This is a genomic window from Corynebacterium sp. HMSC05D03 (assembly GCF_001807205.1).
In the GTDB taxonomy this organism is placed as follows: Bacteria; Actinomycetota; Actinomycetes; order Mycobacteriales; family Mycobacteriaceae; genus Corynebacterium; species Corynebacterium aurimucosum.
Genome location: NZ_KV788158.1, coordinates 1 through 56,712 on the forward strand (window position 1 = coordinate 1; position 56,712 = coordinate 56,712).

Genomic DNA, 56,712 nt, shown 5'->3' on the forward strand with positions numbered 1-56,712 from the left:
GGGCTTTCTTTTGTTTACCGGTAAAGCGGGTGGGGCCGAAGTAGACCTGGTGCAGCTGTGAAAGCTCGGTGGCATCGGCGGCATCCGCGCCGAGCGCGCGGAGCTCATCGGGTGTGCCAGGTACATGTTCCACCAGTGCAATCCCCGAGTTGCGTAGGCGGAGGTAGGTTTCGATATCCCCCATGAGCACAGAGACTAAAACAGCACCCGCAACCCCGCAACCGGAGGAAGAAACACCCAGCTCAGGGGTGGGGTGAAGCGTCAATCACGGGCACGGGGCTATATGCGCTACAGGTGTTGGGGCGGACGGACTCACGTTATGGGAAGGGAGGAAGTTGACCGCCGGGAAGAAGATGCCACTGGCGTGCGGGGAAACGCTGGCCTCGGGCGCACGTGGTGGGTGCCGAAACGGAACAGGAAAAGCCCCGCGAGGAGGGGGCTTGGAACCTTAGGCGCTTGTAGGGCCCGGCGGCATGGTGCGCTTGTGGGCGCCGCCGCGCCAGAGGGTTTCGATGCGCTCGCGGGCGTCGTCAGGCACGTCCTTGCCTTCGAGGTAGTCATCGATGTGGGTGTAGGTGACGCCGAGAGCTTCTTCATCAGAGAGCAAGGGGCGGTCATCCTCCAAGTCAGCAGTTGGTACCTTCTTCCACGTGGAATCCGGTGCGCCGAGATGTTTCAGGAGTTGAGCGCCCTGGCGCTTGTTGAGCCCGGCGAGAGGCAGGATGTCGGCAGCGCCATCGCCCCACTTGGTAAAGAAAGCTGTGACGTTTTCGGCGGCGTGGTCGGTACCGATGACTAGCGCACCGACCTCGCCGGCTAGCGCGTACTGTGCAGCCATGCGCAGACGCGCCTTGAGGTTGCCTCGATTGAAATCCCCCAGAGAGTCTTGTTGCATGGCGTTGGCGACGGCGCCGTCGAGAGCTGTGGTGGCCTCGGCAATGTTGACGGTGAGGGAGTAGTCAGGCTCGATGAAGTCCAGAGCGATCTGTGCGTCATCCTCGTCGGCCTGCACTCCGTGGGGAAGGCGCGCGGCCCAGAAATGTGCGCCGTCGACGCGGGCTACCGCCAGCTGCGCCAACCGTCCGGCCAGGGTGGAGTCTTGGCCACCAGAGATGCCCAGGACAAAGCCCTTCGCACCGGTGGTGCGAAGATAGTCCACCAAGAAAGCGACGCGGCGCTCAACCTCTTCTGCTGGATCGATACGGGGTTTTACGCCGAGGGCCTTGATGATGTCGTGCTGAAGGTCTGAGGATTCATGTGACATGACGCCCATGGTAGCCGCCTGCGACAATAGGAACCCGTGAACAAAGATACTTACGTCATCATCGTCGCAGGCGTAGCCGCCCTGGGCGGCCTGCTCTTCGGATATGACACCGGAGTGATGTCTGGTGCCCTTCTCTTCGTGGGGCCGGAATTCGGCATGTCCGCCCACGAGGAGGGGCTGGTGACCTCGATGCTGTTGGTTGGCGCGGCAGTCGGTGCGCTGTCAGCTGGGCGTGTGGCGAGCGTAATCGGGCGGCGTCGAACCCTCATCGCCGGCGGACTCATCTTCGTGGCTGGTTCCGTGTGGTGTGCGCTAGCAAACTCAGCTGCGGAACTTGCTACCGCCCGCACATTCCTTGGCGTGGCGGTGGGCGCGGTGTCCATCGTCTCCCCGATGTACATCTCCGAAATCACCCCGGCGGCTGTGCGGGGCCGGATGGTCTCCCTCAACACGCTCATGATCGTCGTCGGGCAGCTACTCGCGTACGGGGTGAACTCGCTGTTGGCTGCAAGCGGCAGCTGGCATTGGATGCTCGGGCTGGCCGCGGTCCCGGGTGGGGCGCTGGCGCTCGGCATGGTGTTACTCCCCGATACCCCGGCGTGGCTCGCGGCACAAGGTCGAACGCGCGAGGCTGCCGCAGTCAGCGCTCGGGTTGGCGCGCGGGGAGCGGAGTTGGAACATAGCGCGCGGCCGAACACGGGTGAATGGCGAGCTTTGCGACGCCACCGCTGGATGCGCTGGGCCGTCGCGCTTGCCATGCTCATGGGCCTGACCCAGCAGATTACGGGTGTTAACGCCATCGTGTACTTCGCACCCACGATGATGAACCAGGTGGGTATCTCCACCACCAACTCGGTGTATACGTCGATGGTGATTGGTGTGGTGTCCGTCGCGGCGTGCCTAGTGGGCATGCGCGTGGTCGACCGACTGGGGCGCCGTCGGTTGTTGCTAGCAGGATTAAGCGGCAACGTTGTGTCGCTCGTGGTCCTCGCTGTGGCTTATCACTTCGCCTATGATTCCACGCCGCTGGCTATGCTGGCGCTGACGTGCATGGCGGCGTTCATTGCATTCCAGCAGGCGGCGGTCTCCCCGGCCACGTGGCTGCTCATGTCAGAAATTGTGCCGCCCGAAGTTCGCGGCTTGGGCATGGGAATCGCCGGGCTGGCGTTGTGGGTGAGTAACTGGGCGGTGGCGCAGTTCTTCTTGCCGGTGGTCGAGTGGCTCGGCGGCTCGCTGGCCTTCGGAATCTTTGCGGTCTTAGGCCTCGTCGCGGTGGGGTATACCCGCGCACTCGTTCCGGAAACGGCGGGGAAGAGCCTCGAGGATGTTGCCGAACAGCTTCGCTCCCGCTACTCCGAAAGCTGAGTGTTTTGGTTATGGCGCGCGCGTGGGGTAACATTTTTCCTCGTGTCATTGCTGGGTGTCTGCCCGGCTGTGCTTTGAACTAATCAATCGCATCAAGATTGCGCATAACGAAAGGAGCGCCCGATGAAGGTTCGCAAGTCGCTTCGGTCGCTGAAGAAGAAGCCGGGCGCCCAGGTTATTCGCCGCCACGGTAAGGTCTTCGTGATCAACAAGAAGGATCCGCGCTTCAAGGCTCGCCAGGGCTAAGTCGTACGGACTCGCACCGCCCCCTTCAGCATGCTCATAGCTTGTTGGAGGGGGCGGTTTCCTTTTGCCGCTTCGCTCCGGGCTGAAACTGCCTCTGTGAGCTTAAGGAGTCTTTCGTGCCAGTGTGCGGGAGGCGAAAACCGGGGACCGAGTGGTGTTTGTCACAAACTAGGTGAATCTTCGGTGAACGAGCAGGGAATATCACCCGTGTAGTTACCGCCGTGGCAATCGGTGAAGTGATGGGGTGTCAACATGTGGGGTCGGGGCGGGTTACATCCTGGGAATATCACCCTTGTAACTACTACATATAGTGCTAGTTGCGGGGTGCGAGCACAAAGTATAGTGTCGTTGATGTTGCTTGAGCGGCGGTTCTGCACCGCTGTTCAAAGCTTTAATATGGGGCTACTAAGCGCCCTGCTGGTATCGAATTCAACAGTCACTCCGCGTGTAGTGCCGAAGGAAGCTGAAGGAACGTCACATGAGCATCACCCTCTACACCAAGCCCGCTTGCGTCCAGTGCAACGCCACCAAGAAGGCTCTTGACCGTGCTGGTCTCGACTATGAAACGGTGGATATCAGCCTGGATGATGATGCCCGTGACTACGTCATGGCTCTGGGCTACGTCCAGGCGCCGGTCGTTGAGGCTCACGGTGAGCACTGGTCCGGTTTCCGCCCTGACCGCATCAAGGCTCTCTCCGTTATGGCGGCGAGCGCCTAGGGAACAGTCATGTTGGTCGTGTATTTCTCTTCCGCTACGGAAAACACCCACCGCTTCGTCGAGAAGCTCGGCCTTCCCAGCGCCCGCATCCCGCTGCGTCTCAGCGATGAGCCCCTCACCGTGAATGAACCCTACGTCTTGATTTGTCCGACGTATGGGGGAGGGGCATCGATGAGCGGGCACAACACCCGGCCTGTTCCCAAGCAGGTCATTCGTTTTCTGAATGACGAACACAACCGCAGCTTCATCCGCGCTGTCGTAGCCGGAGGCAACAGCAACTTCGGCAGTGACTTTGGCAAGGCCGGCGACGTCATCGCCGCCAAGTGTAAGGTTCCTTATGTGTACCGCTTCGAGCTTCTCGGAACCGAGGAAGATGTCACAATTTGCCGTGAAGGCCTCTTGGCCAACGCGGCTGCTTTAGGTTTAGCCGCCTAAAGCCTCATTCCTATTATTTTGTCTCTCCATTTCGCCATAGCAAAGAAAGGCCCGTGAACGTCGTGACCACGCAATTGGGTAAGACCGTCGCTGAACCTGTGAAGCCAGAGGAGCAGCTGGATTACCATGCGCTCAACGCACTTCTGAACCTGTATGACGAGAACGGCAAGATTCAGTTCGACAAGGACCGTGAGGCCGCGAACCAATTCTTCCTCCAGCATGTCAACCAGAACACCGTCTACTTCCATGATCTGGAAGAAAAGATGCGCTATCTGGTGGACAACAAATACTACGAGCCGGAACTGCTCGAGCAGTACGACTTTGATTTCATTAAGTCCCTGTTCAAGCGTGCCTACGCCTTCAAGTTCCGTTTTAAGACCTTCCTGGGTGCCTACAAGTACTACACCTCGTACACGCTGAAGACCTTCGACGGCCGCCGCTACCTCGAGCGCTTCGAAGACCGCGTGTCCATGACCGCACTCTTCTTGGCGGATGGTGACACCAAGGTGGCTGAGCACCTTGTAGATGAAATCATGACCGGCCGCTTCCAGCCGGCTACCCCGACCTTCCTCAACGCCGGCAAGGCTCAGCGTGGCGAGCTGGTGTCCTGCTTCCTGCTGCGTATCGAGGACAACATGGAGTCCATCGGCCGCTCCATTAACTCCGCTCTGCAGCTGTCCAAGCGCGGCGGCGGCGTGGCCCTGTTGCTGTCCAACATCCGTGAATCTGGCGCGCCCATCAAGCACATTGAGAACCAGTCTTCCGGCGTCATCCCCGTGATGAAGCTGTTGGAGGATTCCTTCTCCTACGCGAACCAGCTGGGTGCTCGCCAGGGCGCTGGTGCGGTTTACCTCAACGCGCACCACCCGGACATCATGAATTTTCTCGACACCAAGCGCGAGAATGCGGATGAGAAGATCCGCATTAAGACACTGTCGCTCGGCATCGTGATCCCGGATATCACCTTCGAGCTGGCGAAGAACAACGACGATATGTACCTGTTCAGCCCGTACGATGTCGAGCGCGTCTACGGCAAGGCCTTCGGCGATATTTCCGTTACTGAGCACTACGAAGAGATGGTCGAGGATCCGCGTATCCGCAAGAAGAAGATCAACGCTCGCCACTTCTTCCAGACCGTTGCGGAGCTGCAGTTCGAATCCGGTTACCCGTACATCATGTTCGAGGACACCGTGAACCGCGCGAACCCGGTCAAGACCGGTCGCATCAACATGTCGAACCTCTGCTCGGAGATTCTGCAGGTCAACTCCCCGTCGGAGCTCAACGAGGACCTCACCTACAAGACCTTGGGCAGCGATATTTCCTGCAACCTTGGCTCCCTGAACATTGCCGCCACCATGGATTCCCCGGACTTCGCGCTGACGGTGGAGACTGCTATCCGTGGTTTGACCGCGGTGTCGGATAAGACCGCCATCAACTCTGTTCCTTCCGTGCGCAAGGGCAACGATGATTCCCATGCCATTGGCCTGGGCCAGATGAACCTGCACGGTTACCTCGGCCGCGAGCACATTGAGTATGGCTCCGAGGAAGGCTTGGACTTCACCAACGCCTACTTCGCCGCCATCATGTACGCCGCGCTGCGCGCCTCCAACAAGCTGGCCCGCGAACGCGGCGAGTACTTCAGCGAGTTCCCCGAGTCTGACTACGCTAGTGGCGAGTTCTTCGACCGCTATGATCCGGCTGACTTTGCTCCCCGTACGGAGAAGGTCAAGGAGCTCTTCGCCAAGTCCTCGATCCACACCCCGTCGGCAGAGGAGTGGGCGCAGCTGAAGGTGGACGTCGCCAAGCACGGCATTTACAACCGCAACCTGCAGGCGGTGCCGCCGACCGGATCGATTTCCTACATCAATAACTCGACCTCTTCGATCCACCCGATTGCCTCTAAGATTGAGATTCGTAAGGAAGGCAAGATCGGCCGCGTCTACTACCCGGCGCCGCACATGGACAACGACAACCTGGAGTACTTCAAGGACTCCTACGAGATCGGCTACGAGAAGATCATCGACACCTACGCCGAGGCCACGAAGTACGTTGACCAAGGTCTGTCGCTGACGCTGTTCTTCAAGGACACCGCCACTACCCGCGATATCAACCGTGCTCAGATTTACGCTTGGCGCAAGGGTATTAAGACCCTCTACTACATCCGCCTGCGCCAGATGGCTCTGGAAGGAACCGAGGTTGAGGGCTGCGTTTCCTGCATGCTCTAGCCTTATGCGCTAGCTTTTATTTCGCACGCGCCTCAATGAGAATGGCGCGTGCGATTTTTTCTGCCTCGGGGGAGTCACCGCGGTGGATTGCCTCCGCTAGATCGAGGTGGAGCTGTGCGGTGCCGGCCGTGGGGTTGCGCTTGCGGGAACCATAGAGGGAGCGCCCGCGCACCATGGATAGGAGATAGGGGCTTAGCGCAGTGAACATTTCATTGCCTGAGGCATGGAGAACCATGGCGTGGAAGCGCAGATCTGTGGCGAGGTGCTCGCCCACGCGCCGCGTTGGCGTGACCTGAAGGCGGTGGGCCAGCTCCAAAATCTCTTCCTTATCTTCTGAGGAAGCGTGCTGCGCGGCTAAGCCCGCGGCGACAGGCTCGATGGCGAGACGCAGATCATTAAGAGAGGTGCGCTGGCTATCGCGCGATTTCTCGGATCCTAAACGCCAAGAAATGATTGCGGGATCGTAGACCGCCCATTCACTGATGGGGAGCACTGTAATACCTACTCGGCGCGACGAGGAGACCATCCCTAGGTGCTCGAGCGCGCGCATGGCCTCGCGGGCCACAGTTCGGGAAATGCCGAAACGCGCGCAGAGATCAGTGAGCGTAAATCGATCACCGGCTGCCAGCGTGCCGCTGACGATGTCCGTGCCCAATGCGTCGAGCACGGTGCTGAGGAGGGGAGCGGAGGAGTCAGTCATTCCATCGAAACTTGGGGTCATGAGAACAGGACTTAAGTATAAAACACGCTGGAATTTTGGCCCCTAATTTTAGCGGGTACGATGGCACCGAACCCCAAAATTACTAGCAAGACGAGGTGACGTGCGTGTCTCACGAGTACGACGATTACATCGCTAGCCACGAGGCTCCGGTGAAAGCAATTAACTGGAATACCATTCCGGATGAGAAGGACCTTGAGGTGTGGGATCGCCTGACCGGTAACTTCTGGCTCCCGGAGAAGGTTCCGGTGTCCAACGACATCCCGAGTTGGAAGACGCTGACGGAGAAGGAGCAGGAGACCACCATGCGCGTCTTCGCTGGCCTCACCCTGCTCGATACCATTCAGGGCACCGTGGGTGCGGTCTCGCTGCTTCCCGACGCCGTCACGCCCCACGAGGAGGCCGTGTACACCAACATCGCCTTTATGGAGTCCGTCCACGCGAAGTCCTACTCCAATATCTTTATGACGCTGGCGTCGACCCCCATGATCAACGACGCCTTCCGCTGGTCTGAGGAGAATGAAAACCTCCAGCGCAAGGCTAAGATTGTCATGTCCTACTACGAGGGAGATAACCCGCTGAAGAAGAAGGTAGCGTCCGTGCTGCTGGAATCCTTCCTCTTTTACTCTGGTTTCTTCCTGCCGATGCACTTCTCGTCGCGAGCAAAGCTGACGAACACGGCCGACATCATCCGCCTCATTATTCGTGATGAGGCCGTTCACGGCTACTACATCGGCTACAAGTTCCAGCAGGGCTACAAGGAGCTTTCGGAGCCGGAGCAGGAAGAGTTGAAGGGCTATGCCTTCGACTTGCTCTACGATCTCTATGAGAACGAGATTGACTACACTGAGGACCTTTACGATGAGCTGGGCTGGACCGAGGATGTGAAGCGCTTCCTGCGCTACAACGCCAACAAGGCGCTGAATAACCTAGGCTTCGAGGGCCTCTTCCCCGCGGATGAAACCCGCGTGTCCCCAGCGATCCTGTCTTCGCTGTCTCCGAACGCCGATGAGAACCATGACTTCTTCTCTGGCTCCGGCTCTTCCTACGTAATTGGCAAGGCCGAGGAAACCACCGACGACGACTGGGACTTCTAAGCCCTCCCTGTCGGTACCGCGCACCTCCCGAGAGGATCAACCGAAAGTTTGATTCTTTCAGGGGGTGCGTTTTTGGCTTTCCGGGGCCTACAGGACCGACCTTCTGTGTTCTATATCACCGAGCGTTAAGGTGCGCTGCGGCGGGTTGGCCGCGTACAAGGGGTTATCTGCTCCAAACGGGGCTAGCGAGGGCAGTGGAAAATAACAGAGCGCTGGAAATTTGGCCCTGAGGTGGCCTAATATAATGCGAGTAAACCTAGGTGTTTGATCGCTGAGCGTGTGGCGCGTGAAAACGCGTGATGCCGATGTGGTTAAACGCTTGTTCTTCAGGAGGATTTTATGACCGCTGTGGCGCCACGGCTCGACGATTACGTCGCGCCTACACGTCCGGAGCCGACTGGTAATGCAAAGACCGGTTCCAAGGCGTGGACGTTGCTAACCACCACCGACCACAAGCAGCTGGGCATCATGTACATGATCATGTCCTTCAGCTTCTTCTTCCTCGGTGGCTTTATGGCTCTGCTTCTTCGTGCTGAGCTTTTCACCCCAGGACTGCAGTTCCTGTCCAACGAGCAGTTCAACCAGCTGTTCACCATGCACGGCACCGTCATGCTGCTGCTGTTTGCGACACCAGTGGTGTGGGCATTCGGTAACTACGTTCTGCCCCTGCAGATTGGTGCACCGGATGTGGCCTTCCCGCGTCTGAACGCTTTCGGCTTCTGGATTACCCTGACCGGCGGCATCGTGATGCTCGCGGGCTTCTTGACCCCGGGTGGTGCAGCTGACTTCGGCTGGACCATGTACATGCCGCTGGCGGACTCGGTTCACACCCCGGGCATTGGTGCTGACATGTGGATTGTCGGTGTGGGTGCTACCGGTGTCGGTACCATTGCATCCGCCATCAACATGGTCACCACGGTTCTCACCCTGCGTGCGCCGGGCATGACCATGTTCCGTCTTCCGGTCTTCACTTGGGCTATCTTCACCGCTTCCGTCATCGTGCTGATGATCTTCCCGCTGCTGACCGCTGCTGCGCTGGGTGTTCTCTATGACCGCAAGCTGGGCGGCCACATCTTCGACTCCGCTAACGGTGGCGCCATCCTGTGGCAGCACCTCTTCTGGTTCTTCGGCCACCCGGAGGTCTACGTTCTGGCTCTGCCTTTCTTCGGCATCATCTCCGAGATTGTTCCGGTCTTCTCCCGTAAGCCGGTCTTCGGCTACATTGGCCTCGTCTTCGCTCTGCTGGCCATCGGTGCACTGTCCATGGCTGTGTGGGCTCACCACATGTTCGTGACCGGCGCCGTCCTGCTGCCGTTCTTCTCCTTCATGACCTTCCTCATTGCGGTTCCGACCGGCGTGAAGTTCTTCAACTGGGTCGGCACGATGTGGAAGGGTCATATCACCTGGGATACCCCAATGATCTTCGCCATGGGCTTCCTGACTACCTTCCTCTTCGGCGGTATGACCGGTATTATGCTGGCCTCTCCGGCGCTGGACTTCCACCTTGCTGAGTCCTACTTCCTGATTGCTCACTTCCACTACACCCTCTTCGGTACCGTGGTCTTCTCCGCCTTCGGTGGTCTGTACTTCTGGTTCCCGAAGATGACCGGCCGCATGCTGGATGAGCGTCTGGGCAAGATTCACTTCTGGCTGACCTTCATTGGCTTCCACGGCACCTTCCTGGTTCAGCACTGGGTGGGCAACATGGGTATGCCGCGTCGTTACGCTGACTACCTGGAGTCTGATGGCTTCACGGTCTTCAACCAGATTTCCACCATCTTCTCCTTCGTTCTCGGCGCATCGGTTATCCCGTTGGTGTGGAACGTCTTCAAGTCCTGGCGCTACGGTGAGATCGTCACCGTGGACGATCCGTGGGGTTACGGCAACTCCCTTGAGTGGGCTACCTCCTGCCCGCCGCCGCGCCACAACTTCGTATCCCTGCCGCGCATCCGTTCCGAGCGTCCGGCCTTCGAGCTGCACTACCCGCACATGGTCAAGCGCATGCGCGAGGAAGCACACGTCGGGCACTAAGCACTCACTAGCTGAGTACTCCTGAAAACGCCGCCTCCCCATCACCGCGATGGGGAGGCGGCGTTTGCCGTAGGTGGAGATTCCAGGATCGCGGTGTGCGATAATGAGGCCCGTGGATAATCAAAGTGAACAAGTCTTCGCCGTTGTCACCGCCTCTGGCCCCGACAAGCCCGGCGTATCGGCCGCCTTCTTCCGAGTCCTGAGCTCCCACAACGTCGAGCTCGTCGACGCCGAACAGGCTATCTTTTCCGGCCGTATCTCCCTTTCTGCGTATATCCGGGTGCAGGCTTCCCGCCTCGAAGCGCTCGAGCAGGGCCTACGCAACACGTTGAGCATTTATGCCCAATCCATCAACGTGGATCTTCGGGAAGAGGAGGCAACCTCACGGCCGCGCTCCACGCACGTCGTCGTGGTGCTGGGGCGCCAGCTCAACGCCAGCCACATGTCGGCGATTGCCAAGGAGCTGGCCAACCTGAACGTCAACATCGACCGCATCCGCGGTCTTTCTACCTACCCGCTCAACGGTCTCGAGCTCTACATCACCATTGAGGGAGCTTCCGACCCAGTCCGCGCAATGCTGGCCCGCTTGGCCACGGAGCAGGGCGTCGACATCGCCATTGAGCGCTCCGGCCTGCAACGCCGCTCAAAGCGGCTTATTTGCTTTGACTGCGATTCCACCCTCATCACCGGCGAGGTTATCGAGATGTTGGCCGCCCACGCTGGCAAGGAGGCAGAGGTTGCTGCGGTGACGGAGCGCGCAATGCGCGGTGAGCTGGACTTCGAGGAGTCTCTCCGCGAGCGCGTCGCCGCCCTGGCCGGGTTGCCGGAATCGGTGATTAAGGAAACCGCCAACGATATTCGTCTGACTCCAGGCGTGCGCACCACCATCCGCACGCTCAAGCGCATGGGCTACCGCGTTGCAGTGGTGTCTGGCGGCTTCATTCAGGTGCTCGAGGACCTCGCTAATGAGCTCGACCTTGACTACGTGCGCGCCAATACCCTCGAGATCGAGGACGGCAAGCTCACCGGCCGGGTCATCGGGGACGTCGTGGACCGCAAGGCCAAGGAGATGTTCCTGCGCGAATTTGCTGCGGATTCGGGCCTGAGCATGCGGCAGACCGTGGCGGTTGGTGACGGTGCCAACGATATCGACATGATCTCCGCTGCCGGTTTGGGCATCGCCTTCAACGCCAAACCCGCACTGCGAGAGGTTGCGGATACCTCGGTCAACCATCCGTACATGGATGAAATCCTGCAAATCCTGGGCATCCCCATGGAGGAAGTCGCCAGTGAATAACCTCCGCGAGGCCCACCGTCGCCTCGTGGCCGCGTGCAGCGAGCGGAGCTGGCGGGATGATCCCGAGGACCCCAACAAGCCCGAGACCATCCAGGCGATGCAGATAGCGCTCAACCTGCCCAAGCAAGACACGCCCACGCGCACGGAGGTGTTGGAGGCAGCGGCGCGGGGCGTGGTCAAGCTCTGCCTCGACGATCGGGCCGGGCAGGATGGGGCCTTCTCCGAGGCCTTGGGGCAGTGGTACGGCCACCGCATCCGCAAGGTGGCCCGCCGCGCGCGCAACAAGGCGTGGCGCGATGTACAGGCTCTGCCTGGGGTCACTGTCAATGACCGCGCGCGTGTCTTCGTCCCCTCGGCGGTACAGGATGTGCACCCGCTCGTCGCCAAGCTGCAGATCGGCCATACTGATCTCCCGCAGGATGAGCCGGGCCCCGCGCTTGCCGACGACCCCGTGATCTACATCGACTCATCCCTTGCCATGAGCGCCGGAAAGGCTGCGGCGCAAGTGGGGCATGGTTCAATGCTGCTGGCTGCGGCAATGAGCTTCAAGGAAGTAGAGGACTGGGCAGCGCGGGACTTTTCGCTTTCCGTGCGCGAACTCGGCACTGCGGACTTTGCAGCGGCATGCGCTCGCCCCGGTGCTGTTGTGGTGCACGACGCCGGCTTCACCGAAGTTGCCCCAGACTCAGCTACGGTCTGCGCGCTGCGCCGCCCCTAACGGGCTTCGACTAGGCGCTGGAGAGCCCCGCGCACGACGTGCGGGTCGCTCGTGGGCCACATCTGTGGCATCGAGGCCCTCAAGTAGGAGCCATAGCGCTTGGTTACTAAGCGGTTATCCAGTACTGCGACGACGCCGCGGTCGTTAGCAGAGCGCAGCAAACGGCCCGCGCCTTGGGCCATAAGCAATGCAGCATGCGTGGCGGAGACTTCCATGAAGCCGTTGCGCCCGGCGGCCTTCGCGGCCTCGGTGCGAGCCTGCATGAGGGGGTTATCCGGGCGCGGGAAGGGAATGCGGTCGATGAGGACCAGGGAACAAGCAGGACCCGGTACGTCGACGCCCTGCCAAAGGGTTAGCGTGCCGAAAAGACAGGAGTTTTCGTTCTTCGTGAACTTGTCCACGAGAGCGCCGATGGAGTCCTCGCCCTGGAGGTAGATATCGAAGGGGAGCGTGGGCTTGAGTTCCTCGGCTGCCTGCTGCGCGGCTCGCCGCGAGGAGAAGAGCCCGAGCGTGCGCCCGCCCGCAGCCATGATGAGCTCGCGGATCTCCTTGAGCGTCTCGGGGCTGAGGCCGTCACGGCCCGGCTGCGGTAGGTGCGACGCGGTATATAAGATGCCACTGCGCGCGGGGTCGAAAGGATAACCCACATCAAGGCTGTCCCACGTGCCCTTCGGCAGGCCCCACTGCGCGGCCATGGCGTCGAAGCGCCCTCCCAAGGCCAGCGTGGCGGAGGTCAGCACCACGGTTTGTTCGCCGAAGAGCTTTTCGTGCAGCATCCCGGCGATGGAGAGCGGGGCCACGGCGAGGGTGTCGTTCAGCGTGCGCTCATCGCGCTCCAGCCAGACTACGTCGGCATGCGCGGCGGGGTCACCGGTAGCGAAAACGTCAAGGATGCGAGCGATGGCTTCGACGAGGCTAGCGAGGTGATTGGCCAGGTTCTGGCGCTCCGCAGATTTTTCCGGGTCTTGGGACTGCTCACCCTCGGGGGCGCGGGCGATGGTCTCGCGGCAGTCGGCCAACGTGTCCGCCAAACCCATGAGCTGCTGCTTGGCTTCCTCTGGCAAGTCGGTCCAGCGTCCTGGCGCGAATTCTCCGAGGAGTTGACTCAGCTCGTTGGCCTGCTCAGCGAGGCGTTGGTCCTTACCGTTGGCGCCGAGAGACTTGGCGCGGCTGGCCGCCATCTTCAGCGCGCGCCCGGTGATTTCGGCGGTAGAAACCGAGGTGATGCGGCCATCTAGCTCGTGGGCCTCATCGATGATGACGACATCGTGTTCCGGCAGGATATTGATGTCTGCTACTGCGTCAATGGCGAGCAGCGCGTGGTTGGTGACCACGATATCGACGTCCGCCGCGCGGCGTCGCGCGAGTTCCGCGAAGCAGTCCTCGCCGTGCGGGCAGCGTGTGGCGCCGAGGCATTCGTTCGAGGTGACGGAGACTTGCCGCCACGCGAGGTCGGGCACGCCCGGTTCCAAATCCTCACGGTCACCCGTCTCTGTGTCTTCCGCCCATTCATAGACACGTTGGACGTGGCGGCCGAGGTGGGAGACCGAGTCTTCGTCGAGTAGCGCGTCCTCATCCTCCAGTTCGGCGGCGCGGGACACCTTGTTGAGGCAGACGTAGTTGGAGCGGCCCTTCATGATGGCGAAGGTGGGCTTCTTCTCCAGGTGCGGCTCGAGGGCCTCGGCCAGACGCGGAAGGTCCCGCTCCACGAGCTGCCGCTGCAGCGCCAGCGTGGCGGTGGAGACGATCACCGTGTGTCCGGTTCCTTGCGCGTGGCGGAAGGCGGGCACGAGGTAAGCCAGGGACTTACCCGTACCAGTTCCTGCCTGCACAGCGAGGTGGCGTTCCTTTTCTAACGCGGTGGTTACGGCCTCCGCCATGCGCACCTGGCCGGCACGCCGCGCGCCGCCGAGGGAAGAGACTGCGGCGTCGAGAAGGTCAACCGTTGTGTCGTGCATGTCAGGCAGTGTAGTCGGTCGCCTTCGCCGTGCTTCTTAAGAGCCGAAGCCAACGAAGCGGGTGGGAACCGCAGGCTCGTCGCGGGTGAGCGCTAGGCCTTCCCATGGCAGGGTGGTGATGGCCTGAGCCAGATACTCGCGGGATTCTTCGAGGGTAGGCAGGTTGTCGAGGATTTCGCCGTCGCGCATGAGCGGTACCGTCATCTCGCGGGTGCGCAGCGTGCCCGTGTCTGGGTCCTCGGCGGAGAAGGGGAGCACGAGCTCCTCGACGGCCACCCCCGAGGAACGGTAGGTGCGCAGAGAGCGCTTAGCCCCACCCTGCGATTTCTTCGAGGAGGAGCGCTTGGCTACTGGGTGGCCATCAACCTCGACGACCTTATACACCATGCTGGCGGTTGGCGCGCCCGAGCCAGTAACCACTGAGGTACCCACGCCATAGACATCGACGGGGTCGCCGCGCAGGCCGGCGATGGCAAACTCATCGAGGTCGGAGGAGACCACGATTTTGGTGTTGTGGTTGCCCAAGTCATCGAGCTGCTTGCGCACGCGACGGGTGACCGCGGCCAAATCACCAGAGTCGATGCGCACGCCGCCCAACTCGGGGCCGGCGACGCGCACGGCGGTTTCTACGCCCTTGGTGATGTCATAGGTATCCACCAGCAGGGTGGTATCGACGCCGAGCGTTTCGATCTGCCCGCGGAAGGCCGCCTCCTCATTGGGAGTGCCGTCCTCGTTGACGTGCGCCAGCGTCCACGCATGCGCCGCAGTGCCGGAGACCGGAATGTCGTAGCGGTAGCCGGCTTCCAGGTTGGAGGTGGCCTGGAAACCTGCCAGGTAGGCGGCGCGGGCAGCGGTCACGGCAGCGTATTCGTGAGTGCGGCGCGAACCCATCTCGATGATGGGGCGGCCATCTGCAGCCACCACCATACGTGAGGCCGCAGAAGCCACTGCGGAATCGGAATTCATGATGGACAGAATCACCGTTTCCAGAATCAGGCATTCACCAAAGGTTCCGCGCACGGTCAACAGGGGCGAATTGGGGAAGTAGAGCTCACCTTCGCGGTAGCCATCGATGTGTCCAGAGAAGCGGTAATTGGCCAGGTATTCCTTGGTTTCTGCATCAAGGAAGTCCATCTCTGCCAGTTGTTGGGCGGTAAAGCGGAAGTCCCGGACTGCGCGAAGTACGCGTTCGGTGCCGGCCACGACACCATAGCGCCGCTCGTTGGGGAGGCGGCGGGCAAATACCTCGCAGGCCACTTGGCGGTGCGCGGAGCCATCGCGCAACGCTGCCTCCAACATGGTCAGCTCGTATTTATCCGTAAGGAGAGCCGTAGAACGATCGCTAGGTCCGAACCCAGAATCCTGGGTGTTGTCTGAGATAGTAGTCACATCGAAGATGCTACTCAGGGAGCTCTGAAAAATCAGCTCTTCTATTCCTCAAGCTGAATGACAACGTAGACCTCGCCGTCGTTATAAGCCACTCCAACGGCCGCGGTGGTCATCCGGCGATCTCGCAGGGCAGCCATATTGTCGGGTGACTTACGGATGTCTTCCACAAAATGGTAGCCGCTAGCCGTCTCTAAGGGCAGGTGGTGCTGGACCATCTGCACATTTTCTTCCGTCAGATCCTGCTCGTGGGTCATCGCGTTGCACTCCGCCTTTTCGCGGGCTGCGGTTTGGCGGTTGATACCGGGCACCAGCGGGGCCTGGCCGTCTTCCTTGCGCCACCTGTTGAGCGCCACCATCAGATCCTCTTGGATGGTGGCGAGCTGGCGTTGGACGGGAACGTCGGGAAGCTCGTAATCACAGGCTGCTGGCGCGGGAGTTTCTGGCTCCTGCGAGCTGCCGTCCTCGGACGGAGTGGTCAGACTGATGACGGCAGTTGTGAGCGTGCCGCCGAGGACGAGCACGGTGAGGATGCGCTGCAGGAGGAGCACGACATCCTCCTTCGCCGGTTGGCGTCCCGCGAGAATGTCAGTAACGGCTGGGGGAAGGGTAAAAGAATTCATCGGTGCCACCTGGAAACGACAATCAGGTCAAAAGCTGATGACAGTATAACCGCTCGCTACCGGAAAAAATTTGGCTAGGGTAGAGGACATGAAAGCGCACAAAGAAACGTCCGCGGGCGTGGTTATGAGTTCGCCCATGGCCACCCCGGAGCTGGATGAAGCGATTGAGGTCGACGTCGCCACGAGCGAAAACCTGCCGTGGATGTGCATTGTTTGGGATGACCCAGTCAACCTAATGAGCTATGTTTCCTACGTGTTCCAGACTGTGCTGGGCTATGACAAAAAGCGCGCCAACGAGCTGATGATGCAGGTCCATACCGAAGGAAAGGCAGCGGTCTCCTCAGGTGAGCGTGACAAAGTCGAAGCCGATGTGAAGAAACTGCAAGTCGCCGGCCTGTGGGCCACGATGCAGCAGGCAGGATAAGAGTATGCAGGCTTGGAAAAAGAAAAAGTCCTTCATGCGTGGCGCGAAATACACGACTGTTTTCGAGCCCATGGAGCGCGAAGTTTTAGGTGATCTCACCGCAACCGTCTCCGAGGCCATCATTGCCCGCGCACAATCGGCCCCCAAGGATGAGCTGGCGGACATGCTCGACATGCCCACCGGCCACACCGAAGCACCGGAGGATCCATCGCTGGCCCGCCTTTTCCCCGACTTCAAGAAGGCAGGGGATGAAGAGTTCGACGGCGATAATTCACTGCTGCGTTCGCTGCACGAGAATGACATCGCGCGCGCCAAGCTGGAAAACCTCCAAGTGATTAACACCGCGCTGGGGCCCACCGGCGGGGTAGAGGTGGCTATCAGCGAGGAAGAAGCACATGCCTTCCTCGCAGGGCTCAATGACCTTCGCCTCTTCATCGCCGCCGGGGACGTGCCGCAGGATACCCCTGGAGCGGACCGCGATACGCTCGTGGAATGGCTGGCGTTCTGTCAGGATTCGCTGCTCAACGTCATCATGGATTAGCACCGTGCAGACTCTCCCCGACATGGGCTTTTCTGTCGGTCACGTCACGCGTGAGGACACCGGCGTCACCGTCGTTTACTGCGGTGAACAAGGAGCCGTGGCTGGCGTCGATGTGCGCGGCGGAGGCCCCGGCACCCGCGAGACGGATCTGCTGGAGCCGCATAACACGGTTGAGCGCGTTCATGCTCTTGTCCTTGCAGGCGGTTCGGCCTTTGGGCTGGCAGCAGCGGATGGTGTCATGCGCGGGCTTGAGGAAGCGGGAATTGGTTTCCCCGTCTTTGGGGAGGAGATCCCCGGCCCCCGCGTGCCCATCGTGCCAGGCGCGGTCATTTTTGATCTGCTCGCCGGCCCACAGCGCCCCACGGCGGCAGATGGTCAGGCGGCTCTACGCGCCGCGTTGGCAGGGCACGACGCTACGAGCGGCAGCGTGGGCGCAGGCACCGGCGCCTGCGCAGGCAAGATCAGAGGTGGGGTGGGGTCCGTGCTTATCGATGTCTCCCCGTTCACCGTCGCCGCGGTTGTTGTAGCCAACCCGGTGGGGCAGGTGATTGATGCTGAGACTGGGCGTTTGTTTGGCGCACCGGACGCGCCGGCCGTCGACGCTAAGCGGTTTGCCGCGGCCCGCAGCCTGGCTGAATCTTTCGCAGAGGCTTCTCAACTAAACACCACCATTGGCGCGGTGTTGACCGACGCCCCGTTAACCAAGGCCCAAGTAAAACGTCTTGCTTTAGCGGGCCACGACGGCATTGCCCGGGCGGTTCGCCCGGCGCATTCCCCACTGGATGGGGATACGCTTTTTGCCGCCGCCTCCGGAACACAACCTGCGGAGCAGGGGATCGGCGCTGCGGAGTTGGCGTCGTTAAGCGCCGCCGCTGCCGACGCAGTGGAGGCAGCCATCGTCGAGGCTGTGGTGAGCGCCACCCCGGGGCTGGGTTTGGAGGCGTATTCCTCGCTGCGCGCTTGCTAAAGTTGGAGTCATTATGACGACGAGTGGACCTTTTGGCCAGCAGCATTCGCATGGGCCCAACCCCTTCCGGCCCCGCCCGGCAGCCCCCGGGGCGGGGCAGCAGCCTGTTCTCAACACGGGGGATTCGAAGAATTACACTCGGGCTGGACGCCTGAAGACGGCAGCGTCTTTAACGGTGGGCTTCCTAGTCGTTGAGTGGGTTATCCACATCATCAACTTCCTGTTTTTTGGCAGCGAGCTGGGTCAATACGGCATACGCCCACTGGATTTTAATGGCATCTGGGGGATTTTCACCGCTCCGCTACTCCACGCGAACTTTGAGCACCTCATCGGAAATTCACTGCCCGGTGCCGTCTTTTGTTTCCTGATCGGCCTCTCAGGCCGCAAGGCATGGTGGGAAGTTACCATCATCGTGGTACTCATCGCTGGCATCGGCACCTGGCTGTTGGGCGGGCCGGGGACCTCGCATATTGGTGCCTCGGGCATGGTGTATGGCTGGCTGGCCTACCTCATCGTTCGGGGAATCTTCAACCGTTCCCTGGGTCAATTTCTCGTCGGCGTGGGGTTGGGCTTTGCCTATTCCGGTCTCATCTGGGGCGTGTTGCCTATCTATGAAGGAGTCAGCTGGCAGGGGCACCTTTTCGGTGCCATCGGTGGCATCGTCGCGGGAATGGTGATCACCTCCGATGACCCGATTAAAAAGGTTAAGCCCGCGCCCGAAGGAGTAACGCGCTAATGCCTGATGCAACATCTCCCATCGGGATTTTTGACTCGGGCGTGGGTGGCTTGACCGTTGCGCGCACCATCATCGAGCAGCTTCCCGACGAATCCATTATCTACATCGGCGATACCGCCCATGCGCCCTATGGCCCGCGCTCCATCGCCCAAGTGCGTGAGCTGTCCACCGCGATTGCCGATGAGCTCGTGGAGCGCGGCTGCAAGATGCTGGTGATTGCCTGCAACACCGCGACGGCCGCCTTTTTGCACGACGCCCGGGAGCGCTATGACATTCCGGTCGTGGAGGTTATCCGTCCGGCTGTACGCCGTGCCATCGCCACCACCCGCAACGGAAAAATTGGCGTGATCGGCACGGAGGGCACCATCAATTCAGGTGCTTATCAAGATCTTTTTGCCGTCAATCCGAATGTCGAATGCGAGGCGGTGGCCTGTCCTGATTTCGTGAATTTTGTCGAGCGCGGCATTACGGCTGGGCGCCAGATCCTTGGCGTGGCGGAGGGCTACCTGGCGCCGTTGCAATCGGCGGGCGTCGATACGCTCGTTCTTGGCTGCACACACTATCCGCTGCTGACGGGCGTCATCCAGCTCGCCATCGGAGATAACGTCACGTTGGTGTCTTCGGCTGAGGAGACTACGAAGGATGTCCTACGTACCCTCACAACCACGGACATGCTCGCCCCAGCGGGACAGGTGCCCACCCGCAGTTTCGAGTGCACCGGTGATCACGCGGCCTTCGAGCTCTTAGCCACGCGTTTCTTGGGACCCAAGATTTAGTCCTGGTGAAGATGTACAATCGACCCAAATCCCGCATCCCCCGTTGTTTCGTGGAACTATTGAACGCATGAAGCTGACCATCCTAGGCTGTTCCGGCTCGGTGCCCACCGTGGGTAATCCGGCCTCTGGCTATCTCTTGTCTTTCCCCTCTGCTCCGTCCATCATCATGGACTTGGGCCCGGGTACGCTTGCACGCCTGCAGGAACTTCAGGATCCTTGCGATGCACACGTGGCATTAACTCATCTTCATGCCGATCACTGCCTGGACTTTCCGTCTTTGATGGTGTGGCGGCGCTTCCACCCCACAGCACCCGCGGCGTCCCGCAATTTCTGCCTCGGGCCCAGTACTACCGAAACCCACCTGGGCCGCTTGTCCTCTGATGCTCCGGACGGGGTGGATGACATGAGCGATACGTTTGCGTTCAGCCCCTGGGTGGACCGCGAGCGCCAGCTTGTTGACGATGTCTATATCACCCCCTTCCGCACAGTTCACCCGGTCGAGACATACGCCTTGCGGGTCGAACACACTAAAACCGGTGCAACCTTGTGCTATTCAGCTGATTCGGCTTATACGCCCGCGCTCGTCGAGGCTGCCCAGGGCGTGGATGTTTTCCTCTGTGAGGCCGCATGGGGCGAGACCTCGGAGGACAAGGCCCCGGATATGCATATGTCGGGGGCAGAAGCCGGGCGCTTGGCGCGTGAGGCAGGCGTGAAGAAGTTGGTGCTCGTTCACCTGCAGCCGTGGGGTGATGCTGCGGCAACCTATGAAGCAGCGGCCCGTGAGTTCGACGGTGAGATCGTCGTCGGTGCCGCCGGTATGGAGCTCGACTTTTAGCACGCGCGGTAGGGTAGGAGGCATGACTGATTTCACTCGTGCCGATGGTCGCGCGCTCGACCAACTCCGTAGCGTCCGCATTACCCGCAACTTCACCACCAATCCGGCTGGGTCGGTCTTGGTGGAGTTCGGCAACACCCGAGTTATGTGCACGGCTTCCGTGGAATTTGGGGTGCCGCGCTTTAAGAAGGATTCCGGCGAGGGCTGGTTGACGGCCGAGTACGCGATGTTGCCTGCGGCCACCCACGATCGCATGCCGCGCGAGTCGATGAAGGGCAAGGTCAAGGGCCGCACCCACGAGATTTCCCGGCTGGTGGGGCGTAGCCTGCGCGCAGCGGTTGATCTCTCCGAACTGGGGGAGAACACCATCCAGCTGGATTGCGATGTGCTGCAAGCAGACGGCGGCACACGCACGGCGTCGATTACCGGCGCGTATGTGGCGCTGGCTGATGCGATTGCTTACCTCAAGGAGGAGGGCGTCGTCCCGGGCGAGCCGCTGCTGGATCCTATTGCCGCTGTTTCCGTCGGCATCGTCGACGGTCACGTGTGCCTCGACCTGCCCTATGAAGAGGACTCCCGCGCGGAGGTTGATCTCAACGTGGTGATGCAGGAGGGCGGAGACTTCGTCGAGATTCAGGGAACCGGTGAGCACGGCCTGTTCGGCCGCGCGGAGCTTAACGACATGTTGGACGTGGCCCAGGCAGGTTGCGCCCAGCTTATCGACGCTCAAAAGGCGGCCCTCGGATGGTAAAGCTTCTCGTCGCTTCGAATAATGCCAAGAAGCTTAAGGAGCTGGAGAAGATTCTCGCTGATGCCGGCATCGCGGGCATCGAACTGCTCCCACTGTCCGCAGTGGAAACCTACCCGGAGCCTGTGGAAGACGGCCGCACCTTTGCCGAAAACGCGCTGATCAAGGCGCGCGCCGGGGTGCAGCACACCGGATTGGCAACGATTGCGGATGATTCCGGCCTCGCTGTGGAAGAACTCAACGGCATGCCGGGTGTGCTCTCCGCTCGGTGGTCGGGCGGTCACGGAGACGATGAAGCGAATAACCAGCTGCTGCTAGGACAGATGTCCCATGTACCCGCTGAACGTCGCGCGGCTGCCTTCGTGTCGGTCTGCGCGTTGGTGACTCCGGATGGGCAGGAACACGTGGTGGAGGGCCGCTGGACTGGCTCCTTGCTCACCGCCCCACAGGGCGAAAATGGCTTTGGTTACGATCCCCTCTTCCAGCCCGAAGGCGAATCCCGCTCTGCCGCGGAGATGTCCCCGGAGGAGAAGAACGCTGTCTCGCACCGCGGCCGCGCGCTGGCGCAGCTGCGTGAACCCCTAGCGGCGCTTGCCGGCCAAGCCTAAGCATCCGCCGGGCCATGACCGCAAGCCCCGGCAACAGCCAAGCCGTGACCGCAATCCCGGTATCCGCGAGCTGGGCTGGCTTGCCGAGCGCTGTGACGACGAGACCCCCGCACGGAAACCGCGCGGGGGTCTGACTATGTGCGCCCGGTGAGACTTGAACTCACACGTCATAAGACACTAGAACCTAAATCTAGCGCGTCTGCCAATTCCGCCACGGGCGCGGATTTAGTTGCTGCGGAGCGCTCTTTGCTCCACGCAACGTTCACTAGCCTACAGGGCAGCAGCCCATAGACGGAAATCCACTTTTCCGGGCGTGGTGGGTAGGCTGTTGAGAGTGAGCACCAACCCAGCACCGAAAAAGCGGATGAAGGTTCGATGGTGGCACATCGTCCTCATCGTGATCTTTGTCGTGCTCTTTTTATTCCTTGCTTATTGGCAATGGACGCGGTTCCGCTCCGGTTCGGGAACCTTCCAGAACTTGGGATACGCCTTCCAATGGCCGCTGTTCGCGGTATTTGTTGTTTACGCTTACCGCACAGCCATGCGCTACGAGAATGAGCGAATTGATGCCGAGAACGAAGCACTCGAGCGGGGAGAAGAGCCAGCCCAGTATGCGGCAGAGAGCGTGCGCGCGGCCAAGGAGCACACCGCGACTAAAATCGACGAAGATTTCCTACCGCCTCGCCCACAGATTGATGTGGACACCTTTAACGCTATGAACAAGCAGCGCCGCCGTCGCGGCACTGAAGAGGAGTATTAATGAGCAACTCAGTCAACAACGCTGTCCATCCTGACCGCCAGGCGCGTATCCGTGGCCCGCTGAAGTTCTTTTCCATTGCCGCCACTATCACCGGTATTTTTCTTCTCATTCTTGTTGCGCGCATGATTCTGCAATACGGCGTGGGGATGGAGATGCCATCCTGGGCCACGCTCATCGCCCAAGCACACGGCGTGGCCTACATGGTCTACCTCGTGTCCATCCTGGTCCTCGGTCCGCGTGCCATGTGGCCGGTAAGCAAGCTTTTCACCACGGCGCTCGCCGGCGTTGTGCCGTTCTTGTCCTTCTGGATGGAGCACAAGCGCCGCACTGAAGTTGTTGAGCAGTTCCAGCTGTAGGTAGGTATGACGAGCCGCAAACTGAGCACCACACTTATCGCGATTGTGGTGCTTCTTTCACTCGCTTGCGCTGGCTTGGGTGTGTATGCCGTACGCCAGCCGAACGAGATTTATAGCGCCCCAGTTCAGTCCACTAATACTCAGGTGGTCAACGCAGTCGAACGTCAAGAGCAAGTGGTCTTGCTCAGCCTGGGCATCCAGGGGCTGGCGGAGAAATCCTCTGTCGGCGAAGTATTTGGTGTACGCGTCCCGTGGACCGACCGCACCCAATTTGTGCAGTATTCCTACAAAGCCAAGCTCGGTATCGAAGGCAAGGACGTGCGCGTCACTGAGACCGGCGAGCATGCCTACACGGTCCATATCCCGGACTTCATTTTTATCGGGCATACCGATGAAGAGTTTAAGACCGCAGTGGAAGATAACGGCGTGCTCAGCTGGACCACCCAGCCACTCGACGCCGCCTCGACAGTGTCAGATGTCCTCAGCGCCGATAAGAAGCGCAAGGACATCAACGACAACCGCGAGCTCCTGCAGGACCAAGCCCGCAGCTTTTATGAAGGCATCATCCGTGGCGTTGACCCCGAGGCCCAGGTCACCATGGAGTTCAGCTAATCCTCACTCTAAGTGCCCTCTTTCGTGGAATGAACTACATCTACGTGGAATGAACTACGTTCATTCCACCTCCGTGAACTTGCGGTCCCAATAAGCCCGCACCGGGTTAGCGTCCGCAAGGAGGATATCGAAGCGGTCATTGGCAATCTCGATGATTTCGCTCAAGACCACGCGCTGTTCCAGCTCATCCGAGTTGGACAAGCGGCGCACGCCCGCATCGATGACGCGATCGGCCGAGTCATTGGTGTCTAGGTACGCCACAAATGGCATGTCGAAGCGTTCGCGGTAGGCCTGTGAGACGTCGATAAGCTGCTGTGTCTGAACGTCGTCGAGGTCATCCAGAGCCAAGGAACCGCGGTCAGCAGAGATAGTGGCGGCGGTGTCGGAATCAGCGAGCAGTAGCTCATCCATCGCCGGGTAGTCGTGGATCAGGGCACGACGCTGCTCGCCCGGGGCAGTGAGGACCGTGACCTGGATTGCTTCGCGCAGCTGGCTGACATCCTGGAAGGGGCGCAGCTCCCAGGCAGCTTCGAGCGGCCAAGTTTCGTTATTGAAGAGCGGGCGCAGCGCACTGACGAAGCTGTCGCGGTCCATCTCGTTGAGCTCCTTGAGCGAGACGCCGGCGCCGTCGAGACGGCTGACATCATCGCCAGACTGCGAGCCGACGTGGAAGAACAGCAAGTTGAGCAGGATCGCGGTGATAGCGCCGATCGACATTCCGGAGGAGACGAAAATCTGCGCCCACTCCGGGAAGGCGGTGGCCACGTCCGGCTTGAAGGTAACGAGCATGGCCAGCCCCAGCGCGGTGGTGACGATGGCCGCGTTGCGGCCATCACTAATGTCTTCCTTCGCAATGGTCTGCAGGCCCGCCCACGCAACGTTGGCAAACAATGCGAGGGAGGCGCCGCCGAGCACCGGGGAGGGAATAGCCGCCACAACAGCTGCGGCCTTAGGTAGCAGGCCCAGAATGATCATGAATCCCGCTGCGGACACGGCTACCCAGCGGGATTTCACACCAGTCAGGCGAACCAAGCCGACGTTCTGCGCGAAGCAGGTGTAGGGGAAGGAGTTCATCACGCCACCAAGGGTGGTGGAGAGACCATCGGCGCGAATGGCGCGCACCACGTCATCGCGCTTGATGCGCTTCTTCACAATCTCACCGGTGGCGAAGACATCGCCGGTGGTTTCCACCATGGTGATGATCATGACGATGATGAGGGAAAGAATCGCCATGATGTCGAACTTCGGCATACCGAAGTAGAAAGGTGTTGTCATACCGATGGCATCGGCTTCACGCACGCCGTCAAAGGACGTATCGCCCAGTGCGAAGGCCACGCCAGTACCGATGACCAAACCAAGCAGCACAGACAGAGTACCCAGGAAGCCGCGGAAGAAACGCTGCACGATGATAATGATGGTGAGCGTGCCGAAACCATAGACCAGATCGCGTGCGGCCGGAACCCCGTCCGCGTAATTGACAAAGTCATTTGCTGAGACCGCCAGCAGCGACGTGCCCATCACCAGAAGCACGGTGCCGGTGACAATTGGGGGGAAGTACTTGAGCACGCGTCCAAAGACCGGCGCAGCAAAGAAAGTAAAGATACCGGCAGCAATAATCGCGCCATAAATCGTCGGCAGCGGCTGGTCGCCAGCGCTCATGCCGATGGCAATGATCGGGCTTACCGCCGTGGTGGTCACACCCTGGATGATGGGAAGGCGGACACCGATGTGCTTGCCGACGCCCACCGCCTGGATCAACGTCGCCAGACCACAGGTCAACAGGTCTGCATTGATGAGGTGAATCGTGGTGGCCTCATCGAGGCCCAAGGAACCAGCGATAAGCAGTGGCACGATGACCGCGCCGGCATAGAAAGCGAGAACGTGCTGGAGTCCGAGTGCCGCCAGCTTGGGCGCCGGCGGGACCACATCAACGGGGTGGGTTGGGGCAGTGGCAGGGCTAGCGGTAGCGGCGGTGTGAGACACGCAAAGAGCTCCTTGCTGAAGGGCGAGATGAGGATACTGCGCATAACAATAGAGTGCGGCGCGGACAGGCACCAAGAACTCGCCCGAAAGGTGTGGGAAAGGCCACGTCAGGGGGTGATTTACCCCCGCATCCAACCGTACGGCCGTTACCTATGAGAGAGCTGACCTGTGTGGTGCTAAAACCAGCCCGTTCGGTGGCGCGGGGCACGCATGTGCCGATGTGAGGTTATGCGTTTGCCCCCCTACTATGGGCTACAGAGAGGGGTTCGGTGACGATACGTGTTGACCGAATTGCCCGTGAGCCGAAGTCACCTACAACCCTTCTGCGACTAAGTGTTTACGCGTCGTGTGAACTATGAAGGGAGTCAATATAGTGACCACCGCAACGGAACAGTCTGTGCAGTTCGAGGCATGGAAGGGCTTTGAGCCCGGCCCGTGGACTGAGAACATTGACGTTCGTGATTTTATCCAGCGCAACTACACCCCTTATGACGGGGACTCTTCCTTCCTCGCTGGGCCCACCGAGAAGACGCAGCGCGTGTGGGAGCATTTGGAGAAGAACTATCTTTCCGTCGAGCGCCAGAAGCGCATCTTCGATGTGGATACCCACACCCCGAGCGATATCGATGCTTTCCCGGCTGGGTATATCTCCGAGGATGATGACGTCATCGTCGGTCTGCAGACGGATACTCCGCTCAAGCGCGCCATGATGCCCAATGGTGGATGGCGCATGGTCAAGCAGGCCATTAAGGAAGCCGGCAAGGAAACCGATCCGGAGATCGAGAAGATCTTCACGCGTTACCGCAAGACCCACAACGATGCGGTCTTCGATATCTATACCCCGCGCATCCGCGCAGCGCGTTCCTCCCATATCATCACCGGCCTGCCGGATGCTTATGGCCGCGGCCGCATCATCGGTGACTACCGCCGCGTGGCTCTCTATGGCGTGGACTACCTCATCGCCGAGAAGGAAGCATCCAAGAGCGCGGTGGGAGACCTCGGTTTCTCCGAGCACTGGGCCCGCTACCGTGAGGAGCACGCCGAGCAGATCAAGGCCCTGAAGAAGCTCAAGATCATGGCTGAGTCTTATGGCTTCGATATCTCGAAGCCGGCGAAGACTGCCCACGAAGCAGTGCAGTGGACTTACTTTGGCTACTTGGCCTCCATCAAGTCCCAAGACGGTGCAGCGATGTCCATCGGCCGCCTTTCCGCCTTCTTCGACTGCTACTTTGAGCGTGATTTCGCCGCAGGCATCCTCACTGAGGAAGATGCCCAAGAGATCATCGACCAGCTGGTTCTCAAACTGCGCATCGTGCGCTTCCTGCGTACCGAGGACTATGACCAGATCTTCTCCGGCGACCCGTACTGGGCAACCTGGACCGATGCTGGTTTCGGTACGGATGGCCGCCACCAGGTCACCAAGACCTCCTTCCGCCTGCTGCAGACCCTGATTAATCTGGGCCCATCACCGGAGCCGAACATCACCATCTTCTGGGATCCGCAGCTGCCGGCGGGCTACAAGGAATTCTGTGCCCATATCTCGATTGAGACCTCTTCCATCCAGTACGAGTCCGATAAGCAGATTCGTGAGCAGTGGGGCGATGACGCTGCGATTGCGTGCTGCGTGTCCCCGATGGCCGTCGGCAAGCAAATGCAGTTCTTCGGTGCCCGCGTGAACGCCGCCAAGGCCCTGCTTTACGCCATCAACGGCGGTCGCGACGAGGTCAGCGGCAAGCAGGTTGTGGATGGTTATGAGCCTATCCAGGGCGATGGCCCGCTCGACTTTGACGAGGTCTGGCAGAAGTACGAGGAGATGCTGGATTGGGTCGTCGGCACCTACGTTGAGGCTCTGAACATCATCCACTACTGCCACGACAAGTACGCTTACGAGTCCATTGAGATGGCGCTGCACGATTCCGATATCGTGCGCTCCATGGGCTGCGGTATCGCCGGCCTGTCCATCGTGGCTGACTCGCTTTCCGCCATTAAGTACGCCAAGGTCTACCCGGTGCGCGATGAGACCGGCCTCATCGTGGACTACAAGACGGAAGGTGACTTCCCCTTCTACGGCAACGATGATGACCGCGCCGATGATATCGCCGCCACCATCGTCCACACCGTCATGGCGAAGATTAAGGCCATCCCGATGTACCGCAACGCCATTCCGACCCAGTCGGTGCTGACCATTACTTCCAACGTGGTCTACGGCAAGGCAACTGGTTCCTTCCCGTCCGGCCACGAGGCAGGTACCCCGTTCGCCCCAGGCGCTAACCCGGAGAACGGCGCGGATAACCACGGCATGGTTGCCTCCATGCTGTCGGTGGGCAAGTTGGACTACAAGGATGCCCTCGATGGCATCTCACTGACCAACACCATCACCCCATCCGGATTGGGCCGCACCCCGGAGGAGCGCATCACCAACCTGGTGGGCGTCCTCGATGCTGGCTTCATCATGGATTCCGAATAGACCACTTCCACACCACTTCCCAAGGAGAACACATCATGGCAACCCCAACTTTTGACGAGCGCCTCGCCACCATGAAGGCCAACCGCACCGCCAACAACATGGACTCGGGCCTCTACCACGCCAACATCAACGTCCTGGACAAGTCCACCTTGGAGGACGCCGTTGAGCACCCGGAGAAGTACCCGAACCTCACGGTCCGTGTTTCCGGCTACGCGGTGAACTTTGTGAAGCTCACACGCGAGCAGCAGCTGGACGTTATCTCCCGCACCTTCCACCAGGGTTCCTAAATGGCAGATGGCATTACCGGCGTCGTGCGTCTTTCTCCTGAAGAAGGGGAGAAGGTGCGCGGCGCCGCCGCCGGTTTAGGAACGGACAATGACCTCGACGGTTTTACCCGCTCGGAGCTGATGCAGGCTCGCCGCTCCGGTGATGTCGCGCTCGTGCATTCTTGGGAGCTGGTGACGGCTGTTGATGGCCCCGGAACCCGCATGACCATGTTCATGTCGGGCTGCCCGTTGCGCTGCCAGTATTGCCACAACCCTGACACCATGGAGATGAAGGTTGGCACCTTGGAGCGCATCGAGGATGTGGTCAAGCGCGTCAAGCGCTATAAGCCCGTCTTCAAGGCTTCAGGAGGTGGTCTGACTTTGTCGGGTGGCGAGGCGCTGTTCCAAATCGCCTTCACCCGGCGCCTGCTCAAAGAGGTCCATGACGCCGGTATTCATACGACGATTGACACGTCGGGATACCTCGGCGCGCGCCTGCGCGATGAGGACATGGACAACATCGACCTGGTTCTCTTGGACGTCAAGTCTGGTGACGAAGAGACCTACAAGGAAGTCACTCGCCGCGAGTTGCAACCCACGATCGACTTCGGTGACCGTCTCAATGAGATGGGCAAGCCGGTGTGGATTCGCTTCGTGGTCGTCCCTGGCCTGACAGACTCCCCAGAAAACGTCGCCAACGTTGTCAAGATTGTCTCCCGCTGGAAGAGCAACGTCGAGCGCGTCGAGGTCCTGCCTTTCCACAACATGGGCGCGGACAAGTGGCGCGAGTTGGGCTATCCCTACACTCTCGAGGACACCAAGCCGCCGAAACCGGAAGATGTTGAATCTATCCGCGATGCGTTCCGCGAGGAGGGTTTCGTGGTCTACTAGAAGCATGAAACGCTTCGGCCACACCATCAAGGAACACACCATCACCGTCCCCTGGGACTATGACAATCCCGCCGCGGGGGAGTTCGAGCTCTACGCCCGGGAAATCATCCCGCCCGGCGGTGAGAATTACCCAGCGCTGCTCTATAACCAGGGCGGGCCGGGTTTTCCCGCGCCAAGGCCGACGGGTGCTTCCGGACTCATCGGGAAGGGTTTGGAGCGCTACCGCTGGATCCTCATGGACCAGCGCGGCACGGGTCGCAGCCACCGCATTGATGAGCTGAGTCCTGCCGAGGACCGCACCGCACAGCGCTTGGCCCAACTGCGCCAGGAAAACATCGTGCGCGATGCCGAACACCTGCGTGAGCACCTGGGGGAGGAGTCCTGGGATCTCTTTGGTCAGTCCTTCGGCGGCTTCATCATCACGGCCTATGCTTCGATGTTCCCGGAGTCTATCGGCCGAGCCTTCCTCACAGGTGGCCTTCCTACCCTGGCCAAGGGTGCAGATGATCTCTACCGCACGACTTTTGCCAAGCTCAAGGTGCGTCACGAGCGTTTCTATGCCCAGTTCCCGTGGGCTAAAGCGCGCGTCGAGGAAATCCTCCACCACCTAGACAACTCGGAGGAGCTACTTCCGACAGGGGAGCGCCTGTCTGCGCGCCGCTTCCGCACTATCGGAATTGAGTTGGGGCGCGGCACTGGCTTCGATTCTTTGGGCTACCTGCTGGAGGAACCTTTCCGCACCGTGGGTGGGGAGAAGCGCTTACGTTCGGACTTCCTCAACGACGTCGGAAGCCGCGTGAGCTTCCAGGCTGGCCCGCTGTACGCGGCCATCCATGAATCTATCTACGGTGGCGTCGGCGGCCAGGCCGTCACCGGCTGGGCTGCGCACCGCATGCGTGAGGAGTTCCCCGAGTTCGCCGAGGATGGTACCTATCTCACTGGTGAGCACATCTTCCCCTGGCAGTTCGATGAGGATCCGGCGCTGCGCCCCTTCAAGCAGGCCGCCGAGGAGCTCGCCGCCCACGAGTGGGCAAGCTCTCCGTATGATGCGGCCGTACTTGCCGCCGCACCCGTTACCGCCTCCGCCGCCATCTACTTGGACGATATCTTCGTGCCCTTCGAAGACTCCCTGGCTACAGGAGAGACCTACCGCGACTTGCGCCCAGTGGTGACCAACCGCTTCCAGCACAACGGTATTGGTGAGGACGGCGCGGGGATTTTGGGCGAGCTCTTCCGCGCGGCTGATGAGCGATAAGAGTGCTCCGAGAGCTCTCGGGGAATGTTCTTTCTCGAGATGTGGTGGTGGTCACCGTATGGCACACTGGTTAGGAAAACCTTAACCGAGCAGAAAGGATAAGCCTATGGCCGGTCTCATCGTCATTGGCGTGATTCTCCTCATTATTATTGCCACTGCCTTCGACGGTTTCTTCATCGTCCGGACGAAGGAGGCCGCCATCATTGAGCGGATGGGTAAGTTCGTGAGCGTTGCTCACGCGGGCTTGCACTTCAAGGTGCCCTACGTTGACCGCGTGCGCGCCAAGATCAGCCTGCAGATCCGTCAGCTCGATGTCATGGTGGAAACCAAGACCAAGGACAACGTCTTCGTTCAGATTCCGGTCGCCGTGCAGTATGAGGTCGTCCAGGGCAGCGAGCGTCAGGCTTTCTACACCTTGTCCAACCACGAGCAGCAGATCGTGGCCTATGTCCAGGACAACGTCCGTTCCTCCGTGGCGAACATGAACTTGGATGATTCTTTCTCTTCCAAGGACACCATCGCCCGCAACGTAGCGATGTCCCTGCGCGATAACATGGCCGCCTACGGCTGGAACTTCGTCAACACCCTCGTTACCGATATTCGCCCGGATGCCCGCGTGCGCGAGTCCATGAACTCCATTAACGCCGCACAGCGTGAGCGCGAGGCTGCCGTGGCGCAGGCAGAAGCTGAGAAGATCCGTGTGGTCAAGGAAGCCGAAGGTGCGGCCGAGGCCAAGAAGCTGCAGGGCCGCGGTGTGGCTGACCAGCGTAAGGAAATCGTCGAAGGTATTGCCCAGCAGTACGAGTTGCTGCGTGCTGCCGGTGTGCAGGAGAACCCCGAGACCCTCATGCTGGTCTCCCAGTACCTTGACGCCATGGTGGACGTGGCCGACCGCGCCCACACCAATGTGCTGTACATGCCGTCTAACCCGGGCGGCATGCAGGATCTCTTCGGCGGTATGCGCGATACGCTGCTGTCCACTAACGCTATTAACGAAGCCCCGAAGCCGAAGGTGCCGGCCGGCGAAGCAAAGCACAGCCGCGAGGATGCCGCCACGGAGCGTCGCCGCCGTGAGGAACAGGAGCGCCGCGAGCGGGATGAGCGTGCCCGCCGCGATGCTGAGATGATGGAGCAGGCGCAGCGCGCACAGCAACAAGCACAGGAGCACGTACAGAACGCACAGCAGGGCCAGGGCTTTGGTCAGTTCTCGGGTTTCCCGGCCCCGCCGCCGGGCAATAACCAGCCGCAGAGCGCGCGCGACTACTTTGATCAGTTGCGCAATCAGCTCAACAAGGGAAATAACTAAGCACATTCAAAACCACATGAAGAGGGCCTTCCCGCTTTTTGGGAAGGCCCTCTTTTCGTTGCCCTTCCACGCGAAGATGGTCAACATCATGATGGCGCCGGTGAAGATGTCGGGAACGGAGAAAGCAACGGAGGTCGCAACCGGAATGATGGAAGTGCGCAGGGCGTGCTTGCGAATGGCTTGGGAACGGGTCAGGCCCTTTGCCCGTGCAGTGCGCCCCGGAATTCCGATCGTGGAAAACTAAGCTCCAGCGTTAGGTGCGGATGAATATTATGCGCATAATTTCGGGGGTAGCCGGAACGCACCCGCAACGCTTAAAACACATTACGGGTGTAGGAGTACTCAGCAGGCGTGCAGCAGCCGACTGAGTGCATCCTTTTCTGCCTCCGTAACCCAGATTCCATAGGTCGCTTTTACCTCGACGATGCGGCGCGCATATTCACAGCGAAAACCTTTGTTAGGCGGCAGCCACGTGGCGGCATCACCAGCGCCTTTCTGCTGGTTGAGAGGACCGTCGACGGCAAGGAGGTTGCGTGGATCATTGGCAAAGTTGCGGCGCTTCTCCGGTGACCATTGCTGGGCGCCTTTCTGCCAGGCGTCGGCCAGCGCCACAACGTGATCGATCTGCACCGCGCGTGAGGTCTGCGCCCCGCGCTGAAACTCAATGTCCTGGCCCGAATAAGGGTCGTGCAAAACCCCGGACAGCGCCACACAGTCGTGGGTGCCTTCCTTGAGCACGAGGCTTTCCGGATCCAGATCCCTGCGGAGGATGTCGTTGCGGGTATCGCAGCCGTTGTGTCCGAAGTCCACCGTCACATCATCGGACCACGCTTGGCCGAATTCCTCACGCTCATAACCGGTCATGGGAGCGCGGCCTTTGACCTCCAAGGAATTCAAGGCGGCGAGTGTTTCGGCGATCTCCGGCGCGGGAGCGGCCTCTTCGGACTGTTCTTCTGTAGGTCCCTCCTGGACCGGCGCCGCTGCCGTTGTGGCGCTGGGCTGCTCGAATGGGGGATCGGCTGGGGCGGGAAGGAAAAGGCCCACAGCCACCAGTGCGGCTATCGCGGCGTTAAGCAGTGCGGCGATGAAGAACGGGGTACGAGTGGCCATGACGTAGTGATCCTAGTGGGTAGAATCGGCACACGGTATGAGTATCGATATGTTCTTTGACGAGTACCTTGCTGAACGCGGCTTGCAGCGCTCGGCCGAGGTTGTCCCAGACCACGCCTGCCAGGTCTTTTCTGATATTCCTGAGTCGAAGGCCCGGTCTTCCCTCGATGAGGCCGCGCAGCTTGTCGCTCGCGCTTTGGGGGAGTAGTGACGGTGTCCGATTCCCACGTCTCTGTGCCTTTGGTTGCGCACTTGGGTTCCGAGCCTTTCGCGCTGTCTTTCTCCGGACAAGGCTATGCCTGGCTGCCGACGTTGCGCGACGCCCTTGCCACTGGTGTCGGGCCGCAACTGACTGAGTACCTCGCTGAGGCGGAAGAACTGCTTGCCCCACTGGACGAGGAACTCCTGCCCGCTGCGCCACACGGGTTTGCACCCCTGGCCTGGGCGGATGCGGAGCCGGCGTGGGCGCACGCGCTTGCCGACGTCCCACTTTCCACTCCCGGCATCCTCACCGCACAGCTGGCGGTGCTAGAAAACCTGCGCGCACACGGAGTAGAACTCGAGGACGCCGTGAGCAGCATCGGCCACTCCCAAGGCGTGCTCGCCGCAGCGGTGGTGAAGAAGCGCATGAGCCCAGCGGGGGCTCTGGCACTGGCGCGTCTCATCGGCGCAGCCATGGTGACTACCGCGCGCAGCGCTGGGCTCGTCCGCACCGCGCAGGGCGCACCCATGGCGGCGGTGACCGGTGCGACGAAGCAGCAACTGCATGAAGCCGGTGCCCGCATTGGCCTCGACAACGGACGGGGGCGCTTCGTCATCGTCGGAACACCGGTTGAGCTTGCCCGAGTGAAGGCCGCGCTGCAGGAGAACTCGACCCTTACGGAAGGGGAGGAAGTCAAGCCCGCCGCAGTCACCGTTTCCGACCTTGACGTTTCGGCCGCGTTCCACCATCCCACCATGCAGTATGCGGTGGAACAGGTAGAAAGCTGGGCCGGGCGAATCGGCTTGGACCCAGAAATCACCGCGCATCTCGCGCGCGCCGTGCTCACGGACTACGTGGACTGGCCCGAGCGCGTTGATTCGGCGCTTGACGCTGGGGCTCGCTGGATCCTTGAAGTCGGGCCCACCCGCGGGGTGGAGCCGCTGACACGCGATCTCGTTGCCGGGCACGGCGTGGGCACGCTGGCCGTGGGGATAGCGCAAGGACTGGCTCAGCTCGTGGAACCGGGACGCGCACCTTCTCTGCCACGCGCGTGGTCCGAGTGGGCCCCGCGCGTGGTAAACGGGCGTCTGTCGACTGCTTTCACTCGGGCCACCGGCTACTCACCAGTCATGCTCCCCGGGATGACCCCCACCACGGTGGACCCGGACATCGTCGCCGCGGCAGCCAATGCCGGGCACTGGGCCGAATTGGCCGGCGGGGGACAGCACACCGATGCCATCCTTAAAGAGAACTTGCACACCCTGGGCCGGCTACTGCAGCCTGGGGTTAACGCCCAGTTCAATGCGCTGTACCTCGCGGCTTCCCAGTGGCGCCGCCAGATCGAGGGGCCGAATTCGATTCTGCAGGCACGCGCAGTGGGAGCGCCTATCAACGGCGTGGTGATTTCCGCTGGTATTCCGCCTGTGGAGGAGGCAATAGAGCTGGTGGGGAAGCTCCACGCAGCGAATATCCCGTGGGTCGCCTTCAAGCCGGGAACTTCGGCTCAGGTGGAGGAGGTTCTCCGCGTTGCGGACGCTCTCCCTGAGACCACCGTCATCATGCAGCTGGAAGGTAGCGCGGCCGGTGGCCACCACTCTTTAGAAAGTCTCGATGAGGTCCTTGTTGCTACCTACGCGCGGATCCGTGAGCACGACAATGTCCTTCTCGCCGTTGGTGGGGGAATCGGTACCCCAGCGCGTGGAGCAGAGTACCTGCTGGGCACGTGGGCGCAGCGCTACGGTCTGCCCGCAGCGCCAGTCGATGCCATCATGGTGGGCACCGCTGCCATGGCGGCGAAGGAATCCACCGCATCCAAGTCGGTAAAGCAGGCGCTCGTCGCTGCGAAGCGCGACGACGTTGTATCGGGACGCTCGGACCTGGGGGCAGACATTCACGAGCTGGACAATTCCTTTGCCCGCGCTGGGCGCCTCTTGGATGAGGTGGCCGGTGACGCTGCGGCCGTGGAGACTCACCGCGCGGAGATCATTGAGGCCATCGGGTGCACGTGCAAGCCCTATTTCGGGGACCTTAATGAGATGTCCTATTCCGAGTGGCTGCAGCGCTACCTTGAGCTGTCCTACCTGGACGGCTGGGTCGATGAATCCTGGTTGAGTCGATTCTTGCGCATGGTGGCTCGCGCCGAAGCCCGCCTTCATCCGACCGACCACGGCGAGATTGAGTTGCGCGTTGAGGTTGACCGCGAAAACCCGGCTGCGGCAAGTGCCCAACTGACCGAACTCTACGGTGACGCCGCGCTGCACCCGACCGACGCCGCATGGTTCATCCAGCTCGTGGATGGTCCGGGCAAACCCGCAAACTTTGTGCCGGTCATCGATTCTGACGTACGCCGCCGCTGGCGCCGCGACACCTTGTGGCAGGCGCACGATGAGCACTACGAGGCCGATGAGGTCTGCATCATCCCTGGCACGGCAGCCGTTGAGGGAATCGAGCAGGCCAACGGGCCGGTGGCGCAGATACTTGGCCGCTTCGAACAGGCGGCACTTGCGCTTCTTGACGAGACCGAGGATGGCTCTGGCGAGCCCGCTTTCAGCACTGAAGAGCTCATTCGCCGCGCCCCGGGGCTGAATTGGGCCGGGCGCGAGCAGCCCAACCCTCTGCGCTTGGGCCTTCATGGCGTGGAACTGGAGGCTGCCGGCGACGATGCCATGTGGTTGACCGTTCCGTTCCATTCCGGAGCTGAGCTGCGTGTGCGCATCACTTCGCCGCGCATTCCGGGCGCCTCACCACTGGTCATTGTCGACGATGCCGAATCCGCCATGCGGGAGCTGCTGCGCCAAGCTGCCGGCGGCGACCTACCTGAGGTTGATTCCGGGGCCGCAACAATCAGCGCTGACCTCAGTGCCACCGACATTGCCCAGTATGGTGCGGTGACGAGCGGGGAGATGAGCACTGCTGCCTCGCCCGATGTCCTCGTTGGCCGCGCCTGGCCGGCACTCTTCGCAGTCCTGGCCGGCGCCCACACCGAGTGCGGGGAGCCGATAGTGGAGGGCTTCCTCAACCTTGTCCACCTCGAGCACTCGCTGAGCCTCACACCGCACGCCTGGGATCGGCTTCGCAGCAGCGCCGCCCCCGACGCTGAGCCTTTGGACCTGCGCTACACCGCCGAGCTGGAGGAGGTACGCGATACACCGTCGGGGCGCGTTGTCGACATTACAGTCGGCGTGACTACAGCCGTGCGCGACGAAGAACATGAATTCGCGCAGATGCACGAGCGCTTCCTGATTACCGGACGGCATGGTGATGCATCCGAAACCAACGCGCAAGCAAACAGCCAAGAAAACAGTGCAGGGTCCTCTCTCCGTGAGACTCCGTGTTCCTTCCGCCACCGCACCACCGCGGTGGCACCGGAATCACTGCGGCCCTTCGCCGTTGTAACGGGGGATAGGAACCCCATCCACCTGTCATCGAACGCTGCGGCACTGGCGGGGCATCGTCAAGGCCCGATCGTCCACGGCATGTGGACCTCGGCGCTGGCGCAGGCGGCTGCGGCATTTGACAGCACCCGCGTTCTCGAGTGGTCCGTTACCTGGCTTGCACCCGTGCTTCCCGGCAGTGAGGTGGAGTTTGATGTGGAACGGGTGGGCGTCGACAAGCGGCGCGGCTACGGCGAGGTCCGCAGCGTGACCGCCACCAGCCAGGGCGTACCGGTGCTGCAGGCGCGAGCGACGATGAGCAGCCCCACCACCTTCTATGCTTTCCCGGGCCAAGGCATCCAGTCCCCAGGAATGGGAATGAAGGACTACGCAGAATCCGCGGCGGCGCGCGCGGTATGGGAGCGCGCGGATAAACACACGCGGCGGAGCTTGAGCTTTTCCATCTTGGAGATCGTCCGCCATAACCCCGACACCGTGGTGGTGGATGGTGAGGCATTCACCCACCCGGATGGCGTGCTATATCTGACGCAGTTCACGCAGGTGGCTATGGCGACGCTGGGTTGCGCACAGATTGCAGCGCTTAAAGAATCTGGGGTCCTCGAAAGCGGCGCCTTCTTCGCTGGCCACTCGGTGGGCGAGTACAACGCCCTGGCCGCCTATGCCGAGGTCCTGTCCTTGGAGGCGGTCCTGGACATTGTTTATGTCCGCGGTCTAACCATGCACCGTCTGGTTGAGCGCGATTCCGCTGGCCAGTCGCTCTACGGTTTGGCGGCGCTGCGTCCGCACAAGATGGGGATGAGCGCGAGCGAGGCCTTTGCCCACGTTGCGCGCGTGGCCGCGGATACGGGCGAGTTCCTCGAGGTGGTCAACCACAATATCGCCGGGCGCCAATATGCAGTGGCCGGCACGAAGGCGGGCCTGGATGCACTGGCGAGCGACGCCGAGCGCCGCGCCCCTGGGCAGCGTGCCGTCATCCCCATTCCGGGAATTGACGTGCCTTTCCACTCCTCCCACCTGGTGGGCGGCGTAGCGGATTTCCGCGCGCACCTCGATGTACTCGTTCCTGAAGAAATCAATCTCGACCCGCTGGTGGGGCGCTATATTCCAAACCTTGTGGCGCGGCCCTTCGCGCTGAGCCGCGAGTTCGTGGAATCCATCGCCGCGGTGGTGGATTCGGAACCCATCGCGGAGATTCTGGCGGACTTCGATGGTGCCGTGGCGAGCCCGGCGCGCCTGGGCCGTACCCTGCTCATCGAGCTTCTGGCCTGGCAGTTTACTTCCCCCGTGCGCTGGATAGAGACCCAGGATTTGCTCCTCGCGCAGCTTGGCGTGGAGCGTTTCATCGAGGTCGGTGTGGGCACCGCGCCGACGCTGACCAACATGCTGGGCCAAACCCTGCGCCTTCCCCAGCACGCGGGCAGCGCAGACCTCGAGGTGCTCAACTATGAGCGCGACCATGGGCGAGTCTTTGCCGAAGACGCCGAGCCGGCACCCGGGCCAGCAGCGAAGGCGGTCGCAGAGCAAGCCGCACAACCGGTTAGCGCCGAAGCGGAATCGGTCGAATCTGAGTCGAGGCAGTCACCGCAGACCACACACCAGGAAGAAACCGTGCAGGCACCACGTGAGGAGGCGCCGGCCGCCGTCGGGGACCTCCCGCTGAGCGTGCACCAGGCACTCGAGATGCTTATTGCGTTGTGGACGAAGGTCCGCCCCGACCAGATGGAGGCGACTGATTCCATCGAAAGCCTCGTGGAAGGCGTATCCTCTCGCCGCAACCAGTTGCTCGTTGACCTTGGCGTGGAATTCGGCATCAGCGCCATCGAGAATGCTGCGGATACACCCATCCCGCAGCTGGCGGAGAGTGTGGCGCAGCGCGCGCCGGGCTATGCACCATTCGGGGAGGTCCTCACAGAGCAGGTTGCGCAGGTGCTCAACCGGCTCACGGGACCGGCGGGCAAGAAGCCCAGCTACGTGGCCGAGCGCGTGAGCGGTACCTGGGGATTGGGGCCAGGCTGGGTCGACCGCGTGACTGTGCAGCTGGTCCTGGGCACGCGCGAGGGCTCCTCGTTGCGCGGCGGGGACTTGGCCAGCTTGCCCACGACCGGTGTGGCGTCGGTAGCTGAGCTTGATGCGCTGATTGATGCCGCCGTGCGCGCCGCCGGGGAATGTGAAGGAGTCTCACTGCAGAAGGCCGCAGCGGCAACGCCACACGAGGCCGTGGACCCGGAGGCGGTGCGCGCCTATACCGAGCGCCTTGAATCGGCGCTGGAGGACTCCGCCCGCGCCGCACTCGCCGCTCTCGGCTGTGAGGAGACCCTGATTGAGCAGGGGGACAGCGCAGCACGCACGGAGCTGGAGCAGCTCGTTGCCACGGAGCTGGGGCCGGACTGGCAGCAGCGCGTCGCCCCCGCTTTTGATGCGCGCAAGGCAGTGCTTCTCGACGACCGCTGGGCCAGCGCCCGCGAGGACATCGCCCGCGCAGCCGCCGCCGGAGAAACAGAGCCTGAACTCGACGTGCTGGGCGCCGGTGAGGAGGTAGCGCTCTTAGCCGAGCACTTCGGCTATGAGGATCTGGCCCGCGATGCCCGCACCCCGGCCGATGGGTTGCTCTTGGCTGACCAGGTGGCGGTGGTGACCGGTGGCTCGCCGGGTTCGATTGCCGCCGAGCTCATTGGCGAGTTGCTCGCGGAGGGCGCAACCGTGATTGCCACAACCTCCCAGCTAAGCCACGAGCGCCTGGAGTTTTATAAGGAGCTCTACCACAGGCGGGCTGTCGGCGCGGCCGCGCTGTGGGTAGTTCCAGCAAACCTCAGTTCCTTCGCGGACGTGGATGCGCTCGTGGAATGGATTGCGGCAGAGCACACCGCCACCGTGGGCGGTAAAACCGTGCAGATAAAACCGGCCTATGTGCCGGACCTGCTCTTTCCCTTCGCCGCGCCGCGCGTTACCGGTACCCTCCAGGATGCCGGTGCGGGGGCGGAGTCCCAGATGCGCCTGCTGCTGTGGTCGGTGGAAAAACTTATTGCGGCGCTTTCCGCTGTGGGTACGGATACACGCGTGGGCCACCGCCTGCACGTGGTGCTGCCGGGCTCACCCAACCGCGGGCGCTTCGGCAGCGATGGCGCCTACGGCGAGGCCAAGGCGGCCCTCGATGCCTTGGTTAACCGCTGGTCTTCCGAGCAATCCAGCTGGGGAGCGCGCACCTCGCTGGTGCACGCCCACATCGGGTGGGTGCGCGGCACCGGCCTGATGGGCGGCAACGATCCGCTGGTTGAGCAGGTGGAGGCCCGCGGCGTGCGGACCTTCTCAGCGAAGGAGATGGCGGTGCAGCTTCTCGACGTCACCGCGTCCCCGCAGATCCGCGCTCAGGCAGCGTCCTCACCGCTGAGCGTCGACCTCACCGGCGGGCTGGCCGATGCTGAGTTGGACCTAGCCGCACTTGCCCGGGCGTCACAGCCAGAGGAAGCAGATGCACCACTGGTAGCTGGTAGCTCGCGCGTAGAGAAGGCTTCGCGAACGGCGAAGGCCCTGCCGAACGTGCTGAAACCTGCGGAGTCGACCAGCCCCGACTTCAGTGGGGTAACGCAGACTCTCGAGGACATGGTGGTCATCGTCGGCGCGGGAGAGCTCGGTCCGCTGGGCTCCTCGCGTACCCGCTATGAGGTGGAGGTCGGCGGAGAGCTCTCCGCAGCTGGCGTGCTGGAGTTAGCCTGGAGCCGCGGACTCGTCAGTTGGGATGAGCGCACGGCCGGATGGCTGACAGCCGAAGGTGAAAAGTTAGCAGAGGAAGACGTCTACGAGCGTTTCCACGACGAAGTTCTCGCTGGGATTGGTGTACGCCGCTTCCACGATGATTTCGGCCCGCACCTGCCCATGGAGGCTAACCTCGCGCCTGAGCTGACCACCATTTATCTAGAGAAGCCGCTGAGTTTTAGCGTGCCGGACGAAGAGACGGCGCGCAGCTTCGTCGACAGCTGCGAGGGTGCCACGTTGCGGCGCGTTACTGATCAGACTGGCGAGGTTGAATGGCAAATCACCCGGCCCGCCGGCTCCGCAGTGCGGGTTCCGCGGCGCGTGGCCATGACCCGCTTCGTGGGCGGCCAGATACCGGAGGGCTTTGACCCACAGGTCTACGGCATCCCCGCGGACATGGTGGATAACCTCGACCGGCTCGCCCTGTGGAACCTGGTGTGCACAGTGGATGCCTTCCTTTCTGCAGGCTTTAGCCCGGCCGAACTCTTGTCCCATGTCCACCCGGCGCGGGTGAGCTCCACCCAGGGAACCGGCATGGCAGGCCAGGAGGCGCTGCGCTCGCTGTACGTCGACAAGCTCTTGGCCCAGCCACGCCCCAATGACATCCTCCAGGAAGCGCTGCCCAACGTTATTGCTGCGCACGTGATGCAGTCCTATATCGGCGGCTATGGCCAGATGGTGCACCCGGTGGCCGCCTGTGCCACGGCGGCGGTGTCGGTGGAGGAGGGCTTCGACAAGCTGCGCCTGCACAAGGCGGACTTCGTCGTGGCCGGCGGCATCGATGCCCTGTCGATTGAGGGGATCACCGGGTTCGGTGACATGGCAGCCACTGCCGATAGCGCGGAGTTGGAAGCGAAGGGGATTGAGCATCGCTTCTTTTCCCGCGCTAATGACCGCCGTCGTGCCGGCTTCGTGGAATCCGAAGGCGGCGGGACTATCTTGCTCGCCCGGGGAAGCTTTGCCGCACAGATGGGGCTGCCCGTCCTTGGCGTGGTGGGCTTTGCCGAGTCCTTCGCCGATGGTGCGCACACCTCCATCCCCGCGCCGGGCTTGGGCGCACTCTCCGCGGCGCGGGGCGGTAGGGAGTCTCGCCTGGCTAGCTCGCTGAAGGCGCTGGGGGTCGGCCCCGACGATATCGCTGTGGTGTCGAAGCACGATACCTCCACCAACGCCAACGACCCCAACGAATCTGACCTGCACGAGCGCATCGCCGCCGCCCTCGGCCGCAGCCCCGGCAACCCGCTCTATGTGATGTCGCAGAAGAGCCTGACCGGGCATGCCAAGGGCGGTGCCGCCGCCTTCCAACTCATCGGTCTGACCCAGGTACTGCGCAGCGGAATTCTCCCGCCGAACCGTTCCCTGGACTGCGTCGACCCCGTGCTGCGCCGCCACGAGCACCTGGTGTGGCTGCGCCAACCGTTGGACCTGCGCCCCACTCCGCCGAAGGCGGGCCTGGTGACCTCTCTGGGCTTCGGGCACGTCTCCGCCCTCATCGCGCTGGTTCACCCGAGTGCTTTCTTTGCCGCATTGGCTCGGGAGCAGGGTGAGGGCGTGGCCGAAGCCTGGCGGGCGGCCGCCTCCGATCGCGAGCAGCGTGGACTGCGGCGCTTAGAAGAAGGTATGCGCGGTGGGCCAGCGTTGTACGAGCGGCCGGTGAAGCGCAACTTGGGAGCAGGCACAGCTGACGAGGTAGCAGAACGTGAGGCAGCAACGCTGCTGAGCGAATCCGCGCGGCTTCGCAACGGCATGCTCGAACCGGAGGGAGGAGACACAACGAAACGGGGGTAGCAGGCGCTAGAGTATCCCCAGCGTGTCCCCTCTGGAACGATAAAGAAGCAGGTCAGGCGGGTTGGAGAAGTCCCCCAATCTGGGGCACCATGCAAGGGTGAATAAAGCTAAGAAGCCACTACTAGGCCTTATTTCGGTAGCCGCTGCCACCCTTCTTGCCGCCTGCTCCGCCACCGGTGGTGCGCCCCGTCCCGAAGCTGACGGTGAGCTAGCCGGTGGCGTCGACACCGAGCGTCTTGTCGTTGCCATGATTTCCCATGGCGCACCAGGTGATACGTACTGGGATCTCGTGCGTAAGGGCGCGGAGGACGCCGCGCGCAAGGACAATATCGAGTTGCGTTACTCTTCCGACCCGGAAGCGCCCAACCAGGCAAACTTGGTCCAGTCCGCCATCGATTCCGGGGTGGATGGCATCGCCGTGACCATGCCCAACGCTGGAGCGATTGGACCGGTGGCCAAGAAGGCCTCCGATGCGGGCATCCCCACCGTGGGCCTTAACGCAGGCATGGATGATTACCAGAAATACGGCATGAGCGCCTTCTTCGGCCAAGAGGAAAAGGTCGCCGGCACCAAGGCTGGTGAGCGCCTCAAAGACGATGGCGCCAAGCACGTTCTGTGCGTCATCCACGAGCAGGGCAACTCTTCTCAGGAGTCGCGCTGCGCCGGCGTGAAGGACGGGCTGGACAACGGCAAGGTGGAGATCCTGTACGTCAACGGCAAGGATCTCACCGCCGCGCAGTCCACCATCAACGCGAAGCTGAGCCAGGACCCGTCCATTGACTGGGTCATGGCGCTGCAGGCCTCCGTGGCCATGCGCTCCGCTGACGCGGTTGCTGACGCCTCCTCTAAGGCTAAGGTCTCCACCTTCGACACCAACGCCGAGCTTGTCGACGCCATTGCGGATAAGCGTATCCAGTGGGCCGTCGATCAGCAGCCCTATATGCAGGGCTACCTCGCCGTCGATTCACTGTGGCTGGCACACCGCAACGGCTCCACATTGGGCGGCGGACGCCCCGTGTACACCGGCCCCTCCTTCGTGGATTCCACCAACGTGGACATCATCTCCGAATCCGCTAAGGCAGGCCTGCGATGAGCGAAGCCACGACTGCATCAGACGAGGCGCAATCAACCCCCGCCGATACCCGCCTGACCCGCCGCAGCGGTTTCGCGCGCCTCATCCGCCGACCCGAGTTGGCCAGCCTGCTCGGCGCGGTGGTCATCTTCGTCCTCTTTATGATTGTGGCGCCCGCCTTCCGCTCGGTGGAGGCCTTCTCCACGGTGCTCTACGCCAGTTCCACGCTGGGTATCGTGGCCCTGGCGGTGGGCCTGCTCATGATTGGTAATGAGTTTGATTTGTCCTCCGGCGTGGCGGTGACCTCCGCGGCGCTCGTGGCCACCATGCTCAACTACAACTTCCACCTCAACTCGTGGGTGGGCGTGGGGCTGTCCCTCATCACCGCACTGGCCATCGGTGCGCTCAACGGCTTCCTTGTGGTGCGCACCAAGATTGACTCCTTCCTCATCACCCTGGCGGCCTTCCTTATGCTGCAGGGTCTCAACTTGGCGATAACCAAGCTGGTGACCGGCCAGGTGGCCACCCCCACCATTTCGGACATGGAAGGCTTCGATTCTGCCCGCATCATTTTTTCCGGCACCATCCACATCGGCAGCTTGAGCATCCGCGCCACCGTCATCTGGTGGATCCTCTTCGTCGCCATCGCCTCGTGGGTGTTGTACAAGACGCGCTGGGGAAACTGGATCTTCGCCGTTGGTGGCGACGATGAAGCCGCCCGCGCCGTCGGTGTTCCCGTGCGCCGCGTCAAGGTGGCGCTGTTCATGCTCGTCGGATTTGCAGCGTGGTTCGTGGGCATGCACACCCTTTTTGCCTTCGATTCCATCCAGGCCGGCCAGGGTATTGGCAACGAGTTCCTCTACATCATCGCTGCGGTCATTGGAGGCTGCTCCATGACCGGCGGGCGCGGTACCGCGGTGGGCACCGCCATCGGCGCGCTTATTTTCGGCATGACCAACCAGGGCATCGTGTACGCCGGCTGGAACCCCGACTGGTTCAAGTTCTTCCTCGGCGCGATGCTGCTCTTTGCCGTGCTCACGAACACTTCGGTGGCCAACTTTACGAGGAAGCGATAACCATGATTGAGTTGCACGATATTTCCCAAACATTTGGCAACTTCCACGCCCTGCGCGGTATCAACCTCCGCGTCAAGGAAGGCGCAGTGACCTGCGTGCTGGGTGATAACGGCGCGGGTAAATCCACGCTGATTAAAATCCTCGCCGGCCTCAACCAGCCCACCGGCGGCACTATCACCGTCGATGGGGAAGAGGTGAATTTCACGAGTCCGCGCGATTCCCTCGGCGCCGGTATTGCCACCGTGTACCAGGATTTGGCGTTGGTGCCCTCGCTGTCTGTGTGGCGAAACTTCTTCCTAGGCCAAGAGCTCACCGGGGCGCTGGGGAGCTTGCGTGAGGAGGAAATGAAGCGCATTACGCACGAGCAGTTGTCCGAAATGGGCATTGAGCTTGGCGATGTCTCCGTGGAACTCTCCGCCCTCTCCGGTGGCCAGCGCCAGGTGGTCGCCATTGCCCGCGCCATCTACTTCGGCGCGCGCTACATCATCCTGGATGAGCCCACCGCCGCGCTCGGCGTGAAGCAATCAGGCATGGTGCTGCGCTTTATCGACGCCGCCCGCGAACGCGGCATGGGCGTGGTGTTTATTACGCACAACCCGCAACACGCCTACCTCGTGGGCGATCACTTCATCGTGCTCACGGTGGGGCAGATGTCTCTCGACGCTTCCAAGGAGGAGGTCACGCTGCCGGAGCTGACCCAGTGGATGGCCGGCGGCGACGAATTGGAGGAGCTCAAGCAGGAGCTGGCGCGCTAAACCACGGTTGGCGCAACTAAGCTGGTCTGCATGACTATGAGTGGCGTGAGCGTGGGCACCGACTTGGTGCACATTCCGTCCTTTGCCCAGCAATTGGAGCTTCCCGGCACACGTTTTGCGCGGGTCTTCAGCGCCTCCGAGCTGCGCGTGGCGCAGGCTCGTGGGCTAATCGGTGCTGCCCGCGCGCAGCACTTCGCGGGGCGCTGGGCAGCGAAGGAGGCCTTCATCAAGGCGTGGTCGCAAGCGCTCTACGGGCGCCCGCCGGTCCTGGCGGAGGAGGCCGTGGACTGGGCCGAGATTGAGGTCCGCCCGGATGCGTGGGGGCGCGTGGCAGTTGAACTGCGCGGGGAGATTGCCCGGCTCGCGCGGGAATCCCTGGGGGATTTTTCTACGGCGTTGTCGATCAGCCACGATGGTGACTACGCCACCGCTACCGTGCACCTTTCGCGGCACACGCCATAACCCACGCCATGACCTAGGCGCTGGTCGCGATGGCGAAGAGGTAGGCGATGAGCATGCGCTTAATCTCTTCCACCACGCCATCGAAGCTCTCCTCGGAGCGCATGGTGCTGTAGTTGAGCAAGGACACCACGGTGTGGACGAGGAAGGCGGCGATTTCCACTCGGGCGTCGGCGTCCATGCCCTGGGCAAGAGGCTCGATGATTTCCGCGATGGGCTTGAGCAGGCTGAGCTCCGTGTCGGCGGCCGTGGCGCGGGTCGCGGGTGTGGACTGCACGGCGTGCCACACCGCGCGGCGAGAGGGGTCGTTGCGCCAGACGCGGGCCATACGGTCGATGAATTCTTCCAGGAAGTCCGGCCACTGCAGGGCCGGCACGCGCTGGGAAAAACGCTCGACCTCCGCCTGCATTGCGGCGGTGTCTTGGCGGTCGAGCTCGCAGATCAGCACGTACTTGTTGGCAAAGTACTGGTAGAGCGTGCCAATCGGTACTTCCGCGCGGCGCGAGACCTCGTCGAAGGTAAAAGACTCAAAGCCATGGTCCACGAGCGTCTGACGCGCGCAGGACAAAATCCGGTCATACTTGGCCCGGCTGCGTGCCTGCGCTGGGCGGCGCCTAGGGACCAGAATCTCCGGTGACTTCGAGCTAGATTCCACGGTTTAGTTGAGCCCCTTGAGCACGCGGGCGACGTGGCCAGTGGCCTTGACGTTGTACATGGCCTGGCCAATGGTGCCGTCTTCCTCGATGAGGAACGTGGAGCGGATAACACCCTGGACGATCTTGCCGTAGTTCTTCTTCTCGCCGAAAGCAGCATAAGCCGTCATGACCTCCTTGTCGGGGTCAGACAGCAACGGGAAATTCAGCTCGTGGTCCTCGCGGAACTTCGCCAGTGCCTCGGGCTTGTCAGGGGAGATTCCCACCACGGCGATGTTCATGCCATTGAGTTGTTCCAGGCTGTCGCGGAAGTCGCAGGCTTCCTTCGTGCAGCCAGGGGTGTTGGCGCGCGGGTAGAAATAAACCACGACGCGCTGGCCGGCGTAGTCGCTCAGGCTCACGGTGTTGCCGGCATCATCGCTCAAGGAAAAAGCGGGGGCTTTGTCCCCTACGGACAGTCGTTGTGCTTCAGTCATGGTGTCTACCTTACCGTGCTCTGTTCAAGGGCTCTTTCGCTCATCGATGTTCACTCGGTGCAGCGTGGGTGAGATAAACGTTGACCGACTCTGCAGACACGCTGGCGGTCAATGTAGAATGTCCACGTTAGAACCACAACGGTTAGATAGAAGCTAACCGCAACAACACCGAACGAAGTCAAAATTCAGGAGATTCACGTGGCACGCAACATTGATGATATCCAGCGCGACATCGAGCGCACCCGCCGTCAGCTGGCTAGTACCTTGGATGAGCTCGCTGATCGCAGCAAGCCGCAGAACTTCGTCGAGGATGCTAAGGGCGCGGCAACCCAGAAGCTGCAGGAGCGCAATGTGCAGATGGCGCTCGCCGGCGTTGGCGCGGCCGTCGTAGGCCTCATCGCTTTTTCCGTCTTCCGCTCCAAGCGCCGTAAGTCCGATATCAAGGAGCTGCAGCGCCTGCTCGCTGAGCGTCGCTAGCGCGGGCGCGCGCCAGTGGGCGCGACTGCGCGCAGAGAGGCCCTGCCTTGGGGAATGCCTGGGGTGGGGCCTTTTTACGCTCCGCATAAATTAGAAAGAGCATTGCCTACCCTATGACAGCTTTGGGTAGCCTTACCTGACTGTGTAGTATGAACCTCCGGACAGACCGCAAGACGAAAGTTTGAAGGAGAAATTGTGCTTCACGTATCGACGCCTGCAGGTCAGGCATCCCGTCCACGCACCGGGCGAGTGGTAGGGGCGTGCGCCATGGTGGCGGCGCTGGCCGGCGCGCTGGCGGGCTGTGCCGCCGACAATGCCGGTGCTGGCAGCGAGCAGGCCGGGACTGCTGCTGTGAGTTTCACAGACCTTGCCGGCCGCCAGGTGGAGCTGGACCACGCGCCGGAACGCGTCATCCTGGGAGAGGGCCGCAGTGTCTTTGCCACCGGCATCCTCAACAAGGAAGACCCGCTGGACAAGGTCGTGGCCATCGGATCGGACCTGAAGCAGAATGTGCCCGACTACTACCGCGAGCTGGAAAAGACCACGCCCAAAGTCAACGAGCTGCCGGAAATCGGCGGCTTCACCAAGGGTGACGTCACCGTGGAGGAGCTCATCAGCCTCGACCCGGACCTCATCGTGCTCTCCAAGGATCAATATGAGGCCTCCCAGACCGCCGGGCTCACCGACAAGCTGGACCAGGCCGGCCTGACCTATGCCGTCACAGACTTCCGTTCCAAGCCCTTGGAGAACACCGTGCCCACCATGGAAATCTTCGCCGATATCTTCGGCCACGAGGACCGCGCGGAGGAGTTCATCGCAGACTGGCAAAAGAACGTTGACCTGGTAACTGAGCGCGCAAAGAAGGCGCAGGATAAGCCGTCCACCTTCGTGTGGCGTGCAGCAGGTATCTCAGATTGCTGCGGCTCGTGGAACGACTCCAACATTTCTGAACTGGTCAATGTCGCCGGCGGAAAGAACGTGGCAGATGGCATCATCGAGGGCGAGTCCGGCGCGCTGACCCCGGAGAAGGTCATCGACGCCGATCCCGACATGATCATCGCCACTGGCGGTGACTGGTCCGCCAAGGTGGATAACGCAAAGGGCCACACCGGCTTCGCTGCCGCCGGCTATGGCATCAGCGATAAGGATGCCCACGACAGCGCCGCTTCACTGGCCGGCGTCCAACCTGGTTTTGAGGACCTCTCTGCCGTCAAGGAGCACAACCTCCACGGCCTGTGGCACCAGTTCTACAACTCGCCCTTCAACTACCTGGCACTCCTCCAGATCGCCGCGTGGCTCCACCCGGAGGACTACGCAGACGTCAACGTCCAGCAAGAATGGGCCGAAGCCCAAGAGAAATACTCGCCCGTCCCCGGCGACGGAACCTTCTTCAGCACCAACTAGTCATGAGCATTCTCACATCAACCACGCGCACGGCAAACCCTGAACGAACCACGCGTGCAGAAACCGCGGAACTTCCTGTGGAGGCCCTCGCGCACGAACATTCCCGAGTGACCCGCCGCCGCATCGCTATCGTCGCCGGGCTTATCGTCGTAGCACTCGCCGCCTTCGTCGTGAGCGTGATCGTTGGCGCCATCGACCTCACCCCGGGGCAGGTGTTGCGGGGGATGGTGGACCCGGGAGGCGTCGACAAGCAAACGCGTACAGTCCTGTGGAGCCTGCGCCTGCCTATGGCCGTCATGGCGCTGCTCATCGGGGCTAGCCTGTCACTGGCTGGCGCGCAGATGCAGACCATCCTGGATAATCCGCTGGCGGAGCCTTTTACCCTCGGCATCTCCGCGGCGGCTGCTTTCGGCGGGGCCAGCGCCATCGTTCTGCGGTGGCAGCTCCTGGCCCAGCCGCAGTTCAACCTCGCGCTCATCGCGTGGCTGTCGGCGGCGCTGGCCACGGCCATCATCGTCGTCGCCGCCGTCATCCGCGGTGCGAAGTCCGAGACGATGGTGCTGCTCGGTATCGGCCTCGTCTTCTTCTTCCAGGCCATGTTGGCGCTCATCCAATACCGCTCTTCTAGCGAGGCTCTCCAGCAGATCGTTTTCTGGTCCATGGGTTCCCTCACCCGCGCTAGCTGGCAGGCCAACGCCGTGCTGGCCGGCGTGCTTGCGGTGGCGATTCCCATCCTGGGGGCGCTGTCGTGGCGGCTGACGGCGTTGCGGCTTGGCGACGCCCGCGCCACCGCCCTCGGCATCAACACTTCCCGCCTGCGCGTGATTGTTCTCGTCGTGGTCTCACTCGTCGCGGCAACCACCGTGGCTTTTGCCGGCATCATCGGATTTATCGGCCTGGTGGGCCCGCACATCGCACGCATGTTGGTAGGCGAGGACCAGCGCTACTTCGTGCCGGCCTCCATGGCCGCGGGCGCAGCGGTGATGTGCGCCGCCCACGCGCTAAGCCTCCTGATTAAGCCCGGGCTGGCCATCCCCATTGGCATCGTCACCTCGCTTCTGGGCGTGCCGTTCTTCATCGCCATCGTCATGACCCGAAGGAGGGCATTGTGGACGTAGAACTCACCATCACCGATCTATCTGCCGGCTATGGCTCGCGCACGGTGGTGGACGGGCTGAGCCTTCCCACCCTGTGCGGCGGGCAGGTCGTGGGGCTGCTGGGGCCGAACGCGTCCGGCAAGACCACCACCATCAAGACGCTCGCCGGGGTGCACCGCGCGCGGGGTGGCACGGTGGGCTTTCGCGTCGACGGCCAGGTTCCGAGCGGACAGCGGCGCCGCCAGCTTATCGGCTATGTGCCGCAGGGGCTGCCGCACACCGCGGCGCTGCGGGCGTTTGAGGCGGTGCTGATTGCGGCGCGTCGGGAAGCATGTGAGGACCCCGTCACCCGCACCGCCGAGGTCCTGCACTCCATGGGGCTCGACGACATTGCGCAGCGCTACCTCAACGAGCTCTCCGGCGGCCAGCGCCAGCTCGTCGCCGTGGCGCAGATGCTGGTGGGGACCCCTGGGCTTATGCTTCTCGACGAACCCACCTCCGCCCTCGATCTCAACCGCCAGCTCTTCGTCTTGGGCCGCGTGCGGGCAAAAGCTCGGGAGGAAGGCAGCCTCGCGTTGGTAGCGATTCATGACATCAACCTGGCGGCCCGGATGTGTGACCAGCTCGTCGTGCTCCACGGTGGCAAGGCCCGCGCCCATGGCGCGCCGGGGGAGGTGCTCACGGAGGAACTCTTGCGCGAGGTCTACGGCGTAGAGACGGATGTGCTGGACCACCGCGGGCAACCCGTCGTGGCGCTGCGGGAGGTTAGTTAGACTCGGGCCGTGTGAGCCGAAATTCGCCCGAGAACCTCCTGTTGTACCTCACCCCGGAGGATGAAAACACCATACGGGAAGTCTACGCAGCCCTGGCTCAGCGTGGCTTTCCGGTGCAGCACCAGCGCCCACACATTACGGTGACGTTCGCGCCGGTGCTCGAGACTTCAGTCGTCGACGAGGCTCGCAGCCTGCTCCCACCGCTGATGCCGGCGCAATTTCATCGAGTAGGAACGGTGGTCTTCGGAAGGAAAAGCAAGCAGACCGTGGCCTGGCTTCTGGAGACCACCGATGAGCTAGAAATTGCGGCGCGGAAGATAAGCGCTAAGAACCCCGAGGGGCGCGGACCACGGTGGACGCCGCATCTGACGATGGGCCTGCGCCTGCCCCGGGCACTGGTGCCTGACTATATGCGCGCCCTCGATGAGATTGCTGGGCCGGAGCATAAAGAATTCAGTGCAGAATCTGCCGCCTGGTGGCGGCCCAAGACGCAGCGCCTGGAGGTCTTTGGGGCGGCCACGGAATGAGGAAACCCCCTTCATCGAAGGATGAAGGGGGTTGAACTGTGCGCCATCAGGGAATCGAACCCCGAACCCACTGATTAAGAGTCAGTTGCTCTGCCAATTGAGCTAATGGCGCTTGTGTTTACTCGGTGACTGCTGATTTCCTCAGTGCCTGCCGTGCAACGAGATGTAACTTTAACACCCTCTTTGTAAAAAGGTAAAATCGCCAGGTAGTTGGTGGTTTATTGGGGTCTTCGGTGGTGGCGTTGTGGCCGCTTTGAAGGAGGGGCGAATTGGGTGCGCAACGGGTGGGTAACGAAACGGTTAAGGGTGGTGGCGTCAACTGGTTTGAGAGGTGCGCTGGCGGTTAGGCTATGAGAACTCTTGTCATTGTCTTTAATCATTTCTATGAGCTAGGGGTTTCTGTGCGTTCTCTATTCCCTTCTGCACGTCCCGCAGTACTTCTCTCGAGCCTCGTTGCAACGGCTTCCCTTCTGGCCGCCTGCACCATCGGCGGGGCCGCGGATTCTGGCCCAGCCGAAAACCAATCGGAAGCAGATGCTCAGACGAGTGCTTCGGCGGAGGCGTCGGCCTCGGCAGCCGCTAAAGCGAAGCAGCTGAAGTTTTCCGTCAAGGACGGTGCTAGCAATGTTGATCCATCCGAACCGGTAGAAGTGAACTCCCCGGCTGGCCTGAAGTCGGTGACGATGACCAACGAGGCTGGCATTGAAGTGGAAGATGAGCTGTCCTCGGACTCGACCACGTGGAAGAGTGCTGAGGTGCTGGGATATAACCGCACGTACACCATCGATGCCACGGACAAAGATGGCACCCACAAGACCATCACGTTCACCACCCCGCAGGCCGCAGGGGTATCCGAGGTAGCTTTGAGCCCACTGCCGGACTCCGAAGTAGGCGTGGGTCAGGTTATCGGCGTGCGCTTTGGCAACTACGTCACTGACCGCAAGGCGGCCGAAAAGGCCATTACGGTCAAAACAGAGCCCGCCGTCGACGGTGCTTTTTACTGGGTGAATAACCAGGAGGTGCGCTGGCGCCCGGAAAACTATTGGGAGCCGGGTACGAAGGTGACTGTTGACGTCGACCTGTACGGTCGCAACCTCGGCGGCGGTGTCTACGGCGGCGAGGATGCCTCAACCAACTTTACTATCGGCGACCGCGTCATCACGCTGATCGATAACAACACGAAGATGATGTCGGTGTTCAAGAATGGTGAGGTGCTGCGCCGCATTCCTGTCTCGATGGGCAGGGATGGCCAGTGGGATACCCCGAACGGCGCCTACATCATCGGTGACCAGTACCCGTCCCTCACCATGGACTCGACTACCTTTGGCCTGGCTCTCGACGCTGGCGGTTACAAGACCGACGTTCAGTGGGCGACGCAGATGTCCTATTCCGGAATCTATGTCCATGCGGCGCCTTGGGCTGTGGGTGCGATGGGCAGTTATAACCAGTCCCACGGCTGTATCAATGTAACTACTGAGGCTGCTCAGTGGTTCCAAAACACGGTCAAACGCGGCGATATTGTGAGGGTTTCCAACACCGGCGGTGGTGTGCTGAGTGCGCTCGATGGTCTAGGGGACTGGAATATGGATTGGGCTACCTGGTCTGCGGGCAATGCTACCGCTAATCAGTAGCTCCCCGGGGATCGATCAGGGTGCACCCGAAAGTTAAAACAGCTAATTCGGCGTCAGTGGCCTAAATGGCTGTAACGGGCAGCATTGCGACGTGCGCGCATGTAATGCAAAGTGTGTGAAGTGTAATGCTTTAACTTCTGCAAAGTGGTTTGCATCACGTCTTTGTTTTGGTGAATCTTGTGGAGAACTAGTTATTCACTGCAAAGATGGAGGCAGAAGTGGATCTCTACGAGTACCAAGCTCGAGACCTCTTTGAAGCTCATGGCGTTCCCACCCTCAAAGGCATCGTTGCGACCTCGGCCGTGCAGGCTGAAGAAGCAGCCGTGAAGTTGGGGACACCGGTGGTCGTGGTCAAAGCACAAATCAAAACCGGTGGGCGCGGAAAGGCTGGGGGAGTCAAGCTAGCGCACAGTCCTGCGGAAGCCGCGGAGAAGGCCAATGAGATTCTAGGCCTGAAGATCAAGGGGCACACCGTGCGCAAGGTCATGGTGGCAGAAGGTGCCGACATCGCTGCGGAATACTACTTCTCCATCCTCCTGGACCGCACCAAACGCCGTTACCTGGCCATGCTCTCCAAAGAAGGCGGCGTGGAGATTGAGAAGCTGGCCGAAGAGCGCCCAGATGCCCTGATTAAGCGCAGCTTCTCCCCACTCGATGGCATGACAGACACCCTCGCTCGAGACATGGCGTATGAGGCGGGGTTTGACGAGGGGGACGTCGCCAAGCTGGTGCCCGTATTCAAGAAGCTCTACACGGTGTACACGGAAGAAGACGCCACGCTTGTAGAGGTGAACCCACTGGTCAAGACATCGAGCGGTGAGATCATCGCGCTTGATGGCAAAATCACGCTGGACGATAACGCGCAGTTCCGCCACCCCGAGCACCGGGACCTCCAAGACCACGGGGCGACCGATCCGCTGGAGCTCAAGGCGCAGAAGATGGGGTTGAACTACGTGAAGCTTGACGGTTCCGTGGGGATTATCGGCAATGGCGCTGGCCTAGTGATGTCCACGCTCGACGTCGTGGCCTATGCCGGCGAGGATTTTTCTTCGCAGCCGAAGCCCGCGAACTTCCTCGATATCGGTGGTGGCGCTAATGCGGAGGTGATGGCCAACGGGCTCGAAGTGATTCTCAGTGATCCGCAGGTGAAATCGGTCTTTGTCAATGTCTTCGGCGGTATTACTGCCTGCGATGAAGTGGCCAAGGGCATCGTGCAGGCCTACAAAATCCTGGACTCGGAGGGGATTGAACCCAAGCCGCTCGTGGTGCGCCTGGATGGCAACAACGCGGAATTGGGACGCGCGATTCTGAATGACGCACACCTGCCCAAACTGGAGCAGGTTGAAACCATGGACGCTGCGGCCCGCCGGGCTGCGGAGCTGGCGAACTAGGAGTAGACATGTCGATTTTTCTCAACAAAGACTCGCGGATCATTGTCCAGGGCATGACGGGGTCCGAAGGTATGAAGCACACGCGTCGCATGCTGGGATCCGGCTCCACCATCGTAGGTGGGGTCAACCCGCGCAAGGCAGGTGAGCGTGTGGATATTGAGGGGCGTGAGATTCCCGTCTTCGGCAGCGTGCGTGAGGCCATGCAGGCTACCGATGCCAATGTCACCGTCATTTTTGTGCCGGCAAAGTTCACTAAGGACGCAGCGGAAGAAGCCATCCGTGCCGGTATTGAACTCGTGGTCATCATTACGGAAGGAATTCCGGTGAAGGACACCGCTGAGCTCTATGCGCTGGGACGAGAATCCAAAACCCGCATCATTGGGCCGAACTGTCCGGGGCTCTACACACCGGGCGAATCTAATGCGGGCATTATTCCGGCAGAGACTGCGCCAAACCCAGGAAAGATTGGCTTGGTGTCGAAGTCGGGCACGCTGACGTATCAGATGATGTACGAGCTATCCGATATTGGTTTTAGCACGTGCGTGGGAATCGGTGGAGATCCGATTATTGGGACCACGCACATTTCAGCGATTGAGGCCTTCCAGAATGATCCGGATACCGAGGTGATCATTATGATCGGTGAAATCGGCGGTGATGCAGAGGAGCATGCCGCTGCCTATATCAAGGACCACGTCACGAAGCCGGTGATTGCGTATATCGCGGGCTTTACCGCGCCGGAAGGCAAGACGATGGGGCATGCTGGCGCCATCGTGTCTGGTGGTTCTGGTACGGCAGAAGGCAAGAAGGCGGCGCTCGAGGCCGCTGGAGTGAAAGTGGGCAAGACCCCCTCGCAGGCAGCGGAGCTGGTGCGAGCGGCCTTGGCTTAAAGATATGGTGCATGAGTCTCAGGACTCAGGCGCCGGTAGGGGGCTAGCGGGGGAGCCCGCGACGCCGAGACACTGTCTTGTCAAAGGGGATCCAAAATCGTAGCGCGGCGTCTTGGTTCTTAGAGATTCCGATGCGCGGCCCGCGGACCCACTCGGGCTCCTCTTCGCGTGCGCCAAGTTTTACCGGGGTTCCGTTATCTTCAAGGCTGAATCCTAAGGCCTTACCCAAATTGCCAGGGCCGCGGGCGAGATTGTGAAAATCCGTGTCGCCCCGGCGCTGGTAGGCAATGTCTAGCCCGTCGATGACTTCTCCGCCGCGGAGCAGGCAGCCCTGACCGGTGCCTTCGGGTGCGCAGACGATATTGCCGTTCCGATGGATGCCATAAGACATGTAGACGTAGAGGCGCCCGGGTGGGCCAAACATGGCTGCGTTGCGCGGTGTGCGGCCCTTAAAAGTGTGTGAGGCTTCATCGTCTGCGCCGAGGTAAGCCTCGACCTCCGTGATGCGTACCGAAACGCCGTTGTGCGTGAGCACCGTGCCCAGAAGCTGGGGAGCAACGACGTCGGCGGTGTCGGTGAAATCGATCATTGCCGCAGTCTAACGTGAAAACAAGCGTTAGGCCTTAGCTCTTTCTTCCTCTGCTTCAATCTCTGCATTGAATTCGCGCTTGGAGGATTGCCACTGGTCCTCAGTCATTCCGATACGCCAGTAGCCAGAGATAGAAACGTCTTCCTTGGGAATTCCAGATTCCACGAAAAGGAAGCGACGCAGCTCTTTGATCATCTCGGCGACACCGTGGATGAACCAGCTGGTTTTCTTCTCCTTGGGAATACCAGCCTCGCGTACCACGCGGGATAGCTCAGTGCCGTGGGTAGCGCCATTGCGGATTACCCAGACGATCTCCACACCCTCGCGGGTGGGCAGCTCGAACGTGCGGTCTTCGTCTTCGATCTCGATGAAGGCAGTAGCGGTCGCGCCCTCGGGGAGATGCTGGACACCCGCACCGATGGCCGGTGCCGCAGATTCATCGCCGGCGAAGATGAAGTGCTCATATTCTTCGGCAGGTCCCCACGCGCCACCTGGGCCGAGGAAGCCGATCTTCTCTCCGGCCTTAGCGGCTCGTGCCCACGGACCAGCCAGACCGGAATCACCGTGGGTGACAAAATCAACGTCGAAGTCCCCGGTCTCCGGGTCTAGGTTAATCAGGGTGTAGGTGCGGAGAATTGGTTGCTTATCACGCGGCTGCTCTTCGCGAATCTGCTGGACATCAAATGGCCAAGAATAATCGGCGCTTTCTGGCACGAATAATAACTTGATGTAGTGATCCGTAAACTCCAGCTCCTTGCCTACAAAAGCCGGGGAGTTCATGCTCAACCGAATCAAATCCGGAGAGACCTGGTAGCGACCAGTCACGGTCGCTTCATGTGCCTTGCGGGGCTTGCGCTTCGGCGCTGCCTCTTTAGCTTGGCCAGCCATCGTTATCACTGTCCTTTGAACACTTGAGTTGCTGTGCGGGCAGAAGGCTTCGCACTATACAATTAGGTAAGGCTAACATACTCAAGTCCGGCTGGTTGTGGGGCTTGATGGTGCGCGGGTGCGGTGGTGCTGGGGCTCAATGCAAAAAGTGAACCCCGCATCCTGCTTGAGCAGAATGCGGGGTCTATTCGGGGTGGCTGACGGGGCTCGAACCCGCGACACCCAGGATCACAACCTGGTGCTCTACCAGCTGAACTACAGCCACCATCGTTGCGGAAAGCAACGAGATACAGGTTAACCCACGTTGTCCGTTTTACAAAAACGCCTGGTAGTCGTTGGTAGTAGCCGCCTTGAGCTCCTCAGCTTCCGGGGTGGAGGGGCCGTTATCCGTACGGAACACGCTGCGGCGATAAAAATCGAGCTCGCGAATGGACTCGATGATGTCCTGCAGGGCTCGATGTGCCATCCCCTTGTCGGGCTGGTTGTAATAGGCCCGCGGGTGCCAGCGGCGTGCCAGCTCCTTAATTGTGGAGACATCAATCATTCGGTAGTGCAGCGCGGCGTCCAGGCGCGGCATGTATTCGCGAATAAAGGTGCGGTCCGTAGCGATGGAATTGCCGGCAAGGGGTGCCGGATGGTTGGCGTCGCAGTGCTTCTCGACGAGCTTCAGTACCGCCTCCTCTGCCTCCTTAATCGT

At 61.4% G+C, this 56,712-nt stretch carries 51 protein-coding genes, 3 tRNA genes and 2 pseudogenes (1 of these 56 only partly in view); 39 read left to right on the forward strand and 17 right to left on the reverse strand.

What is annotated here, in order from left to right; genetic code table 11:
* Window positions 1-184 (reverse strand): annotated as a pseudogene (locus tag HMPREF3147_RS00565) (HNH endonuclease); the annotation flags it as partial.
* Window positions 185-448: 264 nt separating this feature from the next.
* Window positions 449-1,273, reverse strand: a complete 825-nt coding sequence (gene nadE / locus HMPREF3147_RS00570; protein ID WP_070443342.1) for an ammonia-dependent NAD(+) synthetase — start codon at window positions 1,271-1,273, stop codon at window positions 449-451.
* Window positions 1,274-1,300: 27 nt separating this feature from the next.
* Between nadE and HMPREF3147_RS00575 the strand changes: the two genes are divergently transcribed.
* From HMPREF3147_RS00575 to nrdE, 5 genes are all read left to right on the forward strand, one after another.
* Entirely contained in the window at window positions 1,301-2,629 is a 1,329-nt protein-coding gene (locus HMPREF3147_RS00575) for a sugar porter family MFS transporter (RefSeq protein ID WP_070443344.1), read from the forward strand.
* Window positions 2,630-2,752: 123 nt separating this feature from the next.
* Window positions 2,753-2,875: a type B 50S ribosomal protein L36 gene (gene ykgO / locus HMPREF3147_RS00580; protein WP_003847162.1), complete on the forward strand. Its 123-nt coding sequence runs from the start codon at window positions 2,753-2,755 to the stop codon at window positions 2,873-2,875.
* A gap of 478 nt (window positions 2,876-3,353) precedes the next feature.
* A complete protein-coding gene (nrdH, locus tag HMPREF3147_RS00585; protein ID WP_070443347.1) occupies window positions 3,354-3,593 on the forward strand; it encodes a glutaredoxin-like protein NrdH in 240 nt (79 codons plus the stop codon).
* Between the two features lie 9 nt (window positions 3,594-3,602).
* Window positions 3,603-4,028: a class Ib ribonucleoside-diphosphate reductase assembly flavoprotein NrdI gene (gene nrdI / locus HMPREF3147_RS00590; protein WP_070443350.1), complete on the forward strand. Its 426-nt coding sequence runs from the start codon at window positions 3,603-3,605 to the stop codon at window positions 4,026-4,028.
* A gap of 62 nt (window positions 4,029-4,090) precedes the next feature.
* Window positions 4,091-6,253 carry a class 1b ribonucleoside-diphosphate reductase subunit alpha gene (gene nrdE / locus HMPREF3147_RS00595; RefSeq protein ID WP_012715276.1) on the forward strand — a complete coding sequence of 721 codons (2,163 nt, stop codon included), beginning with the start codon at window positions 4,091-4,093 and terminating at the stop codon, window positions 6,251-6,253.
* A gap of 16 nt (window positions 6,254-6,269) precedes the next feature.
* On the opposite strand, the gene HMPREF3147_RS00600 is transcribed toward nrdE, so the two are convergent.
* Complete coding sequence (locus HMPREF3147_RS00600) at window positions 6,270-6,974, reverse strand: FadR/GntR family transcriptional regulator (protein WP_070443352.1); 705 nt, start codon at window positions 6,972-6,974, stop codon at window positions 6,270-6,272.
* Window positions 6,975-7,078: 104 nt separating this feature from the next.
* Here HMPREF3147_RS00600 and nrdF point away from each other — a divergent pair, with 104 nt between their 5' ends.
* From nrdF to HMPREF3147_RS00620, 4 genes are all read left to right on the forward strand, one after another.
* Window positions 7,079-8,068, forward strand: coding sequence for a class 1b ribonucleoside-diphosphate reductase subunit beta (gene nrdF, locus HMPREF3147_RS00605; RefSeq protein WP_070443354.1), 990 nt, complete (start codon window positions 7,079-7,081; stop codon window positions 8,066-8,068).
* A gap of 339 nt (window positions 8,069-8,407) precedes the next feature.
* Window positions 8,408-10,099 carry an aa3-type cytochrome oxidase subunit I gene (gene ctaD / locus HMPREF3147_RS00610; RefSeq protein WP_070443356.1) on the forward strand — a complete coding sequence of 564 codons (1,692 nt, stop codon included), beginning with the start codon at window positions 8,408-8,410 and terminating at the stop codon, window positions 10,097-10,099.
* 103 nt (window positions 10,100-10,202) lie between these two features.
* Window positions 10,203-11,396 carry a phosphoserine phosphatase SerB gene (serB, locus tag HMPREF3147_RS00615; RefSeq protein ID WP_070443358.1) on the forward strand — a complete coding sequence of 398 codons (1,194 nt, stop codon included), beginning with the start codon at window positions 10,203-10,205 and terminating at the stop codon, window positions 11,394-11,396.
* On the forward strand, window positions 11,389-12,114 hold the full coding sequence (locus tag HMPREF3147_RS00620; protein WP_070443360.1) for a peptidyl-tRNA hydrolase: 726 nt from the start codon (window positions 11,389-11,391) through the stop codon (window positions 12,112-12,114). The genes serB and HMPREF3147_RS00620 overlap by 8 nt, the downstream gene beginning before the upstream one ends.
* On the opposite strand, the gene HMPREF3147_RS00625 is transcribed toward HMPREF3147_RS00620, so the two are convergent.
* The 3 genes from HMPREF3147_RS00625 to HMPREF3147_RS00635 are packed head-to-tail and all read right to left on the reverse strand — an operon-like array spanning window position 12,111 to window position 16,081.
* Window positions 12,111-14,072, reverse strand: coding sequence for an ATP-dependent DNA helicase (locus tag HMPREF3147_RS00625; protein WP_070443362.1), 1,962 nt, complete (start codon window positions 14,070-14,072; stop codon window positions 12,111-12,113). The two genes, HMPREF3147_RS00620 and HMPREF3147_RS00625, sit on opposite strands and share 4 nt — an antisense overlap.
* Before the next feature lie 36 nt (window positions 14,073-14,108).
* Window positions 14,109-15,461 carry a nicotinate phosphoribosyltransferase gene (locus HMPREF3147_RS00630; RefSeq protein WP_070443364.1) on the reverse strand — a complete coding sequence of 451 codons (1,353 nt, stop codon included), beginning with the start codon at window positions 15,459-15,461 and terminating at the stop codon, window positions 14,109-14,111.
* A gap of 41 nt (window positions 15,462-15,502) precedes the next feature.
* Entirely contained in the window at window positions 15,503-16,081 is a 579-nt protein-coding gene (locus tag HMPREF3147_RS00635) for a hypothetical protein (protein WP_070443366.1), read from the reverse strand.
* A gap of 88 nt (window positions 16,082-16,169) precedes the next feature.
* Here HMPREF3147_RS00635 and clpS point away from each other — a divergent pair, with 88 nt between their 5' ends.
* From clpS to rdgB, 8 genes are all read left to right on the forward strand, one after another.
* Window positions 16,170-16,505 carry an ATP-dependent Clp protease adapter ClpS gene (gene clpS / locus HMPREF3147_RS00640; protein WP_012715272.1) on the forward strand — a complete coding sequence of 112 codons (336 nt, stop codon included), beginning with the start codon at window positions 16,170-16,172 and terminating at the stop codon, window positions 16,503-16,505.
* Window positions 16,506-16,509: 4 nt separating this feature from the next.
* Window positions 16,510-17,046, forward strand: coding sequence for a DUF2017 domain-containing protein (locus tag HMPREF3147_RS00645; protein ID WP_070443368.1), 537 nt, complete (start codon window positions 16,510-16,512; stop codon window positions 17,044-17,046).
* Window positions 17,047-17,068: 22 nt separating this feature from the next.
* The gene (locus HMPREF3147_RS00650) at window positions 17,069-18,013 is read left to right on the forward strand and encodes a P1 family peptidase (RefSeq protein WP_070443370.1); all 945 of its coding nucleotides are present in this window, start codon (window positions 17,069-17,071) and stop codon (window positions 18,011-18,013) included.
* A gap of 13 nt (window positions 18,014-18,026) precedes the next feature.
* Window positions 18,027-18,749, forward strand: a complete 723-nt coding sequence (locus tag HMPREF3147_RS00655; RefSeq protein ID WP_083276394.1) for a rhomboid family intramembrane serine protease — start codon at window positions 18,027-18,029, stop codon at window positions 18,747-18,749.
* Window positions 18,749-19,525, forward strand: a complete 777-nt coding sequence (gene murI, locus HMPREF3147_RS00660; protein WP_070443374.1) for a glutamate racemase — start codon at window positions 18,749-18,751, stop codon at window positions 19,523-19,525. The genes HMPREF3147_RS00655 and murI overlap by 1 nt, the downstream gene beginning before the upstream one ends.
* Before the next feature lie 67 nt (window positions 19,526-19,592).
* Entirely contained in the window at window positions 19,593-20,360 is a 768-nt protein-coding gene (locus tag HMPREF3147_RS00665) for an MBL fold metallo-hydrolase (protein WP_070443376.1), read from the forward strand.
* 22 nt (window positions 20,361-20,382) lie between these two features.
* Complete coding sequence (gene rph, locus HMPREF3147_RS00670) at window positions 20,383-21,111, forward strand: ribonuclease PH (RefSeq protein ID WP_070443378.1); 729 nt, start codon at window positions 20,383-20,385, stop codon at window positions 21,109-21,111.
* Complete coding sequence (gene rdgB / locus HMPREF3147_RS00675) at window positions 21,105-21,716, forward strand: RdgB/HAM1 family non-canonical purine NTP pyrophosphatase (RefSeq protein WP_070443380.1); 612 nt, start codon at window positions 21,105-21,107, stop codon at window positions 21,714-21,716. The genes rph and rdgB overlap by 7 nt, the downstream gene beginning before the upstream one ends.
* A gap of 139 nt (window positions 21,717-21,855) precedes the next feature.
* On the opposite strand, the gene HMPREF3147_RS00680 is transcribed toward rdgB, so the two are convergent.
* Window positions 21,856-21,937 (reverse strand) — tRNA-Leu (locus HMPREF3147_RS00680).
* 143 nt (window positions 21,938-22,080) lie between these two features.
* Here HMPREF3147_RS00680 and HMPREF3147_RS00685 point away from each other — a divergent pair.
* The 3 genes from HMPREF3147_RS00685 to HMPREF3147_RS00695 are packed head-to-tail and all read left to right on the forward strand — an operon-like array spanning window position 22,081 to window position 23,444.
* A complete protein-coding gene (locus HMPREF3147_RS00685; protein WP_070443382.1) occupies window positions 22,081-22,476 on the forward strand; it encodes a hypothetical protein in 396 nt (131 codons plus the stop codon).
* On the forward strand, window positions 22,476-22,832 hold the full coding sequence (locus HMPREF3147_RS00690) for a DUF3817 domain-containing protein (protein WP_070443384.1): 357 nt from the start codon (window positions 22,476-22,478) through the stop codon (window positions 22,830-22,832). The genes HMPREF3147_RS00685 and HMPREF3147_RS00690 overlap by 1 nt, the downstream gene beginning before the upstream one ends.
* A gap of 6 nt (window positions 22,833-22,838) precedes the next feature.
* Window positions 22,839-23,444 (forward strand): hypothetical protein, encoded by a 606-nt coding sequence (locus tag HMPREF3147_RS00695; RefSeq protein WP_070443386.1) that lies wholly within the window; start codon window positions 22,839-22,841, stop codon window positions 23,442-23,444.
* A gap of 60 nt (window positions 23,445-23,504) precedes the next feature.
* Here the strand turns inward: HMPREF3147_RS00695 and HMPREF3147_RS00700 are convergent, their stop codons facing one another.
* Window positions 23,505-25,427, reverse strand: coding sequence for a solute carrier family 23 protein (locus HMPREF3147_RS00700; protein WP_070443388.1), 1,923 nt, complete (start codon window positions 25,425-25,427; stop codon window positions 23,505-23,507).
* 355 nt (window positions 25,428-25,782) lie between these two features.
* Between HMPREF3147_RS00700 and pflB the strand changes: the two genes are divergently transcribed.
* The 5 genes from pflB (at window position 25,783) to HMPREF3147_RS00725 (ending at window position 31,612) form a co-directional block, all read left to right on the forward strand.
* Window positions 25,783-27,894 (forward strand): formate C-acetyltransferase, encoded by a 2,112-nt coding sequence (gene pflB, locus HMPREF3147_RS00705; protein WP_256364853.1) that lies wholly within the window; start codon window positions 25,783-25,785, stop codon window positions 27,892-27,894.
* Window positions 27,895-27,929: 35 nt separating this feature from the next.
* Entirely contained in the window at window positions 27,930-28,181 is a 252-nt protein-coding gene (gene grcA2 / locus HMPREF3147_RS13055) for an autonomous glycyl radical cofactor GrcA2 (protein WP_039676708.1), read from the forward strand.
* Complete coding sequence (gene pflA, locus HMPREF3147_RS00715; RefSeq protein WP_070443392.1) at window positions 28,182-29,051, forward strand: pyruvate formate-lyase-activating protein; 870 nt, start codon at window positions 28,182-28,184, stop codon at window positions 29,049-29,051.
* A 4-nt stretch (window positions 29,052-29,055) separates the two neighbouring features.
* A complete protein-coding gene (locus HMPREF3147_RS00720; RefSeq protein ID WP_070443394.1) occupies window positions 29,056-30,306 on the forward strand; it encodes an alpha/beta fold hydrolase in 1,251 nt (416 codons plus the stop codon).
* 106 nt (window positions 30,307-30,412) lie between these two features.
* Window positions 30,413-31,612: an SPFH domain-containing protein gene (locus tag HMPREF3147_RS00725; RefSeq protein WP_070443396.1), complete on the forward strand. Its 1,200-nt coding sequence runs from the start codon at window positions 30,413-30,415 to the stop codon at window positions 31,610-31,612.
* Window positions 31,613-31,672: 60 nt separating this feature from the next.
* On the opposite strand, the pseudogene HMPREF3147_RS12385 reads toward HMPREF3147_RS00725, so the two are convergent.
* Both HMPREF3147_RS12385 and HMPREF3147_RS00735 read right to left on the reverse strand, forming a co-directional pair.
* Window positions 31,673-31,828 (reverse strand): annotated as a pseudogene (locus HMPREF3147_RS12385) (ABC transporter permease subunit); the annotation flags it as partial.
* A gap of 126 nt (window positions 31,829-31,954) precedes the next feature.
* Window positions 31,955-32,722, reverse strand: coding sequence for an HNH endonuclease family protein (locus tag HMPREF3147_RS00735; protein ID WP_070443400.1), 768 nt, complete (start codon window positions 32,720-32,722; stop codon window positions 31,955-31,957).
* Between the two features lie 37 nt (window positions 32,723-32,759).
* Here HMPREF3147_RS00735 and HMPREF3147_RS12775 point away from each other — a divergent pair, with 37 nt between their 5' ends.
* From HMPREF3147_RS12775 to HMPREF3147_RS00760, 6 genes are all read left to right on the forward strand, one after another.
* A complete protein-coding gene (locus HMPREF3147_RS12775) occupies window positions 32,760-32,930 on the forward strand; it encodes a hypothetical protein (RefSeq protein ID WP_168160888.1) in 171 nt (56 codons plus the stop codon).
* Between the two features lie 5 nt (window positions 32,931-32,935).
* Window positions 32,936-41,860 carry a type I polyketide synthase gene (locus tag HMPREF3147_RS00740; protein ID WP_083276399.1) on the forward strand — a complete coding sequence of 2,975 codons (8,925 nt, stop codon included), beginning with the start codon at window positions 32,936-32,938 and terminating at the stop codon, window positions 41,858-41,860.
* A gap of 97 nt (window positions 41,861-41,957) precedes the next feature.
* On the forward strand, window positions 41,958-42,953 hold the full coding sequence (locus tag HMPREF3147_RS00745) for a substrate-binding domain-containing protein (protein ID WP_070443404.1): 996 nt from the start codon (window positions 41,958-41,960) through the stop codon (window positions 42,951-42,953).
* Entirely contained in the window at window positions 42,950-44,008 is a 1,059-nt protein-coding gene (locus HMPREF3147_RS00750) for an ABC transporter permease (RefSeq protein WP_070443406.1), read from the forward strand. The genes HMPREF3147_RS00745 and HMPREF3147_RS00750 overlap by 4 nt, the downstream gene beginning before the upstream one ends.
* A gap of 2 nt (window positions 44,009-44,010) precedes the next feature.
* Window positions 44,011-44,763, forward strand: a complete 753-nt coding sequence (locus HMPREF3147_RS00755; RefSeq protein ID WP_070443408.1) for an ATP-binding cassette domain-containing protein — start codon at window positions 44,011-44,013, stop codon at window positions 44,761-44,763.
* Between the two features lie 36 nt (window positions 44,764-44,799).
* A complete protein-coding gene (locus tag HMPREF3147_RS00760) occupies window positions 44,800-45,225 on the forward strand; it encodes a holo-ACP synthase AcpS (RefSeq protein ID WP_070443633.1) in 426 nt (141 codons plus the stop codon).
* Window positions 45,226-45,238: 13 nt separating this feature from the next.
* On the opposite strand, the gene HMPREF3147_RS00765 is transcribed toward HMPREF3147_RS00760, so the two are convergent.
* Both HMPREF3147_RS00765 and bcp read right to left on the reverse strand, forming a co-directional pair.
* The gene (locus HMPREF3147_RS00765; RefSeq protein ID WP_070443410.1) at window positions 45,239-45,877 is read right to left on the reverse strand and encodes a TetR family transcriptional regulator; all 639 of its coding nucleotides are present in this window, start codon (window positions 45,875-45,877) and stop codon (window positions 45,239-45,241) included.
* 3 nt (window positions 45,878-45,880) lie between these two features.
* A complete protein-coding gene (bcp, locus tag HMPREF3147_RS00770; RefSeq protein WP_070443412.1) occupies window positions 45,881-46,351 on the reverse strand; it encodes a thioredoxin-dependent thiol peroxidase in 471 nt (156 codons plus the stop codon).
* A 198-nt stretch (window positions 46,352-46,549) separates the two neighbouring features.
* Here bcp and HMPREF3147_RS00775 point away from each other — a divergent pair, with 198 nt between their 5' ends.
* The 5 genes from HMPREF3147_RS00775 to HMPREF3147_RS00795 all read left to right on the forward strand — a co-directional run bounded on the left by HMPREF3147_RS00775 (window position 46,550) and on the right by HMPREF3147_RS00795 (window position 50,629).
* Entirely contained in the window at window positions 46,550-46,828 is a 279-nt protein-coding gene (locus HMPREF3147_RS00775; protein ID WP_010191207.1) for a DUF3618 domain-containing protein, read from the forward strand.
* A 267-nt stretch (window positions 46,829-47,095) separates the two neighbouring features.
* On the forward strand, window positions 47,096-48,232 hold the full coding sequence (locus HMPREF3147_RS00780) for an ABC transporter substrate-binding protein (protein ID WP_070443414.1): 1,137 nt from the start codon (window positions 47,096-47,098) through the stop codon (window positions 48,230-48,232).
* A 2-nt stretch (window positions 48,233-48,234) separates the two neighbouring features.
* On the forward strand, window positions 48,235-49,350 hold the full coding sequence (locus HMPREF3147_RS00785) for a FecCD family ABC transporter permease (RefSeq protein WP_246815671.1): 1,116 nt from the start codon (window positions 48,235-48,237) through the stop codon (window positions 49,348-49,350).
* Complete coding sequence (locus tag HMPREF3147_RS00790) at window positions 49,341-50,102, forward strand: ABC transporter ATP-binding protein (protein WP_070443416.1); 762 nt, start codon at window positions 49,341-49,343, stop codon at window positions 50,100-50,102. Before HMPREF3147_RS00785 ends, HMPREF3147_RS00790 begins: the two co-directional genes overlap by 10 nt.
* 11 nt (window positions 50,103-50,113) lie before the next feature.
* Window positions 50,114-50,629 (forward strand): 2'-5' RNA ligase, encoded by a 516-nt coding sequence (locus HMPREF3147_RS00795; RefSeq protein ID WP_070443418.1) that lies wholly within the window; start codon window positions 50,114-50,116, stop codon window positions 50,627-50,629.
* A 39-nt stretch (window positions 50,630-50,668) separates the two neighbouring features.
* On the opposite strand, the gene HMPREF3147_RS00800 is transcribed toward HMPREF3147_RS00795, so the two are convergent.
* Window positions 50,669-50,741, reverse strand: a tRNA-Lys gene (locus tag HMPREF3147_RS00800).
* A gap of 289 nt (window positions 50,742-51,030) precedes the next feature.
* Between HMPREF3147_RS00800 and HMPREF3147_RS00805 the strand changes: the two genes are divergently transcribed.
* The 3 genes from HMPREF3147_RS00805 (at window position 51,031) to sucD (ending at window position 54,538) form a co-directional block, all read left to right on the forward strand.
* Window positions 51,031-52,260 (forward strand): L,D-transpeptidase, encoded by a 1,230-nt coding sequence (locus HMPREF3147_RS00805; RefSeq protein WP_070443420.1) that lies wholly within the window; start codon window positions 51,031-51,033, stop codon window positions 52,258-52,260.
* Window positions 52,261-52,478: 218 nt separating this feature from the next.
* Window positions 52,479-53,651 (forward strand): ADP-forming succinate--CoA ligase subunit beta, encoded by a 1,173-nt coding sequence (gene sucC, locus HMPREF3147_RS00810; RefSeq protein WP_210384557.1) that lies wholly within the window; start codon window positions 52,479-52,481, stop codon window positions 53,649-53,651.
* Window positions 53,652-53,659: 8 nt separating this feature from the next.
* Complete coding sequence (sucD, locus tag HMPREF3147_RS00815) at window positions 53,660-54,538, forward strand: succinate--CoA ligase subunit alpha (RefSeq protein ID WP_070443424.1); 879 nt, start codon at window positions 53,660-53,662, stop codon at window positions 54,536-54,538.
* A gap of 43 nt (window positions 54,539-54,581) precedes the next feature.
* Here sucD and HMPREF3147_RS00820 read toward each other — a convergent pair whose 3' ends face one another.
* The 4 genes from HMPREF3147_RS00820 to orn all read right to left on the reverse strand — a co-directional run.
* Window positions 54,582-55,127, reverse strand: a complete 546-nt coding sequence (locus tag HMPREF3147_RS00820) for a DNA-3-methyladenine glycosylase (protein WP_070443426.1) — start codon at window positions 55,125-55,127, stop codon at window positions 54,582-54,584.
* A gap of 27 nt (window positions 55,128-55,154) precedes the next feature.
* A complete protein-coding gene (locus HMPREF3147_RS00825; RefSeq protein WP_070443428.1) occupies window positions 55,155-56,015 on the reverse strand; it encodes a siderophore-interacting protein in 861 nt (286 codons plus the stop codon).
* Window positions 56,016-56,207: 192 nt separating this feature from the next.
* A tRNA-His gene (locus tag HMPREF3147_RS00830) sits at window positions 56,208-56,280 on the reverse strand.
* 48 nt (window positions 56,281-56,328) lie between these two features.
* Window positions 56,329-56,712: the 3' portion of an oligoribonuclease gene (orn, locus tag HMPREF3147_RS00835; protein ID WP_246815673.1), read on the reverse strand. The gene runs 249 nt beyond the window's last position; the window shows 384 of its 633 coding nt (coding positions 250-633); its start codon lies beyond the right edge, outside the window; the stop codon is at window positions 56,329-56,331.

Coding starts and splice junctions, on each gene's coding strand:
- clpS (WP_012715272.1), top strand. CDS start 16,170: ATGAAAGCGCACAAAGAAACGTCCGCGGGCGTGGTTATGAGTTCGCCC.
- rdgB (WP_070443380.1), top strand. CDS start 21,105: ATGGTAAAGCTTCTCGTCGCTTCGAATAATGCCAAGAAGCTTAAGGAG.
- HMPREF3147_RS00655 (WP_083276394.1), top strand. CDS start 18,027: ATGACGACGAGTGGACCTTTTGGCCAGCAGCATTCGCATGGGCCCAAC.
- grcA2 (WP_039676708.1), top strand. CDS start 27,930: ATGGCAACCCCAACTTTTGACGAGCGCCTCGCCACCATGAAGGCCAAC.
- HMPREF3147_RS00685 (WP_070443382.1), top strand. CDS start 22,081: ATGAAGGTTCGATGGTGGCACATCGTCCTCATCGTGATCTTTGTCGTG.
- HMPREF3147_RS12775 (WP_168160888.1), top strand. CDS start 32,760: ATGAGTATCGATATGTTCTTTGACGAGTACCTTGCTGAACGCGGCTTG.
- HMPREF3147_RS00725 (WP_070443396.1), top strand. CDS start 30,413: ATGGCCGGTCTCATCGTCATTGGCGTGATTCTCCTCATTATTATTGCC.
- HMPREF3147_RS00600 (WP_070443352.1), bottom strand. CDS start 6,974: ATGACCCCAAGTTTCGATGGAATGACTGACTCCTCCGCTCCCCTCCTC.
- HMPREF3147_RS00650 (WP_070443370.1), top strand. CDS start 17,069: ATGGGCTTTTCTGTCGGTCACGTCACGCGTGAGGACACCGGCGTCACC.
- HMPREF3147_RS00825 (WP_070443428.1), bottom strand. CDS start 56,015: ATGGCTGGCCAAGCTAAAGAGGCAGCGCCGAAGCGCAAGCCCCGCAAG.
- ctaD (WP_070443356.1), top strand. CDS start 8,408: ATGACCGCTGTGGCGCCACGGCTCGACGATTACGTCGCGCCTACACGT.
- HMPREF3147_RS00625 (WP_070443362.1), bottom strand. CDS start 14,072: ATGCACGACACAACGGTTGACCTTCTCGACGCCGCAGTCTCTTCCCTC.
- HMPREF3147_RS00755 (WP_070443408.1), top strand. CDS start 44,011: ATGATTGAGTTGCACGATATTTCCCAAACATTTGGCAACTTCCACGCC.
- pflA (WP_070443392.1), top strand. CDS start 28,182: ATGGCAGATGGCATTACCGGCGTCGTGCGTCTTTCTCCTGAAGAAGGG.
- HMPREF3147_RS00735 (WP_070443400.1), bottom strand. CDS start 32,722: ATGGCCACTCGTACCCCGTTCTTCATCGCCGCACTGCTTAACGCCGCG.
- sucD (WP_070443424.1), top strand. CDS start 53,660: ATGTCGATTTTTCTCAACAAAGACTCGCGGATCATTGTCCAGGGCATG.
- rph (WP_070443378.1), top strand. CDS start 20,383: ATGACTGATTTCACTCGTGCCGATGGTCGCGCGCTCGACCAACTCCGT.
- murI (WP_070443374.1), top strand. CDS start 18,749: ATGCCTGATGCAACATCTCCCATCGGGATTTTTGACTCGGGCGTGGGT.
- HMPREF3147_RS00645 (WP_070443368.1), top strand. CDS start 16,510: ATGCAGGCTTGGAAAAAGAAAAAGTCCTTCATGCGTGGCGCGAAATAC.
- nrdI (WP_070443350.1), top strand. CDS start 3,603: ATGTTGGTCGTGTATTTCTCTTCCGCTACGGAAAACACCCACCGCTTC.
- nadE (WP_070443342.1), bottom strand. CDS start 1,273: ATGGGCGTCATGTCACATGAATCCTCAGACCTTCAGCACGACATCATC.
- serB (WP_070443358.1), top strand. CDS start 10,203: ATGAGGCCCGTGGATAATCAAAGTGAACAAGTCTTCGCCGTTGTCACC.
- ykgO (WP_003847162.1), top strand. CDS start 2,753: ATGAAGGTTCGCAAGTCGCTTCGGTCGCTGAAGAAGAAGCCGGGCGCC.
- bcp (WP_070443412.1), bottom strand. CDS start 46,351: ATGACTGAAGCACAACGACTGTCCGTAGGGGACAAAGCCCCCGCTTTT.
- HMPREF3147_RS00665 (WP_070443376.1), top strand. CDS start 19,593: ATGAAGCTGACCATCCTAGGCTGTTCCGGCTCGGTGCCCACCGTGGGT.
- nrdH (WP_070443347.1), top strand. CDS start 3,354: ATGAGCATCACCCTCTACACCAAGCCCGCTTGCGTCCAGTGCAACGCC.
- HMPREF3147_RS00695 (WP_070443386.1), top strand. CDS start 22,839: ATGACGAGCCGCAAACTGAGCACCACACTTATCGCGATTGTGGTGCTT.
- HMPREF3147_RS00690 (WP_070443384.1), top strand. CDS start 22,476: ATGAGCAACTCAGTCAACAACGCTGTCCATCCTGACCGCCAGGCGCGT.
- HMPREF3147_RS00635 (WP_070443366.1), bottom strand. CDS start 16,081: ATGAATTCTTTTACCCTTCCCCCAGCCGTTACTGACATTCTCGCGGGA.
- pflB (WP_256364853.1), top strand. CDS start 25,783: ATGAAGGGAGTCAATATAGTGACCACCGCAACGGAACAGTCTGTGCAG.
- HMPREF3147_RS00785 (WP_246815671.1), top strand. CDS start 48,235: ATGAGCATTCTCACATCAACCACGCGCACGGCAAACCCTGAACGAACC.
- HMPREF3147_RS00760 (WP_070443633.1), top strand. CDS start 44,800: ATGAGTGGCGTGAGCGTGGGCACCGACTTGGTGCACATTCCGTCCTTT.
- HMPREF3147_RS00750 (WP_070443406.1), top strand. CDS start 42,950: ATGAGCGAAGCCACGACTGCATCAGACGAGGCGCAATCAACCCCCGCC.
- HMPREF3147_RS00780 (WP_070443414.1), top strand. CDS start 47,096: ATGGTGGCGGCGCTGGCCGGCGCGCTGGCGGGCTGTGCCGCCGACAAT.
- HMPREF3147_RS00820 (WP_070443426.1), bottom strand. CDS start 55,127: ATGATCGATTTCACCGACACCGCCGACGTCGTTGCTCCCCAGCTTCTG.
- HMPREF3147_RS00720 (WP_070443394.1), top strand. CDS start 29,056: ATGAAACGCTTCGGCCACACCATCAAGGAACACACCATCACCGTCCCC.